At 76.0% G+C, this 57018-nt stretch carries 46 protein-coding genes and 1 pseudogene; 26 read left to right on the forward strand and 21 right to left on the reverse strand.

The features are described from left to right. Positions 1-1175 (reverse strand): annotated as a pseudogene (locus EJA20_RS05205) (hypothetical protein); the annotation flags it as partial. Positions 1176-1264: 89 nt separating this feature from the next. Between EJA20_RS05205 and EJA20_RS05210 the strand changes: the two are divergent. The 3 genes from EJA20_RS05210 (at position 1265) to EJA20_RS05220 (ending at position 4067) form a co-directional block, all read left to right on the forward strand. Then, the gene (locus tag EJA20_RS05210; RefSeq protein ID WP_129337109.1) at positions 1265-2593 is read left to right on the forward strand and encodes a S8/S53 family peptidase; all 1329 of its coding nucleotides are present in this window, start codon (positions 1265-1267) and stop codon (positions 2591-2593) included. Positions 2594-2742: 149 nt separating this feature from the next. Next, entirely contained in the window at positions 2743-2940 is a 198-nt protein-coding gene (locus EJA20_RS05215; protein ID WP_129337110.1) for a hypothetical protein, read from the forward strand. Then, entirely contained in the window at positions 2940-4067 is a 1128-nt protein-coding gene (locus EJA20_RS05220; RefSeq protein WP_129337111.1) for a peptidoglycan-binding protein, read from the forward strand. Before EJA20_RS05215 ends, EJA20_RS05220 begins: the two co-directional genes overlap by 1 nt. Positions 4068-4150: 83 nt before the next feature. Here the strand turns inward: EJA20_RS05220 and EJA20_RS05225 are convergent, their stop codons facing one another. Beyond that, positions 4151-5419: a D-arabinono-1,4-lactone oxidase gene (locus EJA20_RS05225; RefSeq protein WP_129337112.1), complete on the reverse strand. Its 1269-nt coding sequence runs from the start codon at positions 5417-5419 to the stop codon at positions 4151-4153. A 76-nt stretch (positions 5420-5495) separates the two neighbouring features. After that, positions 5496-6728 (reverse strand): AGE family epimerase/isomerase, encoded by a 1233-nt coding sequence (locus EJA20_RS05230; RefSeq protein WP_129337113.1) that lies wholly within the window; start codon positions 6726-6728, stop codon positions 5496-5498. Between the two features lie 277 nt (positions 6729-7005). Between EJA20_RS05230 and EJA20_RS05235 the strand changes: the two genes are divergently transcribed. Beyond that, positions 7006-7926 carry a diacylglycerol/lipid kinase family protein gene (locus EJA20_RS05235; protein WP_129337114.1) on the forward strand — a complete coding sequence of 307 codons (921 nt, stop codon included), beginning with the start codon at positions 7006-7008 and terminating at the stop codon, positions 7924-7926. Positions 7927-7965: 39 nt separating this feature from the next. Here EJA20_RS05235 and EJA20_RS05240 read toward each other — a convergent pair whose 3' ends face one another. Both EJA20_RS05240 and EJA20_RS05245 read right to left on the reverse strand, forming a co-directional pair. Further along, the gene (locus EJA20_RS05240; protein ID WP_129337115.1) at positions 7966-8637 is read right to left on the reverse strand and encodes a hypothetical protein; all 672 of its coding nucleotides are present in this window, start codon (positions 8635-8637) and stop codon (positions 7966-7968) included. After that, complete coding sequence (locus EJA20_RS05245; protein WP_205687373.1) at positions 8634-9353, reverse strand: CDP-alcohol phosphatidyltransferase family protein; 720 nt, start codon at positions 9351-9353, stop codon at positions 8634-8636. The genes EJA20_RS05240 and EJA20_RS05245 overlap by 4 nt, the downstream gene beginning before the upstream one ends. Positions 9354-9505: 152 nt before the next feature. Between EJA20_RS05245 and yidD the strand changes: the two genes are divergently transcribed. Further along, a complete protein-coding gene (gene yidD, locus EJA20_RS05250; protein ID WP_240675068.1) occupies positions 9506-9871 on the forward strand; it encodes a membrane protein insertion efficiency factor YidD in 366 nt (121 codons plus the stop codon). A gap of 245 nt (positions 9872-10116) precedes the next feature. On the opposite strand, the gene EJA20_RS05255 is transcribed toward yidD, so the two are convergent. The 4 genes from EJA20_RS05255 to EJA20_RS05270 all read right to left on the reverse strand — a co-directional run bounded on the left by EJA20_RS05255 (position 10117) and on the right by EJA20_RS05270 (position 14805). Then, positions 10117-11109, reverse strand: coding sequence for a CbiX/SirB N-terminal domain-containing protein (locus tag EJA20_RS05255; RefSeq protein WP_205687374.1), 993 nt, complete (start codon positions 11107-11109; stop codon positions 10117-10119). After that, positions 11106-12212, reverse strand: a complete 1107-nt coding sequence (locus EJA20_RS05260) for a uroporphyrinogen-III synthase (protein WP_129337145.1) — start codon at positions 12210-12212, stop codon at positions 11106-11108. Before EJA20_RS05260 ends, EJA20_RS05255 begins: the two co-directional genes overlap by 4 nt. 68 nt (positions 12213-12280) lie before the next feature. After that, complete coding sequence (gene cobA, locus EJA20_RS05265) at positions 12281-13519, reverse strand: uroporphyrinogen-III C-methyltransferase (RefSeq protein WP_129337116.1); 1239 nt, start codon at positions 13517-13519, stop codon at positions 12281-12283. Between the two features lie 200 nt (positions 13520-13719). Next, entirely contained in the window at positions 13720-14805 is a 1086-nt protein-coding gene (locus EJA20_RS05270) for an SDR family oxidoreductase (RefSeq protein WP_129337117.1), read from the reverse strand. 310 nt (positions 14806-15115) lie between these two features. On the opposite strand from EJA20_RS05270, the gene EJA20_RS05275 reads away from it, so the two are divergent. The 10 genes from EJA20_RS05275 to EJA20_RS05320 all read left to right on the forward strand — a co-directional run bounded on the left by EJA20_RS05275 (position 15116) and on the right by EJA20_RS05320 (position 28512). After that, positions 15116-16045 carry an ABC transporter substrate-binding protein gene (locus EJA20_RS05275; protein ID WP_129337118.1) on the forward strand — a complete coding sequence of 310 codons (930 nt, stop codon included), beginning with the start codon at positions 15116-15118 and terminating at the stop codon, positions 16043-16045. A gap of 5 nt (positions 16046-16050) precedes the next feature. After that, complete coding sequence (locus EJA20_RS05280) at positions 16051-17031, forward strand: amino acid ABC transporter permease (protein WP_240675069.1); 981 nt, start codon at positions 16051-16053, stop codon at positions 17029-17031. Next, positions 17028-17849 carry an amino acid ABC transporter ATP-binding protein gene (locus EJA20_RS05285; protein ID WP_129337119.1) on the forward strand — a complete coding sequence of 274 codons (822 nt, stop codon included), beginning with the start codon at positions 17028-17030 and terminating at the stop codon, positions 17847-17849. The genes EJA20_RS05280 and EJA20_RS05285 overlap by 4 nt, the downstream gene beginning before the upstream one ends. An 87-nt stretch (positions 17850-17936) precedes the next feature. Further along, positions 17937-18734 (forward strand): transglutaminase-like domain-containing protein, encoded by a 798-nt coding sequence (locus EJA20_RS05290; RefSeq protein WP_129337120.1) that lies wholly within the window; start codon positions 17937-17939, stop codon positions 18732-18734. A gap of 77 nt (positions 18735-18811) precedes the next feature. Beyond that, positions 18812-19915 carry a carboxylate-amine ligase gene (locus EJA20_RS05295; protein ID WP_129337147.1) on the forward strand — a complete coding sequence of 368 codons (1104 nt, stop codon included), beginning with the start codon at positions 18812-18814 and terminating at the stop codon, positions 19913-19915. 241 nt (positions 19916-20156) lie between these two features. Then, positions 20157-22397, forward strand: a complete 2241-nt coding sequence (glgX, locus tag EJA20_RS05300; protein WP_129337121.1) for a glycogen debranching protein GlgX — start codon at positions 20157-20159, stop codon at positions 22395-22397. After that, the gene (treY, locus tag EJA20_RS05305) at positions 22394-24925 is read left to right on the forward strand and encodes a malto-oligosyltrehalose synthase (RefSeq protein ID WP_129337122.1); all 2532 of its coding nucleotides are present in this window, start codon (positions 22394-22396) and stop codon (positions 24923-24925) included. Before glgX ends, treY begins: the two co-directional genes overlap by 4 nt. 3 nt (positions 24926-24928) lie before the next feature. Beyond that, a complete protein-coding gene (gene treZ, locus EJA20_RS05310) occupies positions 24929-26800 on the forward strand; it encodes a malto-oligosyltrehalose trehalohydrolase (protein WP_129337123.1) in 1872 nt (623 codons plus the stop codon). A gap of 22 nt (positions 26801-26822) precedes the next feature. After that, the gene (locus EJA20_RS05315; RefSeq protein WP_240675071.1) at positions 26823-27320 is read left to right on the forward strand and encodes a tetratricopeptide repeat protein; all 498 of its coding nucleotides are present in this window, start codon (positions 26823-26825) and stop codon (positions 27318-27320) included. A 562-nt stretch (positions 27321-27882) separates the two neighbouring features. Beyond that, a complete protein-coding gene (locus tag EJA20_RS05320) occupies positions 27883-28512 on the forward strand; it encodes a maleylpyruvate isomerase family mycothiol-dependent enzyme (RefSeq protein ID WP_129337124.1) in 630 nt (209 codons plus the stop codon). Positions 28513-28588: 76 nt separating this feature from the next. Here the strand turns inward: EJA20_RS05320 and EJA20_RS05325 are convergent, their stop codons facing one another. The 3 genes from EJA20_RS05325 to EJA20_RS05335 form a co-directional block, all read right to left on the reverse strand. Then, a complete protein-coding gene (locus EJA20_RS05325) occupies positions 28589-29383 on the reverse strand; it encodes an SRPBCC family protein (protein ID WP_129337125.1) in 795 nt (264 codons plus the stop codon). After that, positions 29380-29958: an ArsR/SmtB family transcription factor gene (locus EJA20_RS05330; RefSeq protein ID WP_129337126.1), complete on the reverse strand. Its 579-nt coding sequence runs from the start codon at positions 29956-29958 to the stop codon at positions 29380-29382. The genes EJA20_RS05325 and EJA20_RS05330 overlap by 4 nt, the downstream gene beginning before the upstream one ends. A 314-nt stretch (positions 29959-30272) precedes the next feature. Beyond that, positions 30273-30773, reverse strand: coding sequence for a VanZ family protein (locus EJA20_RS05335; RefSeq protein WP_129337127.1), 501 nt, complete (start codon positions 30771-30773; stop codon positions 30273-30275). Positions 30774-30880: 107 nt separating this feature from the next. On the opposite strand from EJA20_RS05335, the gene EJA20_RS05340 reads away from it, so the two are divergent. Next, positions 30881-31372 (forward strand): GNAT family N-acetyltransferase, encoded by a 492-nt coding sequence (locus EJA20_RS05340; RefSeq protein ID WP_129337128.1) that lies wholly within the window; start codon positions 30881-30883, stop codon positions 31370-31372. Between the two features lie 16 nt (positions 31373-31388). Here EJA20_RS05340 and EJA20_RS05345 read toward each other — a convergent pair whose 3' ends face one another. Further along, a complete protein-coding gene (locus EJA20_RS05345) occupies positions 31389-32078 on the reverse strand; it encodes a DUF6796 family protein (RefSeq protein ID WP_164983838.1) in 690 nt (229 codons plus the stop codon). Positions 32079-32247: 169 nt separating this feature from the next. Continuing rightward, positions 32248-33456 (reverse strand): SPL family radical SAM protein, encoded by a 1209-nt coding sequence (locus EJA20_RS05350; RefSeq protein ID WP_205687375.1) that lies wholly within the window; start codon positions 33454-33456, stop codon positions 32248-32250. A 271-nt stretch (positions 33457-33727) separates the two neighbouring features. On the opposite strand from EJA20_RS05350, the gene EJA20_RS05355 reads away from it, so the two are divergent. The 3 genes from EJA20_RS05355 to EJA20_RS05365 all read left to right on the forward strand — a co-directional run bounded on the left by EJA20_RS05355 (position 33728) and on the right by EJA20_RS05365 (position 36420). Next, positions 33728-35104 carry an outer membrane protein assembly factor BamB family protein gene (locus EJA20_RS05355; RefSeq protein ID WP_129337130.1) on the forward strand — a complete coding sequence of 459 codons (1377 nt, stop codon included), beginning with the start codon at positions 33728-33730 and terminating at the stop codon, positions 35102-35104. Positions 35105-35393: 289 nt separating this feature from the next. Then, positions 35394-35858, forward strand: a complete 465-nt coding sequence (locus EJA20_RS05360; RefSeq protein WP_129337131.1) for a DUF3817 domain-containing protein — start codon at positions 35394-35396, stop codon at positions 35856-35858. Positions 35859-36165: 307 nt separating this feature from the next. Then, positions 36166-36420 carry a hypothetical protein gene (locus EJA20_RS05365; protein ID WP_129337132.1) on the forward strand — a complete coding sequence of 85 codons (255 nt, stop codon included), beginning with the start codon at positions 36166-36168 and terminating at the stop codon, positions 36418-36420. Positions 36421-37126: 706 nt separating this feature from the next. Here EJA20_RS05365 and EJA20_RS05370 read toward each other — a convergent pair. Together EJA20_RS05370 and EJA20_RS05375 are read right to left on the reverse strand one after the other, a co-directional pair. Continuing rightward, positions 37127-37543, reverse strand: a complete 417-nt coding sequence (locus tag EJA20_RS05370) for a hypothetical protein (RefSeq protein WP_129337133.1) — start codon at positions 37541-37543, stop codon at positions 37127-37129. A 170-nt stretch (positions 37544-37713) separates the two neighbouring features. After that, positions 37714-38085, reverse strand: a complete 372-nt coding sequence (locus EJA20_RS05375; protein WP_129337134.1) for a hypothetical protein — start codon at positions 38083-38085, stop codon at positions 37714-37716. 391 nt (positions 38086-38476) lie between these two features. Here EJA20_RS05375 and EJA20_RS05380 point away from each other — a divergent pair, with 391 nt between their 5' ends. Next, a complete protein-coding gene (locus EJA20_RS05380) occupies positions 38477-42436 on the forward strand; it encodes a P-loop NTPase (protein WP_164983839.1) in 3960 nt (1319 codons plus the stop codon). A 146-nt stretch (positions 42437-42582) separates the two neighbouring features. On the opposite strand, the gene zapE is transcribed toward EJA20_RS05380, so the two are convergent. Then, positions 42583-43599, reverse strand: coding sequence for a cell division protein ZapE (gene zapE / locus EJA20_RS05385; RefSeq protein WP_129337136.1), 1017 nt, complete (start codon positions 43597-43599; stop codon positions 42583-42585). 94 nt (positions 43600-43693) lie between these two features. Between zapE and EJA20_RS05390 the strand changes: the two genes are divergently transcribed. Continuing rightward, positions 43694-44524 (forward strand): dihydrofolate reductase family protein, encoded by an 831-nt coding sequence (locus EJA20_RS05390; protein WP_129337137.1) that lies wholly within the window; start codon positions 43694-43696, stop codon positions 44522-44524. A gap of 9 nt (positions 44525-44533) precedes the next feature. After that, positions 44534-45049 (forward strand): hypothetical protein, encoded by a 516-nt coding sequence (locus EJA20_RS05395; RefSeq protein WP_240675073.1) that lies wholly within the window; start codon positions 44534-44536, stop codon positions 45047-45049. A 36-nt stretch (positions 45050-45085) separates the two neighbouring features. On the opposite strand, the gene EJA20_RS05400 is transcribed toward EJA20_RS05395, so the two are convergent. Further along, entirely contained in the window at positions 45086-46426 is a 1341-nt protein-coding gene (locus tag EJA20_RS05400; protein WP_129337138.1) for a carboxylate--amine ligase, read from the reverse strand. A gap of 111 nt (positions 46427-46537) precedes the next feature. Between EJA20_RS05400 and EJA20_RS05405 the strand changes: the two genes are divergently transcribed. The 3 genes from EJA20_RS05405 to EJA20_RS05415 all read left to right on the forward strand — a co-directional run bounded on the left by EJA20_RS05405 (position 46538) and on the right by EJA20_RS05415 (position 49272). Beyond that, on the forward strand, positions 46538-47119 hold the full coding sequence (locus EJA20_RS05405; protein ID WP_129337139.1) for a DUF3000 domain-containing protein: 582 nt from the start codon (positions 46538-46540) through the stop codon (positions 47117-47119). A gap of 290 nt (positions 47120-47409) precedes the next feature. Next, positions 47410-47775, forward strand: a complete 366-nt coding sequence (locus EJA20_RS19905; protein ID WP_240675074.1) for a response regulator transcription factor — start codon at positions 47410-47412, stop codon at positions 47773-47775. Positions 47776-47874: 99 nt separating this feature from the next. Next, complete coding sequence (locus tag EJA20_RS05415) at positions 47875-49272, forward strand: HRDC domain-containing protein (RefSeq protein ID WP_240675075.1); 1398 nt, start codon at positions 47875-47877, stop codon at positions 49270-49272. Between the two features lie 73 nt (positions 49273-49345). On the opposite strand, the gene EJA20_RS05420 is transcribed toward EJA20_RS05415, so the two are convergent. Further along, a complete protein-coding gene (locus EJA20_RS05420; protein WP_205687376.1) occupies positions 49346-51712 on the reverse strand; it encodes a bifunctional metallophosphatase/5'-nucleotidase in 2367 nt (788 codons plus the stop codon). Between the two features lie 220 nt (positions 51713-51932). Between EJA20_RS05420 and EJA20_RS05425 the strand changes: the two genes are divergently transcribed. After that, positions 51933-54119, forward strand: coding sequence for a 3-hydroxyacyl-CoA dehydrogenase NAD-binding domain-containing protein (locus EJA20_RS05425; protein WP_205687377.1), 2187 nt, complete (start codon positions 51933-51935; stop codon positions 54117-54119). Between the two features lie 65 nt (positions 54120-54184). Here the strand turns inward: EJA20_RS05425 and pflA are convergent, their stop codons facing one another. Continuing rightward, complete coding sequence (gene pflA / locus EJA20_RS05430) at positions 54185-55081, reverse strand: pyruvate formate-lyase-activating protein (protein WP_129337141.1); 897 nt, start codon at positions 55079-55081, stop codon at positions 54185-54187. A 102-nt stretch (positions 55082-55183) separates the two neighbouring features. Continuing rightward, positions 55184-57018, reverse strand: a 1835-nt coding sequence (locus EJA20_RS05435) for a pyruvate formate lyase family protein (protein ID WP_129337142.1), incomplete at its 5' end; no start/stop codon positions are given.

The following is a 57018-nucleotide window of genomic DNA, read 5'->3' on the forward strand; positions in this document are numbered from 1 at the left end:
CCGCGGCCGGCCGCCAGGGCGAGGCGACCGGCGAGCAGGCGCGCCTCCAGCGCGGGCACCTGCCAGCCCGCCCGCTCGAGGCCCAGGGCCGCGCGCCGGCACTGGGCGGCGGTCACGGGCCGGCCGCCCGCCACGAGGGCCTGCAGACGGGCCCACCGCGCGAGCACCACCCACTCGCGCCGGCGCTGCGCGGCCAGGGTGCGCAGCGCGCGGTCGGCGGCGGCGAGGGCGGCGTCCACGTCCCCCTGCACGAGGGCGACCGTCGACAGCAGCAGGTGCGCCTCCGGCGCGTGGTTGCCGCGGCCGTCGCGCGCGTCCGCCGCCACCGCCGCCTCCGCCGCGGCCCGCGCCTCGTCGACGAGCCGCACGGACAGCAGCAGCTCGGCGTGGTCGGCGAGCACGGACCCCAGCGGCAGGCCGAGCGCCTCGAAGCGCGACCGCGCGCGACCCAGGTGGTGCAGCGCCGTCGGCACGTCCCCGCGCTGGGAGGCGACCCAGGCGAGGTTGTGCTCGACGATCGCGGCGGGCACCCGCAGGCCGTGCTCCGCGCACAGCCGCCCGGCGGCCCGCAGGTCGGACTCGGCGGCCGTGAACTCCCGGCGGGACGCGTGCAGCAGGCCGCGGTTCGACAGGGCCCGGGTCTGCCAGGTGGCGTCGCCGGCACGACGGAGCACCGGCAGCGCGCGCCGGACCTCGCGCAGGGACTCGTCGAGCCGGCCGAGCTCCTGCAGGATCGCCGCGTGCTGCGTCCGGGCGCGGGCGGCCGCGACCCCGTCCAGCTCGGCGACGGCCGTGCTGATGGCCCGCAGCGCGGCGCCGGGGCGCCCGCGCAGGAGCAGGGCGGACGCCAGGCTCATGCGCGCCTCCCCCCGGGCCCGGGCGTCGTGGCCCCGCCCGCCCGCCGCGACGGCGGCCCGCAGGTGGGCGACCGCCTCGTCGAGACGGGCCTGCTGCATCGCGGCCACGCCCAGGGCGCGCTCCGCGACGCACACCGCGTCCCAGCGGCGCGCCGCCCGGGCGAGCGCCGCCACCCGGGTCGCGAGCGTGCGCGCCGCCGCGGGGTCGTCGCCCGCGAGGCGCAGCGCCTCCTCGGCGTCGGCCCGGACGGCGTCGCCGGCCGTCGGAGGCGTGCTGGACGTGCGGGCGGAGCGGGGCGCGTCGTCGGGTGCCGCCACGCCGCCTCCCCCCGTGCCGCGCACCCCTGCCGCCGGCCCCGCCCCCGGTGCCATAGTGGCGCCCCGACCGCTCGTCCTCCGGGGGCATCATGGCTGCACCGCGCACGCCCGCAGAAGCCCCTGCGGCCGACGGGACGTTCGACCTCCTCGTCGCCCTCGAGCACGCCCGGCTCGTCCAGGGCCTGCTCGCGGGGTGGGACGCACGGGACGTCGTCGCCACGCCCTCCGCCGACCTGGGCCTGGCCCGTCTCGTCGGGCGGCTGCCGGGGCGCGGCGCGCCCGGCGGGTCGCCGAGGGGGACGTCGGCCGGCGCGCCGGCGGCGGACCCCACCGTGGCCGTCCTCGCGCGGCTGCGGGCGCACTGCGCGGACCGCTACGCGGGCTGGGTGCCGACCCTGGGGCGGAACCGGCTCGTCGGGCACGTGACGGGCGGCGGCGGCACCGTCTCGCACGGCGGCGGCCCCGCACCGGTCCCCGCCCGGCCCCCGGCCCGCGGGCTCGCCGCCCGGGGCGTCGCGCCCGGGGCCGGCGCGGGGCTCACGGTCGGCGTCCTCGACACCGCGCTCGTCCCCCACCCCGCGCTCACCGGGGCGGTGCTCGGCCGCGTCCCGGAGGACGTCGTGGCGCCGGGCACCGCGCACCGCACGGCCCGCCCCCACGCCGCGGGCCACGCGACCTTCGTCGCCGGCCTCGTGCTGCGGCAGGCGCCGGGGGCGACGGTCCGCGTGCGGCGCGTGCTGGACGACGAGGGGCGCGCCCTGTCGTGGGACGTGGCGAACGCGGTCGTGGCGCTGGGCCGCAGCGGCGTGCAGGTCCTCAACCTCTCCCTCGTCTGCACGACGGAGGACGGGCGTCCGCCGCTGGGCCTGGCCGCCGCCGTCGACCGGCTCGACCCCGACGTCCTCGTCGTCGCCTGCGCGGGCAACCACGGGGCGGCCGGCGACGGCGACGGCGACGGCCCCGTCGGCGGTCCCGGCGGTCCCGGCGGTCCCCCTCCGGCGTCCGACGCGCGGCGGCGGCCCGCCTGGCCCGCCGCCCTCGACGACGTCGTGGCCGTCGGTGCCGCGCGCCGGCCGGCGGCCCGGCGGGGCCCGGGCGGCGGCCGGGGCGCCCCCGTGCCGTCCCCCTTCACGCCCCCGGACGCGCCGTGGATCGACGTCCTCGCGGACGGCGAGGACCTCGTGAGCACCTACCTCAGCGGCCCCGACCCCGCCGGCGGCGCACCCTTCCGCGGCTGGGCCCGCTGGAGCGGCACGTCGTTCTCGGCGGCGCTGGTCGCGGGGCGGGTCGCCGCCCGGGCGGCGGAGCTCGGGGTCCCGCCGCGCGCGGCGCTCGCGGACCTGCTGGCGGGGGCGGCCGTCGACGGCACGGGCCCGGAGCAGGGGGTGCCGGCGCCGCCGTTCCTCGCGCTGGGGTAGCCGGGGGCGGCCCTGCGGCGGTGCTCGGGCGCCGGGCCGACCCGCGCGCGGACGGCGGGCCGCGGGTATCAGGCGGCCCCGCGGCGGCTCCGGGCAGCGAGAGCGCTGCACCAGCGCCGCACACCACCGACCGCGGAGGAGTGATCACGGTGGACCCCACACCTGCGCAGGAGGTCCCCGGCACGGCGGGGCCCGTCACGACACCCGAGCCGGCCGCGTCCGGGGGCGGGGCGGTCGCCGACGCGTCCAGCCCCCGGGACGCGGAGCTGCTGGAGAGCACCGTCTTCCCCGAGGACGAGTTCCCGCTGCCGGACCAGACGCCCGCCGACCTCGGCGGGGGTGCGTGATGGTCGCGACGGCGGACGCGGTGGTGGCGGCCGCCGCCTCGCAGATCGGCTACTTCGTCCGCCCGGGCGGGGTGACCAAGTTCGGGTCCTGGTACGGCCTGCCGCAGGGCCAGTGGTGCGCGATGTTCGTCTCGTGGTCGGCCAACGAGGCGGGGGCGCTGGACATCATCCCCAAGCACGCCTACACGCCCTCCGGCGTCGCCTGGTTCCAGGCGCGCGGGCGCTGGCACGGCGGCCCCGCCGGCATCCGCCGCGGCGACGTCCTCTACTTCGACTTCCCCGGCGGCCCGCGGCGGGTGTCGCACGTCGGGCTCGTGGAGTCCGTGGCCGCGGACGGCTCGGTGCTGACCATCGAGGGCAACACCGCGGGCCCCGGCGGCGAGCAGCGCAACGGCGGCGCCTGCCTGCGCAAGCGGCGCCGGTCGTGGATCGTCGGCTACGGGCGCCCCGACTACGCGGGCGGCGGCGGGGCCCCGGTGCAGGCGCAGGGCGTCTCGGCCGACCACCTCGCGCGGGGGCACCGGGGTGCGGCCGTCTCGGAGCTCCAGCGGCGCCTGGCCGCGCTCGGCCACGACCTCGGTCCCGCGGGCGCCGACGGCGACCTCGGCGCGCGCACGGAGGCGGCGCTCGTCGCCTTCCAGCGCTCGGCCGGCCTCGAGGCCGACGGCGTCTACGGCCCGCGGACCCGGGCGGCGCTGGAGGCCGCGACGTCGGCCGCGGCCGCACCGGCGCCGACCCCCGCGGCCGGGCTCGCGCTCGACGGCGTCCGCGGCCCCCGGACCGTCTCCCGGTGGCAGGAGGTCATGGGCACGCCGGTCGACGGCGTCCTGTCCCGGCCGTCCGCGGTCGTCGCGGCGGACCAGCGCTTCCTCAACGCGTCGGTCCCCGCGGCCGACATCGCCGCCCTGACGGGGAAGCCCGCCCTGGTGGAGGACGGCGACGAGGGGCCGCGCACGGCCACGGTGCGCCAGCACCGGCTGCGCGCCTGCGTCGACCCGGCGCTCCAGCAGCTCCTGCTCGGCGGCCCGCTCGCGGTCGACGGCGTGCTCGGCCCGCAGACGCACACCCTCCACCAGGCCGCCCTCAACCGCGCCACGCCGGGCTCGGGGACGTACGGCCCCGCCTGAGACCCGACCGCCCGCAGGACGGCCGCCGGACCTCGGGGGCCTGCGCGGTCGGGCGCCCGGGGGCGGGGTGCCCGACCCGCCCGTCAGGCGGGCAGGAGCCCGTGCCGCCGGACGAGGTCCCCCGCGAAGCGGCCGGCCGGGTCGAACCGCGCCGCGAGGGCGCGGAAGTCGTCGAGCCGCGGGTACAGGCGCGCGAGGGCGTCCGGCGCGCCGGCCCCCTCGAGCGTGAAGACCTTGCCCCAGTGCGGGCGCGGGTCGAAGGGCGCCAGGGCCGCCTCGACGACGGGCAGCAGGGCCGCGAGGTCCTCGGTGCGCTGCTGCCAGGTGAAGTGCAGCGCGACGCTGTCGCGGCCGGACGCGGTCGACAGCCACAGGTCGTCGGCGGCCACCGTGCGGACCTCGGCGACGAGGAGCAGCTCCGCCAGCCGCGGGCCCAGCGCCCGCAGCGCCGTGAGGGCGGCCACGGCGTGCTCGCGCGGCACGAGGTACTCCGACTGGATCTCGGCGCCGTGGCTCGGCGTGAACTCCATCCGGAAGTGCGGCAGGCGCGCGTGCCAGGGGCCGGGGACGCCGAGCTGCTGCGTGGCGCTCGTGGCGTCGCCGCCGTCGATGGGGTGGACGGCGTGGTCCGCCGGGGCGACGCCGAGCACGCGCTCCCCCGGCCGCCACCCCGCGTCGAGCCGGCTCTTGCGCCACACCTGCGCCACGGTCGGGCCGGCGTAGTCCGTGAAGAGGCTGACGCTCGTCGCGCTGCCGGTGACCTCGTCGAGGTGGGTCAGGACGTCGTCCCACGGCACGTCCAGGTGCACCTCCTGGGCCACCTCGTAGGTGGGCTCGACGGCGAGGGTCACCGCGTGCACGACGCCGATCGACCCGAGCCCGACGACGGCGCCCGGCAGGTCCGGGTCGTCGGCGCCGATCTCGCGCAGGTGCCCGTCCCCGGTGACGAGCTCGAGCCCGCGCACCACGGCGGCGAGGTTGCGGGTGCGGTCGCCCGACCCGTGCGTCGCGGTGGCGACCGCCCCCGCCACGGAGATGTGCGGCAGCGAGGCCATCGTGTGCAGCGCGAAGCCCGCGGCGTCGAGCACCGGGGCCAGGTCCCCGTACCGGACGGGGCCGGCGACCCGCACGGTCCGCGCGGCCGCGTCGACGTCGACGGAGGTCGGCAGGGCGTCGAGGCGGACGAGCGCGTCCGTGTCCACCAGGTCGTTGAAGGAGTGCCGGCTGCCCACGGCCCGCACCCGGGGCTCCGCGGCCACGGCGGCCTGGAGCTCCTCGAGCGTGCGGGGCGCGTGGACGCGCGCGGCGCGGTAGGTGTGGTTGCGGGCCCAGGTCGTCAGCGGCGTCGGCACGGGCACACTCTCGCACCCGGTCCCGCGGGGCGACGAACCGCGGCGCGGCGGCCGCCCGGGTCGTCCCGCGGACGACTCAGCGCAGGAGGCCCGCCGCGAGCGCGGTCGGGGCCGTCGGGGCCAGCGGCAGGCGCTGCAGCAGGACCGCGTGCACGGAGTGGTACAGGTCGGGGCGGCCCGGCCAGACCGTCCCCGCCGGGCGGTTCTGCCCGTCGAGCTCGTGCTGCCAGGACCCGTCCTCGCGGACGAACACCGCGAGCGCGTGGTCCCACCACCGGCGGTACCACGCCTCGTAGCGCGGGTCGTCCGTGACGGCGCCCAAGGCCGCCGCGGCGCCGATCGCCTCGGCGAGGACCCAGTGCATGCGCTGGCGGACCACGGGGGTGCCGTCCCAGTCCGTCGTGTAGACGAACCCGTCGGCGCCGTCCGCCGCCCAGCCGTCGGCCACGGCCCGGTCGAACAGGCCCACCGCGCCCTCGAGCAGGGCGTCGGGGGCGGCGTCGCCGAGGGCGGCCCGCACGTGCAGCGCGAGGCGGGCCCACTCCAGGCCGTGGCCGACGGTGGCGCCGTAGGGCTCGAAGGGGTGGTCGGGCTGGTCCCGGTGGTGCTCGAGCTGCGGGGCCCAGCCCGCGTCGAAGTGCTCGGGGATGCGCCACCCGTTGCCGGCCGCCCAGCCCAGGACCGTCGCCGTGATGCGCGCCGCCCGCTCGCGCCACACCGGGTCGCCCGTGGTGTCCGCCGCGCTGAGCAGCGCCTCGACGCTGTGCATGTTCGCGTTGACCCCGCGGTAGCCGGAGACCTCGGACCAGTCCTCGGAGGCGGAGTCCAGGTGCAGGCCCGGGCCGTCCTCCCAGAAGCGGCGGTCGAGGACGTCCAGCGCCTCGTCGAGCAGGGCCCGGGCCCCGGGCACGCCGGCGACGGTCGCGCTGGAGGACGCGAAGACGACGAAGGCGTGGGCGTAGGCGGCCTTCGTGCCGTCCCGGCCCTCGGGCCCGACGGAGGCGTACCAGCCGCCGTGCTCGCCGTCGCGCAGCGGGCCGCGCAGCCCGTCGAGGGCGGTCGCCGCCAGGGGGCCGGCCCCGGGCAGCCCCGCGAGGTGGCCGAGGGCGTAGACGTGCGCCATGCGGGCGGTGACCCACGTGTGCACCGGCCGCGACAGGTCGGGCGCGCCCTCGTCGTCGAGGTAGGCGGCCCCGCCGTCGGGGTGGGGGAACCTCCGGCCGAAGCGCAGCTGGAGCGCCAGCTGCTGCGCCAGCCAGGCCCGGTGGTCCGGCCCCTCGACCCATCGCGCACGCCCCGCCTGGCCCATGGTCCGTCCTCCTCGCCTCGTGCGACCGCTCCGTCGCGTGTCCGCCGCCGGCACCGTCGCGTGCTCCGTCCGCCCGACGGGCGCCGTCGTGCCCCGGGCGCGGCGTCCTGCCGCGGACCGGGCGCCGCCCATCCTGCCGTGCGGCGGGCGCTCGGCGCGCGCACAGGCCGGGCACGGCCCACGGCGTGCCCGGCGCCGGTAGCGTCCGGGGCGCCGGCGTCGCGCGTGTCGCCGGCGACCCGCCCGCCCACCGCACGGGACGACCGGAGGCGCACCGATGACGACACCGCTGGCCGTGCCGCGGCCCCGCGAGGCCGTCCTGCTCGTGAACGTCCGCTCGCGCCGCGGCGCCGCGCTGCACGGGCAGGTGCGCGCGATGCTCGAGGCGCGCGGGGTCGTCGTCACGGCGGAGCACCTCGTGCGCGACCCCGCCGGGGAGCTGCCGACGCTGCTCCCCCGCGTCCTGGCCGCCCGTCCCCCGCTCCTCGTGGTCGGCAGCGGCGACGGCACCGTCGCGAGCATCGTCGACCACCTGGCGCGCACCGACACGGTGCTGGGCTACCTGCCGCTGGGCACGACGAACAACTTCGGGCGCAGCCTCGGCCTGCCGCTGCGGCTGCGCGACGCCGTCGACGTGGTGGCGGGCGGCGAGGTGCACGCCGTCGACCTCGCGCGGGCCAACGGCGACTGGTTCGCCAACCTCGTGAGCATCGGCATCTCCGGCGAGGTGGCCGGGCGCACCCCGCACGCCCTCAAGCGCCGCATCGGGCGGGCCGCCTACGCCGTGACCGCGGGCCGGGCGCTCGTGCGGCACCGCGCGTTCACCGCCGAGGTGCGCAGCGGCGACCTCACCTGGCGCTTCCGCACCCACCAGCTCAACGTCGCCAACGGCGGCGTGCACGCCGGCACCGCCATCGCCGCGGACGCCGGCATCGAGGACCGGCTCCTCGTCGCCTACGCGCTCGGGGGGCCCTCGCGCCTCTCCGCGGTCGGGGCCACCGTCCACCAGGCCCTGACGCCGTGGCAGCCCATGGCGCGCAAGGGCTACCTCACGGGCACGGAGTTCCACGTGTCGACGGACCGCCCCCTGGCCCTCGACGTGGACGGCGAGATCACCGGCACCACGCCCGTGCACGTGACGCTGGCCGCGGAGGCCCTGCGGGTCCTGGTCCCCGCGCGCCGGCCCGGCCCCCGCTGACCCGTCCGGTCGCCGGGGGCGGCGGCGGCGGCCCGCGACCTACCCGTGGCCGAGGAGGCCGCCGGCCCAGGCGGGCACGAGGGCGAGGGTCGTGAAGCGGACGGCCCGGCCGACGAGGCAGGCGGCGGCGAAGGTGCGCACGCCCAGGCGCGAGGCCCCGGCGTAGGCGGCCACCGCCAGCAGGGGCGGGATCCCGATCGCGCCGCTGGTCACGACCACGGCCGGACCCGCGCGACCGTCGAGCAGGGCCAGGGCGGAGCGGTGGACCACCGCCAGGCCGCGCCGGGCCCCGGTGAGGGCCGGGGCGGCCCGCCGGCGCGCCCGGGCCAGGGGCCCCTCGCCCCGGGTGCGGTCCGACCGCCGGCCGCCGGCCCCGCCCGCGGCGTCCGCTCCCGGAGGCACGCCGTCGTCGCCCGGGGCGGGACGTCCGGTCCCGGCCGCGGCCACGACGGCACGGCGGCGCCGGGCGAGCAGCCGGTCCCACGGGCGGGCGCCGGCCGCCGAGCGGACCGACAGCACCAGGAGCACCTTGCCGACGGTCTGGCCGCCCGCGGTGCCGAGCGCCGCCGCGAGCGCGACCGTGCCCGGCTCCGCGACGGCCAGCGACAGGACGTACGCCTCGGCGGGCAGGAACGGCGTGACGGCGGAGACGCACCCGACGACGAGGCCCGTGAGCAGCGCGAGGACCGCCGGGACGAGGTCGGCGCTCACCCGGCGGCGGGGGCCGTGACGGCGCCGGGGTCGGCGGCGCGGGCGGGCACGGACGCCGGCCGCCCGCCGGTGCCCAGGTGGGCGCGGGCCGGGCGGCGCGGCGGCGCGGTCGCCGGGTCCCGCAGCAGGCGGACCACCCGCGCCAGCGAGAACGCCTTGACCAGCAGCACCGTCGTCGCCACGGCGACCGCCGGCCGCTGGTCCGGCACGAGCACGACGAGGAGCACGAGCAGCATCGTGTTCGTCGCCTTGGCCGCCGGGTGCCAGTTGAGGCGGTGCACGAGCGGGTCCACGAGCGCGAAGTAGTTCGGCGAGAGCACGGGCCAGCGCAGGGGCAGCAGGGACAGCACGAGGTCGACGACGGCGAACTGCACGAGGAAGACCGCGACGGGCCAGGGCGCGGGCACGAGCGCGGCGACGAGGAGGACGCACGGGACGGTGTTGACCCGGTCGCAGACGACGTCGAGCACCGCCCCGACGCGGGTCTCCTCACCGCGACGGCGGGCGACGGCCCCGTCGGCGACGTCGCCGATCCAGTACACCGCGTAGGCGAGGACCAGCAGCGGCCACGAGCGCAGCGCGGCCGCCGGGACGACGAGGGCCAGCGAGCCGACGGTCCGGGCCAGCGTGACGGCGTTCGCCGCGGTCCGCAGCGTCCGCCGGTCCTCGCAGGCGCACCCGCGCAGCCCGCACCTGTCGTCCCGCCCCTGCGCCATGCCGGCCGACGGTACCGGCGGGTCCGCGTCACCGGCGGCAGGACGCCCCCCTGCGGACGTGCTCGTCGCGGACGGCGTGGTCCCGCGGTTGCCGTCGGCGGCGACGTCGGTAGCGTCGTCGCCCACCCGACCCCTCACCCCGGGAGCGTCCGATGCCGCAGTCCCTCCGACCCGCCGTGGGCGCGGCCCTCGCCGCCGTCGCCGGCCGGCGCCCCTCCGCCGGCCCCCGGATGGACGGGCCCGGCGTCGGCGCCCGGATCGCCGACGGCCTCGTCGCGGGCTACCAGCGCCGGGTCTCGCCGCACAAGGGCTGGTCCTGCGCGCACCGGGTCGCCCACGGCGGGGACTCCTGCTCCGGCGCGGTGCGCGGGTTCGTGCGGCGGCGCGGGCTGCGGGGGGCGGTGGCGCCGACGGTCGCGCGGTTCGTCGCCTGCGCGGCGGCGGCGCGCCTGCTCCAGGCGTCCGACGTGCGGGGCGTGTGCTGCTGCGGGCCGATCCCCATCCCGTTCCGGTTCTGACGGACCGTCCCCGGACCGTCGCGGACCGTCGCGGACCGTCCGGGCGGTCAGTCCCAGTAGGGCGGGAGCTCGTCGTCGACGAGGACGCCCGTGCGGGCGAGGGCGTCGGCGAGTGCGGCGGACAGGTCGGGGGCCAGGGCGGGTGCGCTGCTCATGCCCCCATGATCGACGCCCGCCCGGCCGGACCTGAGGGACTCAGGTCCCCCGGCACGGATCCTCCACAGCCCCCGCCCGCCCTGCGCGGGTCACGGGCGCGGTCCCCCCACGGGGCGAGCGCCGGGCCGAGCGCCGGGCCGTCCGCCGGACCGGCCGCCCAGAGCCGCGACGCCGAGCGCCACGGCGGCGAGCGCCAGGGCCGGCGCCAGCACGCCCGTCACGCCGCGGCGCACCCCGGCGACGACGGCGAGGTCGCCGGCGGGGACGAGGACGGGGTCCGCGTCGGGCGCGTCCTCCGCACCGGCGCCGGCACCCCCCTCCGGGCCGCCCACGGACCGCCCCTGGTCGTCGGTCCCCACCGCCCGGGTTGCGAGCTCGGCCCGGGCGGCGTCGTAGCGGTCGAGCACGATCGCCGTCAGGCGCGGGTCCGGCGCCAGCGGGGCCGTCACCACGTCCGCCCCCGCCTCCAGCAGCCGGTCGAGGAAGTACCCCGGCGCGAGCAGGTAGGAGGCGACGACGACCCGGCCCCCCGGGACCAGTCCCTCCCGGGCCGCTTCGACGGCGTCCGGCACGCGCGGCCGGGCACCGGCGCCGTACGCGACGGCGACCGGTCGCCCGAGGCGCCGGGCCAGGGCGGCGCGCACGACCTGGACGGCCTCGGCCGCCGCCGCCACGCTCGAGCCCGCCGCGGCGAGCACGACGTGGTCCTCCCGCCGCAGGCCCACCGCCTCCAGCCGGTCCACCAGCACGTCGACGAGCCGCTCGTCGGGCCCCAGCGGCGCCGCGGCCACCGCGCCGGGCCGCGCGACGGCCTCGGCGATGTCGACGGAGGTGTGGAACCCCACGGACAGCAGCAGCGGCACGACCACCGCCTCGGGCGCGGCGGCGAGGGCACCGGCCACGACGTCGCCGACCTCGGGCGTCTGGACGTCGACGAACGCCTCGCGCACGTCGAGGTGGGGCCGGGCCTGCCGCACGGACTCGACGACCGAGCGCACCGCGGAGCGGCCGGCGAGGTCGTCCGTGCCGTGCGAGCAGCCGACCAGGGCCGGCGGCACGGGCCGCACCTGCGGGGTGGTCATGCGTCCTCCTCGAGCTCGAGCCGGTAGCCACGCTTGACCACCGTACGGATGAGGGCGCGGCTGCCCGTGGCCTCGCGGAGGCGGGCGATCGCCACCTCCGCCGCGTGCGGGTCCCGCGAGGCCCCGGGCAGCGCGGCCAGCACCTCGTCGCGCGGGACCACGCGCCCGGCGGCGCCGGCGAGCAGGCGCAGGACCTCCAGGCCCGTCGGGGTGAGGGCCAGCACCTGCCCGTCGAGCACGGCCGCGTTGCGGTGCACCCGCAGCGGCCCGGCGACGGTCCGCAGCGCCTGGAGCCCGCCGTAGTGCGTCACGACGGCGCGCACGAGCGAGCCCAGCCGGCCGCGGTCGGGCACGAGGGGCTGCACGCCCCGGTCGAGGAGGGGCCGGGCCGTCACGGGCCCGACGGCGGCCAGCACGAGCGAGCCGTCCGCGGCGCGCGCCCGCACGGCGTCGGCGACCCCCTCCGCGTCGGCCGCGGCGAGCCAGGCGGCGGTCGCGGGCGCCGACGTGAAGACGACGGCGTCGACCTCCCCCGCCGCCGTGGCGCGCACGGACGCCGCCACGACCTCGGGGTCCGGCGGCGGGCCCCAGCGGTACACGACGAGGGACCGCACCCGGGCGCCCGCGGCGGTGAAGGCGGCGTCGAGGCCGTCGTCGCCGGCGCCGTGGTGCTGCACGGCGATGTCCCGGCCGGCGACGCCCTCGTCGAGCAGCACCTCCGCGATCTCCGCGCTCGTCTCGGACTCCGCGACCCAGTCCGCCGTGAGGCCGGCCGCCTGGATCGCCCCGCGCGCCTTGGGGCCGCGGGCGATGATCCGGGCGCGGGACAGCACGGCGACGAGGGGCTCCGCGAGCCCGGCCGCGTCGGCGGCCTCGACCCAGCCCCGGAAGCCGATGCCCGTGGTGACGACGACGGTGTCCGGCGGGTCGGCCAGCAGGTCGCGGGTCGCCGCGACGAGGGCCGCGTCGTCCGTGTGGGGCACCATCCCGAGGGCCGGCGCGTGCCGGACGGTGGCGCCGCGCCGCATGAGCGCGGCGGACAGCTCGCCGGCGCGCCGGTCGGCCGTCACGAGCACGACGCACCCGGCGAGGACCTGGTCCATGGCCTCGCCGGCACGGGTGGGGACCGGGGCGGGGGCGGCCGTCGCCGTGCCGGGGCCGGGCGCAGCGGTCACCGGGACGCGACCGCCCCCGGGGCCGCGGCACCGGCGAGCAGCCCCTCCGCGGCGACCTCGCCGAGCACGACGACGGCCGGGGCGTGGACGCCCGCCCGCGCGGCCACGCCGACCACGTCGCCGAGCCGGGCGCGGGTGACCCGCTGGCCGGGCAGGGTGGCGTTCTCGACGATGGCGACCGGGGTGCCGACGTCGACGCCGCCCGCGAGCGCCTCGCCGACGAGGTCGGGCAGCACGGCGACGCCCATGAGCACCACGATGGTGAGCCCCCGCTCGCGCAGGCCGGTCAGCGCGGCGGCGCCCCAGCCGTCGTGCCCGTTCATGACGAGGAAGGCCCCCACCGTGCCGCGGTGGGTCAGCGGGATGCCGGCCGCCGTCGGCGCCGCCAGGGCGCTGGACACGCCCGCGACGACCTCGACGGGGACGCCGGCCTCCCGGCACGCGAGGACCTCCTCGCCGCCGCGCCCGAAGACGAAGGGGTCGCCGCCCTTGAGGCGCACGACGACGTGCCCGGCGAGCGCCCGCTCGACGAGGATCCGGTTGATCTCGCGCTGGGGCACGGGGTGGTGGCCGGGCTGCTTGCCGACGTCGACGACCTCGACGTCGGCGGGCAGCTCGTCGAGCACGCTCACGGGCCCGAGGCGGTCGGCGACCACGACGTCGGCCTCGGCCAGGGCGGCCCGGGCGGCGAGGGTGAGGAGCCCGGGGTCCCCCGGCCCCCCGCCGACGAGCACCACGCGCCCGTGGCCGGGACGCGCGGCGCGGCGACGGCGCAGGTCGGCGCCGCCGGCCTCGAGGTGCGCGGCGAGCGCGTCGCGCACCGCCACGGAGCGCCGCGGGTCCGCGACCGCGGTGGAGACCACGCCGAGCAGGACGTCGCCCTGGCGCGCGACCGCCGGCGTGCGCGCGGTGCCGCTCGCGACGTCCCCGGCGTGCACGCAGAAGACCCGGCGGTCCTCGGCCCAGCGCACCACGGCGGCGTCCGCGGCGGGGTCACCGGTCGCGGTGTGCACGAGCCAGGCCTCGTCGAGGTCGGCGGCCTCGACCCGGCGCCCCTCCCACCGCACGCGGCCGGCACGGACGACCTGGGCCAGCGCCTCGCAGAGGGCCGGGGCGACGACGAGCACGTCCGCGCCCGCCGCGAGCAGGGTCTCCGCGCGGCGCGCCGCCACGGGACCCCCGCCGGCGACGAGCACCCGGCGACCGGTGAGGTCCACCCCGAGCATCGCGGTCATGCCACCTCCTCGTCCGCACGCGCCGGCCCGGACGGGACCGACGGGGGTCACGGTACGAGGACCATGTTTCCGCCAGTGGCACGCGCAGGTCACCTCAGCGCAACGCGGACCTCACACGGCGCCGCGTCTCACGGTGAGGACGGCAGGTCAGGGCGCCGACGGGCGCGGGGAGAGGCCGCACCACGGGCTGCCCCCGCGCGTCACCGGCGACGCAGGAGGCCGACGGCGAGCGCGGTCGCCGTCCCGGCCGCCGCCGCGGCACCCGCGAGGACGCCGCGGTTGCGGTCCGCCCACACCTGCAGGCTGCGGTCCCGCGCGCGGTCGTCGAACGCCCCGTGCGCGCCGCGGTCACCGGGCACGGAGGCGTAGAGGTTCGGCCCCAGGTCGGGCTTGGCCTCGCCGGGGACCTGCTGCCCGGAGATCCCGTTGCGGGCGAGGTACCGGTCGAGCAGCGGCGCGGCGAACCGGTTGCCGAGGATCGTGTAGGCCGTGCTCGTCCCCACCCACATCGAACGGCGCGGGTGGCGGGCGACGTGCGCGACCGCCTCGGCGCCGACCTCGGGCTGGTAGATCGGCGGCACGGGCTGGGCCCGGTCGGGCAGGAGGTTCTTCAGCCAGTCGAACTGCGGGGTGTTGAGCGCGGGCATGTGCACCATGCAGACGCGGACGTGGCTGCCGGCGCCGAGCAGCTCGGCCACGACGGACTCCGTCATCCCCACCATGGCGTGCTTCGCCCCGCAGTAGGCCGACTGCGCGGGGATGCCGCGGTAGGCCAGGGAGCTGCCGACCTGCACCACCGTGCCGCGGTCGCGGGGCACCATCCGGCGCAGCGCCGAGCGGGTGCCGTTGACGAAGCCGAGGTACGTCACGGAGGTCGCCCGCTCGTAGTCCTCGGGCTCGACCTCGAGGAACGTGCCGAAGACACCCGTCATGGCGTTGTTCACCCAGAGGTCGACCGGCCCCAGCCGGTCCTCCACCGCGGCGGCGGCACGCTCCACCTGGGCGTGGTCGGCGACGTCGGTCGGCACCGCCAGCGCCCGCCGGCCGAGCGCGGCCACGTCGGCCACCGCCCCCGACAGCCCGTCCCGGCCGCGCGCCAGCACGGCCACGTCCCAGCCGTCCTGCGCCAGGCGCCGCACGATCGCACGGCCCAGCCCCGCGGAGCCACCCGTGACGACGGCCACGCCCCGCGGCCCGGGGGGCGCGACGAGGCTCTCGAGCGCGTCGCCGCCCGTGCCGGTGGTGCCGGTGGTGCCGTCCGTGCTGCCCGTGCTGCCCGTGGTCATCGCGCTGCCCCTCTCGCCGGGCGCCACGGCGGCGCCCGAGCCGATCCTGGGCGCGCCGCGCCGGCACCGCATCCGGTCGCGGCCCCGTCGCGCCGGGCCGCCCACAGCGCCGGGCGCCCGGGCTCGAGCCGTCCGGCGCGGCGGTGGCGCGCCGGGCGGGCGGACACCACGCCGTAACATCGCCGCGTTAGCGTCCCGGGCGGCCCGCCCACCCGGCGGCGGCTCCCACCCCCGGTCGGCCCGGGACGCCCCGCGCGTCGACGGCCGGTCACGGACACCGCGCCCGCCAGCGGCGCCCTGGAGGACACCCGTGCGCAGCACACCCCTCGCCCTCGTCCCGGCTCTCGCCGCGGCCTCGCTGCTCCTCGCCGCCTGCTCGGGCGAGCCCGCCGCCGACGGCGCCTCCTCCGGCGCCCCCGCCGCGGGCGAGGAGGTCGTGGGCTACGACGTCTCCGCCGTCGAGGCCGACGAGGAGCTCGCGGGCCTGCTGCCCGCCGACGTCGCCGAGGCCGGCACCCTCGTCGTCGGGTCGGACGCCAGCTACGCGCCGGCCGAGTTCATCGCCGAGGACGGGCAGACGGTCGTCGGGTACGACGTGGACCTCATCACGGCGGTCGCCGCCCGCCTGGGCCTGGAGGCGGACGTCCAGCCCGCGGACTTCACCGGGATCATCCCCGCCATCGGGTCGCGCTACGACGTGGGCATGTCGTCCTTCACGATCAACCCCGAGCGCCTCGAGCAGGCGAACATGATCAGCTACTTCGAGGCGGGCGAGGCCTACGCCGTGCAGGCGGGCAACCCCGAGGGCGTCGACCCGGAGAACCTCTGCGGGCTCGTCGTCGGCGTCCAGACGGGCACGGTCGAGGACGAGGAGCTCGAGGCGACCCTCATCCCGGAGTGCGAGGCCGCCGGCGACCCCGTCGAGCCGCTGCGCTTCGAGGCCCAGACCGACGTCACGACGGCGCTCGTCGGCGGCCGGGCCGACGTCATGTGGGCGGACTCGCCGATCATCGCCTACGCCGTGGAGCAGACGGGCGGCCAGCTCGAGCAGCTCGGCGACGTGTTCGCCAGCGCGCCGCAGGGCATCGTCGTGTCGCAGGACGACCCGGAGCTGACGGAGGCCGTGCAGGCGGCGCTGCAGTCCCTCATCGACGACGGCACCTACGGCGAGATCCTCGCGGCGTGGGGCAACGACGCGGGGGCCGTCGAGACCGCCGAGCTCAACCCGAGCGTGGGCTGACGCCCGTGAGCACCCCGCGGACGCCCGCCGGCGAGCCGGAGCGGATCCACGCGGTCCCCGTCCGGTACCCCGGCCGGTGGGTGTCCGCGGCCGTCGTCGCCGTGCTGGCCGCCATGGTCGTGCACGGCCTCGTCACGAACGACACGTTCGCCTGGCCGACCGTCGCCGAGTACCTGTTCAGCCCCAACGTCCTGCGCGGCGTCGGCTGGACGCTGGGGCTCACGGTCGGCTCCATGGTCATCGCCGTGCTGCTCGCGGTGCTGCTCGCGGTCATGCGGCGCTCGGACAACCCCGTCATGCGGGGCGTGTCGTGGACCTACATCTGGGTCTTCCGCGGCACCCCCATCTACACGCAGCTCGTGTTCTGGGGGCTGCTGTCGGTCCTGTACCCCGTGATCTCGCTCGGGGTGCCGTTCGGGCCGGCGTTCGCGGAGTTCGACACCCAGGACCTCGTCACCGCCGGGCGCGCCGCGCTGGTCGGGCTCGCGCTCAACGAGGCCGCCTACCTCGCGGAGATCGTCCGGGCCGGCCTGCAGAGCGTCGACCCCGGCCAGTCCGAGGCCGCCCGGGCCCTCGGCATGAAGGACCCCGCGATCCTGCGGCGGGTCGTCCTGCCCCAGGCGATGCGCGTCATCGTGCCGCCGACGGGCAACGAGACGATCTCCATGCTGAAGACCACCTCGCTGGTGCTGGCCGTGCCGTTCACCCTGGACCTGCAGTTCGCGACGAACGCCATCGGCAACCGCACCTTCCAGCCCGTGCCGCTGCTCATGGTCGCGGCGATCTGGTACCTGGCCGTGACGAGCGTGCTCATGGTCGGCCAGCACTTCCTCGAGCGGTACTACGGCCGCGGCTTCGAGGGCCACCGTCCCGCCGGCGGGCGCGGCCGGCAGGCCGCCATCAACGCGGCGCGGACGACGCCCGAGGCGCCCGTCGTCGACGACATGGGCCGCTCCACCGGCGGCCCCACCGGAGGCCCCGCATGAGCACCGCCGCAGCAGCCCCCGCCCCCGGCGCCGGCCCGACCGGCGACGTGCCGATGGTCCGCATGGAGGGCGTCCACAAGTGGTTCGGGCACGCCCACGTGCTCCGCGGCATCGACCTCGCCGTCCCCCGCGGGTCGGTGTCCGTCGTCCTCGGGCCGTCGGGCTCGGGCAAGTCGACGGCCCTGCGCTGCATCAACCAGCTCGAGGAGATCGGCGCGGGGCGGATCTTGGTCGACGGCGAGCTCATGGGCTACCGCGAGGGGGTGCGCCGCGGGGCACCCGCCCTGTTCCGGCTCCACCCGCGCCAGGTCGCGCAGCAGCGGGCCCGGATCGGCATGGTGTTCCAGCGCTTCAACCTCTTCCCGCACATGACGGCGCTCGGCAACGTCGTCGAGGCCCAGGTGCAGGTCCTGCGCCGCGACCGGGCCACCGCCCGGGCGCGTGCGCACGAGCTGCTGGACCGCGTCGGCCTGTCCGACCGCGTCGACCACTACCCCGCCCAGCTCTCGGGCGGTCAGCAGCAGCGGGTGGCGATCGCGCGGGCGCTCGCGATGGACCCCGAGCTCATGCTCTTCGACGAGCCCACCTCGGCCCTCGACCCCGAGCTCGTGGGCGAGGTGCTCGGCGTCATGCGGGACCTGGCCGCCAGCGGGATGACGATGGTCGTCGTGACGCACGAGATCGGCTTCGCGCGCGAGGTCGCCGACCAGGCGGTGTTCATGGCCGACGGCGTCGTGGTGGAGAGCGGCCCGCCCGGCGAGGTCCTCGTCGACCCCCGCGAGCAGCGCACCCGGGACTTCCTGGCCCGCGTCCTCTGAGACCGCCCGCACCGCGTGTCGAGCGCCACAGGGGCCGGGACCGCGGTGGGCCGACCGGCGGGGTCCCGGGCGGGCAGACTCGCGGCCATGCGGCGTGACGTGCAGGCCCACATGACCCTCGACGTGCAGCGCGCGTCCACGCTCGTCCTGGAGGTCGCGGTCGCCGACGAGCCGGGCTGGACGCTCGAGGAGCACTGGGACGTGACCCTCGACGGCCGCCCGATCGAGCCCCGGGAGCTGCGGGTGGAGCACGGGACCCGCTGGCACGTCCTCGACGCGGAGCCCGGCGCCCTGCGGATCGACTACCGCGCCACGGTCACGGGCCGCTCGGGGCCGGCACCCGTCGCCGAGGCCGACCTGCTGCGCTACCGCCGGCCCAGCCGCTACTCCGAGTCCGACACGCTCGGCCCGACCGCCCGCGCGCAGTTCGCGGGCCTCGTCGGCGCGGACCTGCTCGCCGCCGTGAGCTCCTGGGTGGGCACGCAGCTGTCCTACGTGCCCGGCTCGAGCGGCCCGACGGACGGGGCGGTGTCCACCCTTCTGGCCCGGCAGGGCGTGTGCCGCGACTACGCGCACCTCGTCGTGGCGCTGCTGCGCGCCCTGGACGTGCCGGCGCGGCTCGTGGCGGTGTACGCGCCCGGGCTGGACCCCATGGACTTCCACGCGGTCGCCGAGGCGTACGTCGACGACGCGTGGCGGGTCGTGGACGCGACCACCCTCGCCCCGCGGTCGACGCTGGTGCGGATCGCCACGGGCCGCGACGCCTCCGACACCGCCTTCCTGTCGGTGCACCACGGCGTGGCGGTGCTGGGCGAGCTGTCGGTGACGGCGGTGGCGGACGTCCTGCCCGACGACGACGTGCGCACCCTCGTCGCCCTCGGGTGACGCCGCCGGGGGGCGCCGACCCGCGCGCCGCGGTCGCCCGCCGCCCGGGCCCCGGTCCACACTGTGCCGTGCGCACCATGGGGGTCGAGGAGGAGTTCCTGCTGGTCACGCCCGGCGGCAGGCCGCGGGCGGTGGCCGGGGCGGTGCTGGCGGGCGAGCGCGCCGCGGCCGCGGCCGGCGACCCGGACGCCGCGACCGACCCCGACCGGCCCGGCGGCGACCTGGAGAAGGAGTTCACCCAGGAGCAGCTCGAGACCTCGACGCCGCCGTGCACGGAGGTGGGGGCCCTCCTCGACGCCCTGCGCACGGGCCGCGCGCACGCCGACGACGCCGCCCGCCGCGCCGGCGCCCGGGTCGTCGCGCTCGCCACCGCCCCGCAGCTCGTCCAGGCCACGGTCGTCCCCGAGCCGCGCGCCCTGCGCATCGGCGAGGTGTTCGGGCGGACGGCCGCCGACCAGCTCACCTGCGGCTGCCACGTGCACGTGGGCGTCGACGACGACGAGGAGGGCGTCCGCGTCGTCGACCACCTGCGGCGGTGGAACGCGGTGCTTCTCGCCCTGTCGACGAACAGCCCCTTCTACCAGGGCCAGGACTCGGGCTACCAGAGCTACCGCTCGCAGGTGTGGGGGCGCTGGCCCACCGCCGGCCCCACCGCGCCCTTCGGCGACGCCGAGGGCTACCGACGCGCCACGCAGGCGTTGCTCGACTCCGGCACGATCCTCGACGCGGGGATGGTCTACTTCGACGCCCGCCTCTCGGCCCGCTACCCCACCGTCGAGGTGCGGGTCGCCGACGTCTGCCTCGACGCGCGGGACGCCGCCCTGCTCGGGGCGCTCGTCCGGGCCCTGGCGGACACCGCGGTGACGGCGGACCCCGACCCGGACCCGCCGCGGGCCGAGCTGCTGCGGGTGGCCGGCTGGCAGGCCGCGCACGCCGGGCTGCGCGGGGACCTCGTCGACCCGCTGTCGGGCCTGCCGGCGCCGGCGGCGGACGTCGTCGGGCGGCTCCGGGAGCACGTGGCGCCCGCCCTGCGCGCCACCGGCGACCTCGCCTGGGTCGACGAGCGGCTCGCCGCGCTCCTCGCCGGGGGCACGGGCGCCGACGAGCAGCGGCGCTGGCGCGAGGAGGGGGCCGACGACGACGAGGTGGTCCGTCGCGCGCTGGGGCGCACCCGGGCCTGACCCGCCGGCCCCTCCCCGGGCCGGCGGCCGCCCGGGCACGACCGGGCCCGTCCGGGCGCGACCCGAGGACGTGATGCTGCCCACGTCGGGCGTCGGCGCGTCCCGTCGGCCGACCTCCCCGGACGGCACCTGACCTGCGGCTCTCCCCCTCCGGCGCGCCCCGCCGCCGGCGTGTGGTACTCCCTCCGGCACCACCCCCGCTCCGCGCGCCGAGCGCGGCGCTCGCTGGCATGGTGTGCGCATGCAGATCTGGCCCGGACGTCCCTACCCGCTGGGTGCCACCTACGACGGCAGCGGCACCAACTTCGCGCTCTTCTCCGGCGTGGCCGAGCGCGTGGAGCTCTGCCTCATCTCCGCCGACGGGACCGAGGAGCGGGTCGACCTGCGCGAGGTCGACGGGTTCGTCTGGCACGGCTTCCTGCCCTCGGTCCAGCCGGGCCAGCGCTACGGCTTCCGCGTGCACGGTCCGTACGACCCGACGCAGGGCCACCGCTGCGACCCGAGCAAGCTCCTCCTCGACCCCTACGCCAAGGCCGTCACGGGCCAGATCGACGGCGACCCGTCGCTGTACTCGTACCAGTTCGGCAACCCGGACGAGCGGAACACGGACGACTCGGCCTCCCACACGATGCACTCCGTCGTCGTGAACCCCTACTTCGACTGGGGCCACGACCGTCCGCCGCAGCACGAGTACCACGAGTCCGTCATCTACGAGGCGCACGTCAAGGGCCTGACGAAGCTGCACCCGGCGGTCCCCGAGGAGCTGCGCGGCACGTACGCCGGCCTGGCGCACCCCGCGATCATCGAGCACCTGACCAACCTCGGCGTGACGGCCATCGAGCTCATGCCGGTGCACCAGTTCGTCAACGACCCCCACCTCGTCGAGAAGGGGCTGTCGAACTACTGGGGCTACAACACCATCGGCTTCTTCGCGCCCCACAACTCCTACGCGGCCTACGGCACGGACGGCCAGCAGGTCCAGGAGTTCAAGAGCATGGTCAAGGCCCTGCACGAGGCGAACATCGAGGTCATCCTCGACGTGGTCTACAACCACACCGCCGAGGGCAACCACATGGGTCCCACGCTCGGCTTCCGCGGCATCGACAACGCCAGCTACTACCGGCTCGTCGACGAGGACCAGCGCCACTACTTCGACACCACCGGCACGGGCAACTCGCTGCTCATGCGGTCCCCGCACGTCCTGCAGATGATCATGGACTCGCTGCGCTACTGGGTGCAGGACATGCACGTCGACGGCTTCCGGTTCGACCTCGCCGCGACGCTGGCCCGCCAGTTCCACGAGGTCGACCGCCTCTCGGCGTTCTTCGACATCGTGCAGCAGGACCCGACGATCTCCCAGGTCAAGCTCATCGCCGAGCCCTGGGACCTCGGCGACGGCGGCTACCAGGTCGGCGGCTTCCCGCCCCTGTGGTCGGAGTGGAACGGCAAGTACCGCGACTCCATGCGCGACTTCTGGCGCGGCGAGCCCTCGACCCTCGGCGAGTTCGCCAGCCGCCTGTCGGGCTCCTCGGACCTGTACGAGCACACGGGCCGCCGGCCCATCGCGTCGGTGAACTTCGTCATCGCGCACGACGGCTTCACGCTCAACGACCTCGTCTCGTACAACGAGAAGCACAACGAGGCGAACGGCGAGGGCGGCAACGACGGGGAGAGCCACAACCGCTCCTGGAACAGCGGCGTGGAGGGCCCCACGGACGACCCCGAGGTGCTCGCGCTCCGGGCCCGCCAGCGCAAGAACTTCCTGGCGACGCTCCTGCTCTCCCAGGGCGTGCCGATGATCGCCCACGGGGACGAGCTGGGCCGCACCCAGCAGGGCAACAACAACGTGTACTGCCAGGACAGCGAGCTCGCCTGGGTGAACTGGGACCTCGACGAGGGCAACACGGACCTGCTCGCGTTCACGCAGCGGATCGTCGCGCTGCGCCGCAAGCACCCCGTGCTGCGCCGCCGCCGCTTCTTCGCCGGCGCGCCCGAGCACGGCGGCGAGTCGGACCTCAAGGACATCGCCTGGCTGAACCCTTCGGGCGAGCACATGTCCGACGAGGACTGGAGCGCCGGCCTGGCGCGGTCCGTCAGCGTCTTCCTCAACGGCGACGCGATCGTCGAGCCCGACGGCCGCGGCCAGGAGATCCACGACGACAGCTTCCTCCTGCTCTTCAACGCGAATCCCGAGTCCGTCGACTTCACGCTGCCGCCCGCCGAGTACGGGCCCCGGTGGACGGCGCTGGAGGACACCGACACGGCCATCGCGGCCGGCGACGTGCTCGACGCGGGGTCCACGGTGACGATCACGGGCCGCTCCCTCGTGCTCCTCACCCGTCCCCCGGTGACCACCGCCCCGAGCGCCTCGGGCACCGGTGCGGTCGCGGAGCAGGTGTCGGAGGCGGCGCAGGCGGTGCAGGCCGCGTCCACCACCGGCACGAAGCCCGCCCGCTCGCGCAAGAAGCCCGCGGCTCGATGAGCGACGAGCGCACCGTGCCGGCGCGGCGTCTCGTCGCGCCGGGGCGGCCCGTCCCCGTCTCCACCTACCGGCTCCAGCTCGGTGCGGACCTCACGTTCGACGACGTCGCCACCCGGGTGCCGTACCTGGCCGACCTCGGCGTGACGCACCTGTACCTGTCGCCGATCCTGCAGGCGGCCCCGGGCTCGACGCACGGCTACGACGTCGTCGACCACGACGTGGTCTCCCCCGTCCTGGGCGGCGAGGACGGCCTGCGCCGGCTCTCCTCCGCGGCGAAGGCGGCCGGGCTGTCGATGGTCCTCGACATCGTCCCCAACCACATGGCCGTGCCGACCCCCGCCTGGCACAACCGCCAGCTGTGGTCCGTGCTGCGGCTCGGCCCGGAGTCCCCCTTCGCGTCGTGGTTCGACGTCGACTGGTCGGCGGGCGACGGCGCGGTGCTCATGCCCGTGCTCGGCGACCGCATCGGCGCCGTGCTCGCCCGCGGCGAGCTCGAGCTGTCCACGGAGGACGTGCCCGGCGAGGGCGAGCTGCCCGTGCTGCGCTACCACGACCACGTCTTCCCCGTCCGGGCCGGCACGGAGGCTCTCCCCCTGGCCCAGCTCGTCGAGGCGCAGCACTACCGCCTCGCGTACTGGAAGGTCGCCGACGAGGAGCTCAACTACCGGCGCTTCTTCGACGTCGGGACGCTCGTCGCGATCCGCGTGGAGGACCCCGAGGTCTTCGACGCCACCCACCGGCTCGTGCTCGACCTCATCGCGGACGGCACGATCGACGGCCTGCGCATCGACCACCCGGACGGCCTCGCCGACCCGGCGGGCTACCTGACCCGCCTGCGCGAGGCCTCGGGCGGCGCCTGGGTGTCGGTGGAGAAGATCCTCGCCGGCGACGAGGAGCTGCCCGCCGACTGGGAGACCGTCGGGACCACCGGCTACGACGCGATGTGGCGCATCCAGCAGACGTTCGTCGACCCGGGCGGCGCCGCGCCGCTGGGCTCGCTCATGCACCGGATCACCGGGGACACCTCCGACGCGCTGCCCGTCCTCACGGAGGCGGCCAAGCGGGAGATCATCGACGGCGCCCTCTACGCCGAGGTGCACCGGCTGACGTCGCTCGCGGCGAGCATCTGCGCCGACGACCTGCGGCTGCGCGACCACACCTGGCGCGCGCTCGAGGACTGCCTCATCGAGCTGCTCGTCGCCTTCGACCGCTACCGCGCCTACGTCGTCCCGGGCGAGACCGTGCACCGCGACTCCGTCGAGGCGATGGAGGAGGCGGCCGCGATCGCCCGCCGCCGTCTCGGCCCCGACCGCGCCGAGACGATGGACGTCGTCGTCGACCTGCTGCTCGGCCGCGAGGTCGGCTCCGCGGGTCGCACCCGCGGCGCGCGGCGCGACGAGCTCATCGTCCGGTTCCAGCAGACCTGCGGCGCCGTCACCGCCAAGGGCGTGGAGGACACGACCTTCTACCGCTGGACGCACCTCGTCGCGCTCTGCGAGGTCGGCGGCGAGCCCGAGCGCTTCGCGCTGACGCCGACGGAGCTGCTCGCGTGGGCGACGAAGGCCCAGGCGCTGCACCCCCTGGCGATGACGACGGGCTCGACCCACGACACGAAGCGCAGCGAGGACACCCGTGCGCGCCTCGGCGTCCTGTCGGAGCTGCCGACGGAGTGGGCGTCCCTCGTCGAGGGGCTGCGCGCCGCCACGGCGCCCTACCGGTCGGCCATCATCGACGGCCGCACGGAGTACATCGTGTGGCAGACGCTCGCCGGCACCTGGGGCCCCGAGGGTCCGATCGCGACCGACCGGCTCACGGACTACCTCACGAAGGCGCTCCGCGAGGCCAAGAGCCGCACCACGTGGACCGCCCCCGACGAGGCCTTCGAGCGCGCCGTGCTCGAGCTCGTCACGCGCGCCGTCGCCGACGAGCGCGTCACCGAGCTGTTCGAGGCCTGGGTGCAGCGCACCGCGCCGGCCGTCCGGGCCGCCACGCTCGGCACGAAGCTCGTGCAGCTCACGCTGCCCGGCGTCGCCGACGTCTACCAGGGCACGGAGGTGACCGCCGTGTCGCTCGTCGACCCGGACAACCGCCGCCCCGTGCACGCGGGCTCGCTGGCCGCCCGGCTCGAGCGGCTCGACGAGGGCGCCGGCCCGCGGGACCTGGACGACGAGAAGCTCCTCGTCACCTCCCGCGCCCTGCGGCTGCGGCGCGACCTGCCCGAGGCCTTCGTCGGCCCGGACGCCGGCTTCGTGCCCCTGGCGCACTCCTCCGGCAACACGATGAGCTACGCGCGCACGGTCGCCGGCGAGCCCCGGGTGGCGGTCGTCGCCACGCGGCTCGCCGCGGCGGTCGACCGCCTCGGCGGCTGGGACGAGCACACCGTCGCCCTGCCCCCCGGCGCCTGGACCGACGTCCTCACCGGCCGACCGGTCGAGGGCGGGGTCGTGCCCGTCGCCCCGCTGCTCGACCGCCTGCCCGTCGCGCTCCTCGTCCGCGCGGACGGCACCACCACCCCGGAGGACCGGTAGACCATGCGCCCCCGTGTCTGGGCCCCCGCCGCCGGGCGGGTCGACCTCGTGCAGCCCGCGTCCGGCCGGACCGACCCGATGCAGCCCGGCGACGGCGGCTGGTGGGTCGCCGGCGAGGACCTCCCCCACGGGACGGACTACGCGTTCGCCCTCGACGGCGGGGACCCCCGGCCGGACCCGCGCAGCGCGTGGCAGCCCGAGGGCGTGCACGGGCCGAGCCGCGTGTTCGAGCCGTCCCGCTTCGACTGGAGCGACGACGGCTGGGACGGGCTCGACGTGCGGGGCCGCATCGTCTACGAGCTGCACGTGGGTACCTTCACGCCCGAGGGCACCTTCACCGCCGCCGCCGAGCGCCTCGACCACCTCGCCGCGCTCGGCGTGGAGGTCGTCGAGCTGATGCCCGTCGCCGCCTTCAACGGCGCCCATGGCTGGGGCTACGACGGCGTCGCGCTCTACGCCGTGCACGCGCCCTACGGCGGCCCCGCCGGGCTGCAGGCCTTCGTCGACGCGGCGCACGCCGCCAGCCTGGCGGTCTGCCTCGACGTGGTGCACAACCACCTGGGCCCGTCCGGCAACTACCTGTCGGAGTTCGGCCCGTACTTCACGGACACGCACCAGACGCCGTGGGGCTCCGCCATCAACCTCGACGCCGAGGGCGCGCACGAGGTCCGCCGCTGGATCCTCGACAGCACGGCCCGGTGGTTCCGCGACTTCCACGTCGACGCGCTGCGCCTCGACGCGGTCCACGCGCTCGTCGACACCTCGGACCGCCACGTCCTGGCCCAGCTGTCCGACGAGACGGCGGACCTGTCCGACCGGCTCGGGCGTCCCCTGTCCCTCGTCGCCGAGGTCGACCTCAACGACCCCGTGTCCGTCACCCCGACGGACGAGGGCGGCTGGGGCATGACCGCGCAGTGGGCGGACGACGTCCACCACGCCCTGCACGCCCTGTTCACGGGCGAGCGGCACGGCTACTACGGCGACTTCGGCGCCCCCGAGACGCTGCGCAAGGCCCTCACGAAGGTCTTCGTCCACGACGGCACCATGTCGACGTTCCGCGGCGAGGAGTGGGGCGCCCCGGTGCCGCCCGAGCTCGACGGCCACCGGTTCGTCGTCTTCGCCTCCGACCACGACCAGGTGGGCAACCGCGCCATCGGCGACCGGCCCTCCGCGCGCCTCACCGACGGCGAGCTCGCGGCCGAGGCGGCCCTGGTGCTCCTGTCCCCCTTCACGCCGATGCTCTTCCAGGGCGAGGAGTGGGGCACCCGCGGCCCGTTCCAGTTCTTCACGGACCACCACGAGCCCGAGCTCGCGGACGCCATCCGCGAGGGGCGCCGGTCCGAGTTCGGCGCGCACGGCTGGTCCGAGCTGTACGGCGGCGACGTCGAGGTGCCGGACCCGCAGGCCGCCCGGACCTTCCAGGACTCGACGCTGGTCTGGTCCGAGCTCGACGAGCCGGCGCACCGCTCCCTGCTGGCCTGGTACACGCGACTGGCGGAGCTGCGGCGCACGGCGCCGTACTTCGCCACCGGCGACCGCTCGCACACGGACCTGCGCTGGCACGAGGTGCCCCGCGAGGGCGGGGCCGCCGCGGCCACCCCGGGCGAGGCGGCGGGACCGGCCGGCGCCGGGGGCGCCACGACGGCGGCCGAGGCCATCACCGCGCTGGTGCCGCCCGCGGAGGGCTTCCACGGCTGGCTCGTGCTGCACCGGGGCCGCGGGCGCGTCGCGATCAACCTCACCACGACGGAGCAGGCGATCCCGCTCGAGCCCGGCGAGGGCCTGGACGTGCTCGCGCTCTTCAGCGGCACGACCGCCGACGTCACCGACGGCGTGCTGCGCCTGGGCGCGAAGAGCGTCGCCGTCCTGGGCTGACGGGTGCGGCAGGATCGCCGTCGTGGCGGACCTGACCGACGAGATCGACGACCTCTACCGCAGCATCGGCGACTCCCCGGACCTGCTGGCGGCCGTGGACCGGGTCCTTCAGGCGCACGGCGCCGGCCCGGCCCGGGCGGCGTTCGAGCGCGCCGGGGCCCGGGACTTCCTCGGGCTCGAGGGCGAGGCGATCCCGCTGTACCGGGAGGCCCTGGACCGCGGGCTCGAGGAGCCCGAACGGCTCCAGTGCGTGGTCCAGCTGGCGTCCTCCCTGCGGAACGAGGGGGACGCCGACGAGGCCGTTGCCCTGCTGCGCCGGGCGCGCACCGGGGCCCCGGCGGAGGGCCGGGACTGGGTCGACGCCTTCCTCGCCCTGTCACTGCAGTCCGCCGGGGAGCCGGCGCAGGCCCTCGCCACCGCACTGCGCGCCCTGGCGCCGCACCTCACCCTGTACGGACGGGCCGTGCGCTCCTACGCCGACGAGCTCGACCCCCCGGCCCGTCCACCCGGCACCGTGTGACTCGGCGCGGGGCGCCGCGGCGCACGACGACGGACCAGACCAGCCCCGTGGCGACGTGCATCGCGGCGAGCGTCTCGGTCCCGTCCGGCTCCCCGACGGTCATGGCGCGCCGGCGAGCCGCCCGACGAGGAGGACCACCAGGTTCACGAGCAGCGCGACGCCGGCGGCCACGCCCGTCGTGCGGAGCACCCGGCCGGCGCCGACGGGCGCGGCGGGGCGGGAGCCGGCGTCTCGTCGGCGGCAGGGACGACAGGCGGGGTCATGGTGGACCTCTCGCGCCCTCGCCGAGGTGCCGACGCCTGCGACGTCACCGGCATCGCCGACCGGCTCGCCCGCGCCGGCCTCGCGGAGCGCGTCGAGGGGCAGGACCGCAGGGTGAAGCTCCTGCGGCTGACGCCGGAGTGGACGGCCCTGCGGACCCAGGTCGCCGAGCGCGTCGCGGCCGGCGCCACGGTCATGTCGAAGCTGGACGCGGGCGAGCGCGTGCAGCTGCGCGCGCTGCTCGACAAGCTGCCGGCCCGAGCAGCGCCCGCGCGGCGGTGCCGGCTGCCAGGATCGGCGCGTGGACGTCTTCGAGGAGATCGCCGACGAGCGACGGGCGCTGGCGCTGCAGCTCGCCGACCTGACCCCGCAGCAGCAGGCGAGCCCGAGCCTGTGCCGCCCGTGGACGGTCCACGACGTCGCCGCGCACCTGGTCATGCCCCTCGAGGTGAGCACCGCGCGGCTCGTGCTGGCGGTGCTCCGGGAGCGCGGGAGGTTCGACCGGGCCAACGTGCGCGTGACCGCCCGGCTCGCACGCCGGCCCTTCACCGAGATCGTCGACGTGCTGCACCGTCGCGCGCACGTCCGCTTCACCCCGCCCGGCGGGGGTCCGGAGGCCCCCCTCCTGGACGTCCTGGTGCACGGATCGGACATCCGCTGGCCGCTGGGGCTGCACCGCGAGGTCCCGGAGCCGCGGCTGGTCACGGCCCTGCGCTTCGTCGGGACGGCGCCCGCGGGGCTCGTGCCCCGGGGGGCGCTCGCCGGCCTGCGTCTGGAGGCCGAGGACGTGGGCTTCGCGCAGGGCCGGGGTCCGGTGGTGCGCGGCCCGGCGCAGGCCCTCCTGCTCGCCGCCACCGGACGGGCGGTGGCGCTGGAGGTCCTGCACGGCCCCGGGGTCGGCACCCTGCGCGCGCGGCTCGCCGCCGCCTGACGGGACCGCGACGAGCGCGCCGTGCGGGGGGACGCCGGTGGCCGACCGCGTCAGCCGACCGCGTCAGCCGACCGCGTCAGCCGACCGGGACCGAGAGGTTCTGCAGCCACTGCCGCCAGGCGGGCTCCTCGCGCCGCACGTGGTCGGCCGCGTCGGGCGAGAACAGGTACGCCCGCACGCCCACCAGGGCACGGTCCTCGGCCTCGCCGAAGGTGAAGGCGGTGAGCATGCCGGGCACGGGCCCCGTCAGACGCACGAGCGCCCGCCGCTCACCGACGCGCTCCACGGTCCCGCTCGTGCCGAGGGCCTCGAAGGCCTCCCCCTCGTCGCCGAGCGGCAGCGCGCCGCGCAGCGCCGACCAGACCGCGTCGGCACCGCCGGGGTGGGACGCGGTGACCTCGAGGGGGGTGGCCTCCTGACCCGCGAAGTGCGCGAGGTAGAGGCGCAGGTTGTCGAAGAACGGCATCCAGTTCGGCGCCATGTCGTCCCAGAACTCCGGCTCCCAGTCGGCGCCGGTGCCGAAGCCGCTGCTGGTCACCCGCACGACGCAGGTGCCGCCCGAGCGCGCCTCGACGACGAACTCCGAGGTCAGCGGGCTCACCGCGTCGGGGTCCTTGCCCATGAGGGCGGCCCAGTCCTCCTCGTAGACGAGGCGGCGGGGCGGGTCCCAGGCGGTGACCCGGCCGTCCGAGCCCATCTCGGGGCCCATGCTGAAGTGCAGGAGGCCGCCCTGGCGCTCCTCGATCCGCGTCGGCAGGAACCACGCGCTCATGCCCTGCGCGGTGGCGATCGCCTGCCAGACCTGTTCGGGGGTGCCCGGGACCTCGACCTCGAACTCCAGGCGGTACGGGACGTCGGGTGCGGTGCTCATGAGGTCTCCTCGGGTACGGGGTGGGCGGCGACGACGAGCCGGTGCGGCCGCCCGTCGTCGTGGTGGTAGCGGGCGGCCAGGTCCAGCACCGCCGCGGTCAGGTCCTCGGCGAAGGCGGCACGGTCGGCGGCTGACCGGAAGCCGATCCGCGTGTCGATGGTCAGCGTCGGGACCCGGACGCCGGACGACCCGGCGCGGCGCACCAGCGTCCCGACCTCGCGCACCAGCCGTCCGGCCAGCGCGACGAGATAGCCGGCCGACAGGCGGTCGGCGGAGGCGTCGGGGTCGGCCGCGGAGGCGCTGAGGGCCGCGGGTGACACGACGTACGACGCCGCCGTCGCCCGGAGCACGCGCTCCGTGATGCCGCCGTGCCGGCGCTCCTCGGACAGCTCCACCAGGCCGTGCGCCTCGAGCGCCTTGAGGTGGTAGTTGACCTTCTGGCGCGGGATCCCGACGCGGGCGGCGAGCCCGGCGGCGGAGGCCGGCACCGCCAGCTCCCCGAGCAGACGGGCCCGTACGGGGTCGAGCGCCGCAGCAGCCGCCTGCGCGTCCTCGATGACCTCGACGTCCTGCATGCCGACCACGGTCCTCCTGACAACAATTGTTGTCAAGGAATGAACAGGCTGACCTCCCTCCCCCACCGCGCGCTCGCGCAGCCCGTCCGGCCGACGACGGTCGGCGCCTCCGCAGGGCGAGGAGGACCAACGAGGGCCCGTCCCGCACGGCCTGCACCGCCTCGGGGTCCCACCCCGGCAAGGACCACGGCCAGTCCTGCCACCAGACCATCCGCGGACGCTAGCCCCGCCGGGCGACCGGCTCCATCGCGTTCCGCCCGGAGGTCGGACCGCACCCTCCGGCACCCGGGCGTCGAGGGACCCGCATCCTCACGTCAGCGGGGTCCGGTCCGATCGGGACCCCGGCGGCGCTGCGCGAGGCGGAGCCCGGCCCGTGCCAGGAGCGCCCCGAGGAGCGCGCCGAGCGTGTTGTGGAGCCAGTCGTTGCTCGAGCAGCTCCGGCCGAGCGCGGGCACGAGCGCCTGGACGGTCTCGATCACCAGCGACGAGCCGCTGGCGGCGAGCACGACGACCACGGGCCGACGCGTCAGCACTCCGGCCAGGAGGACCACCGGGACGAACAGGACGAGGTTCGCCATGGGTTCGACCGCAGCCAGCCGAGGGAGCGACCACTCGACCGTGCAGCCCACGTCGAGGTCGCGGCGCGTGGGGACCAGCGTCAGGAGCGCCACCAGGAGCACCGCCGGCGCGAGCAGCACGCGGCTCACCCGCGGCCTGCCGACGAGCCAGGCACCGACGGCCGGGCCGAGGACGACGAGGCCCACCAGGGCAGCCGTGGTCGTCCACGGGTGCTGGGCGAGGACCGTGGCGAGCACGGACGGGACGGTACCTCGGCCCCTCGCCACCCGGTCCCGACGACCGGAGCAGCCTCTCCCCGGGGCGGACGGCGTCGCGCCCCCGAGGTGATGCCTAGGCTGGCCGGGTGAGGATCCGCGAGGCGACGGACCACGACCTCCCGGTCCTGCGCGACATGCTGCTCGAGGCGTACAACTGGACGGGCGAGCGGCGGTTCACGCCGCAGCAGCTGCTGCGGGACGAGCACGCCGGCCGGTACCTGTCGGGCTGGCGACGGGTCGGCGACTTCGGCTTCGTGGCGCTCGACCCGTCGGCGTCCGACGACGCGGCGCTGGGAGCGGTCTGGGCACGCCCCCTGCCGGCGGCCGCCGCGGGGTACGGCTACGTCGCCGACGACGTGCCCGAGATCAGCATGGCGGTCGTCGCGCACGCGCGCGGGCGCGGCATCGGGGCCGCCCTCCTGTCCGCGTGCCTGGACGGGGGCCGCGCGCGGGGTTGGCGCGCCCTGAGCCTCAGCGTCGAGGACGGGAACACGGCGGCACGGCACCTGTACGAGCGGCACGGGTTCACGCCGGTCGGTCGCACCGGCGGCTCGGACACGCTGGTCGTCGAGCTCTGACGCGTCGGTCCGGCCGTCACTCGTCCCCGCGACGCCGGTCCAACGCGGCGGTGACGGCGAAGGACGTCATCAGGCCGATGCTGATCGACGCCGGACGGGCGAACCCGCCGATCGGGGCGGGCAGGACGCCGAACCCCAGCAACGTCACCAGCACCGACGACAGGGGCGTCACGACCGACGGCCACGCGGAGGAGGGGCTGGGACGACGCAGCGCCGACACCGTCAGGCCGGCGCTGTAGGTCGCGAGCGCACCGAGCGTCGCAGCGGTGCTGAGCGCCAGCAACGGGGTGGCGGAGCGCGGCGCGCGACGGGTCCCGGTGTCGGGGCCGGGGTCCTCCTCGGCCGCCCTCCGGTACGCCAGGACCACCGAGCCGCAGCACTGGTGGGTGAGCACCCCGGCGACCGCGAAGGCCGCGGCCGACGCCTCGGCGACCCGCCGGTCGCGCCCGGCGGGGAGCGTCCGGCTGATGCCGCGCATCGCCGGCCACTGCAGCAGGGCGATCCCGAGGCAGCCGATGACGGTCCCGGCCTGGATGCGACGCGCGGGGAGGCCGGCGCCGTTCCACAACGACCGCCACGTGGGGTCGGCGACGACGTGCGGGGGGACCCTGCCGGAGGCCCGGTCGAAGTCCCGGCCGGAGCAGGGCCGGCCCAGGACGAGGACGTCCCCGAGCGCGGACAGCAGGGCCCCGACCACGCCGACCACGGCGGGTCCTCGGCGGCCGGCAGGGCGCGGCACCACCGGAGTCCTGGCCACGACGGCATGCTAGCCCCGGAGGTGCCGCCGTCGAGGCGGCGCGGTCGACGGCGGCCAGGTTCCGCCGCGCGGCAGGGCCGGTGCGGACGCCCCGGCCCTGCCGAGATCGGCGGACGCGTCAGGTGAAGTAGAGCAGCCGGGCCGTCGACAGCCGGCGGTCGAGCTCGCGCTCGAACCAGGAGCGCACCTCGGTCATGACCGGCGCCGTGTACACGTGCTTGATGCTGGCGTACTTGCCCCGCTTGGTGGCTCGCTGCGCGGGGTCCATCTCGAGCTGGGTGCGGGGGTACCAGCCCAGCAGCACCTCCCGGCTCTTGGGCGTGAACCGGTGGGTGATGACCTCCGCCGTCAGGTCCGGGTCCGGGACGTCCGCCAGGGCGGACGCCACGTCGTCCAGCAGTGCGCCGTAGGCGTCCTGCCAGCCCGGTCCGGGGATGACCGGCGCGATCGTCAGGCCGACCGGGTAGCCGGCCAGCGCCAGCCGTCGCAGCGCGCCGAGCCGTTCGCGCACGCGGGCGGTGCCGCCTTCGAACCGCTCCGCACCGGCCGGGCCGGCGGAGTTCACGCTGAACCGCACGCGGGTGCGCCCGCCGTGCGGGAGGTCCAGCAGCGGTGCGACGTCGTCGAACTTCGTCGTGAAGCGCAGGCCCACCGGGCTCGGCCAGTCCCGCGTGCCGACGTGGGCGACCGTCGCGGCGAGGGACCCGGTGAGGTGCTCGATGCCGAGAGGGTCGGTGTAGCACGACACCTCGAACGTCGTGCCCTCACCGGCGCGATGGCGGGAAGTGCTGGTCACCCCTCCGCGCCCGACGTGCGTGTCCATGGAGGAGAGCACCTGCGGCAGGTCGGCGAAGACCCGCGTCACCGGAGGGCCGGCCAGGGAGCCGGCGAGGTAGCAGTACTGGCAGTGGGCGGGGCAGCCGACCGCCAGGTCGAGGCGCCAGTCGGCGCTCGGCGGGATCGGTGCGAGCCGGCGTGCCGAGGGGGCGGAGGTCACCACCGCGAGCGTCGACTTCGCCAGCGCGTACGTCGCGCGCTCGTCGTCCCCGCGCAGGGAGGGCAACCGGTCCGCACGCAGCAGCTCGATCCGCTCGACGCCGGCGGCCTCGCACCGGGCCACGATCGCCTGCCCGTGCGGGGTGTCGGCAGCGGAGGCGGTGACCAGCACCCTCTTCGGCTGCCACCGGCGCGGTGGACGCAACGACTCCTCCAGCGCCGCGTCCGCAACGCTCGCGGTGGGCGCGGAGCGGCCGGGGGCGACCGGGGCGGCGGCGGTGCCGGCCGCGAGGGGCCCGAGGGCCGGCGCGGCGGGGGGCGTGGGGATCATCAGGGACGTCAACGTCGGAGGACGCCCGCGTCGTCCCGAGGAGGGCCGTCCGCCGGGCGCGCGGACTCAGCCGCTCCTCAAGCGGGGACCGCCCGACCCTCCCCCGTCACGTCTCCGGGCGTGCGGAGCCCTCGCCTCCTCCCCGTCGGACCCGGCGACCATGGTGCCCCTCCCCGTCCCCGCCACCGGCAACCGACCCCGGTCGATCGCCCTCGCGCACGACCGAGGACGTGCGAGGCTCACGCGTACGACCGCAGCGGAGGGGGAGCACGTGCCGGACCACCACCGCTTCGCCGAGGTCGTCTGGGACGACGCCGAGGCCCGCCCCGACGACGGGGGCCCCGCGCAGGAGCGACGACGCCTGCCGCGACCACCCCGGTGGCTCGCCCTGTGCACCGTCGGCGTCCTGGTCGCCGGCGCCGGCGCCGTCCTGGCCGTCGACCTCGTCCGCGATGCACGCCTCGATGCCGAGCTCGCCGACGTCGAGGGCCTGTCGGTCCGGCTGGACGACCCGGTGCAGCCCGGCTGGGAGATCGACGACGCCCGCTACATGATCACCGCGACCGACGCCGTCGTCGTCGTGCAGCACGAGGAGCAGGTGACCGCCGTCGACACCCGGACCGGCAGGACGGTGTGGACCCGCCCCGGGAACTGCGACATCTTCCAGACCGTCGCCGATCGCAGCTTCGCCGGGCGGCGCACCGGTCACCACCGGCTGGTCTGCCGGGAGCCGGCACCCGGGACAGGGGCGGACCGGTACACCTCTGTCGCCACCGACACCGGCGCCGGGGCCGTCCCGGTCGACCTGCCCGCCGCCGAGTGGTGGTTCGGGCTCGAGGACCGCGTCGTGACCTACGGCCGCGATGACGACGACGTCCTGCAGGTCGTCGTCGCGGACGTCAGCGGCGCACACCCCGCGTGGACGTGGCGGGACAGCGGACCGACCGACGAGTACGCCCCCTTCGCGGCGTGGAGCCCCGACGGCACCACCCTCGTCGTCGAGGTGCTGGGACGGCAGACCACCCTCGACCTGACCACCGGTGCTGTCCTCCCCGTCGAGCCGGCCGGCGGAGGGCTGCCCGCTCGTGATCTGCCCGACGGCAGCACCCTGAGGGCCGCACGCGCGGGCGACGGGTCCCTGCACACCGGTGCGGTCGGCCCCGATGGTCAGGAACGCTGGAACCAGCCCGGGTACCCGCTGACCACGCGCCCCGACGACGGGACCACCTTCGACGTCGTCCTGCTGGGGCAGGACCCCGACGGTGGGGTCACCGCCGTCGACGCGACCAACGGGCGCGAGCTGTGGACCCTGCCCGAGCTGCCCCGCGTCGTCGCCGCCCTACGCGGCGTCCTCGTCGTGCCCGGCCCGCAGCGGACCACCGTCCTGGACGCGCGCGGGGGCACCCCCGTGTGGGAGCAGGTGTCGGTGTCCGTCTTCGGTGACGTCATCAGCGACGGGCGCGCTGTGCTGCAGATGGAGACCCGAGGTCTGTCCAACGTCCTGGCCGCCCGCGACCTCCACACCGGCGAGGTCCGCTGGGAGGTGCCCGCCGGCAACGCCACCGGCGACCTCTTCGTCCTGCCCGACGGGAGCGTCCTGCTCAACGGTGGGGGCACGACCGTGCGCCGCTTCGCCCCTGCGGGATGAGGCACCCGCTCGCGCCCCGGGGCTGGGCGTCGATCGTCTCGATCGACGCCGTCCCCACGGGGACATCTGCTTCTCCCCCGCCCCGTACGAGGCCGCCCCTCCCCGTCAGGGCCGCAGCGGCGCCGGCCGCAGGGTGAGTTCGGCACCCGCACGTCGCACGGACAGCATGCGACTCAAGACGCTCGGGCGGTGGCACGACCGGACACCCGCCTGGTGGCTGCGGGACGATGGGCGCGTGCGAACTCCGATGGTGCCCGCCCCGCCAACCGACCAGAACGCGAGGAGGACCGTGGCCCGTACCCCGCTCGCACTCTTCCGCGTCGTCGCCATCGCCGAGGCGGTGTCATGGACGCTGCTCCTTGCAGGACTCGTGCTGCGCCGGACGCTCGACCTCGACATCGCCGTGACGATCGGTGGCGCGGTGCACGGACTCGTGTTCCTCGCCTTCATCACCAGCACGATCGTCGTCGCCCTCAACCAGCGCTGGGGCGCTGGTGCGACCACCGTCGCGGTCATGAGCGCTGTCGTCCCCTACGCGACCGTCCCGGCCGAGCTGTGGCTGCGCCGCAGCGGGCGGTTGCACGGGAGCTGGCGGCGCGAGGAGAGCCGGCACCCGCGCGATCGCGCGTGGCACGACCGGGCGCTACGGGTGCTCCTGCGCCACCCGGTGGCCTCCGCCGCGGTGCTCGCGGTCGTCGTGGTCGGGGTGTTCGTGGTCCTGATCGCGGTCGGCCCGCCCGGTGGTCGTGGTTGACAGCCGCACGAGGTGGGCCCCCCGAGGGATGCGTCGTGAGAGCGGACAGCGGCAAGTCCGGGCGGCATCTGTGTGTCCCGTCCGGTCGGTGCGTTCAGCCGAGGACCAGTTCCCAGCCGGCGAAGTCGCACTCTCGCTCGATGCGTCGGAGGACGGACTCCCGGGGCCGCGAAGCAGTGTCGGGGAGGCTCGCGACATCAACGACCAAGTCAGGACGGTCACCAGCCGTCGCTTCGAAGAACACTCTGCGCCGGCACGCCGCGTCCGAGGTGGCGGACGGGCCGCGTGCGGGTGGGATCGTCGACGCATGACCGATCGCGACCCCGTCCCCCCGTACGACAGCAGCTCGCCCGATTCGGCTTCCGGCGGCACGGCGCTGCGCGACCGCTGGTGGTGGTCGGCCACGCTGTGGCTCGTCCTCGGGCTTGCGGTCATCGGCTACCAGGTCGAGCCGCTGCGCGGGACGAACCCGCTCTGGGCCAACTGGCTCGTCGCCGGGCTGGGCCTGCTCGTCGCCGCCTACGGCGGCGTCCGACTCGTGCGCGCCGCCCGGTCACGCTGATCGCCGACGCTACCGGTCGCCCGTTCCGTCGGCGGGTCCGAGCAGACCGGCACGCCGGGCCATCTGTGAGGATCTGAGCACGCCGAACGAGCGCTCCTCTTCGAGCCGGAGTCCTCCGCCCTCTAGTTCTCCATGTGCTTGTCGTCCCACCCAGGAGCAGACGGGGCTCGTACGGCGCCAACGTGGTCGACCATCGGGTTCCGATCGCGCGTGCTGCTCAGCGGCATGAGCGGATGGTGCGCGACCTGGAGCTCCTCCTGCGATGCTCGGCGCGTGCTCGCCAGACTGACGGCTCTGTGGCGTCGACGTCAGCAACGACGAAGAGCCCGCGCCTACTACGGCGACTGCCCCGCCTGCCGTCACGACTGGCGAGAGCATGACCCCTCCCAGGGGTGCGGGGAGTGCCGATACGAGCTCGAGCACGAAGACCCGAGCGCACCGCACGCGATCTGCTTCGCGACGGCGCCGGGCTGGACAGCCTGAGCCCTCCCCGGGCGCCAACGGCTGGCGGCTGTACGCCTGCCGTCGAGCGATCAGCGACGAGAGCAAGCCGGCGCAATTGCGCTCATCGCGGCAGATCCGGGCGAGCGTAGCCGCCCTCAACGCGGCAGATCCGGGCGAGCGTAGCCGCCCTCAACGCGGCAGATCCGGGCGAGCGCAGCCGCCCTCAACGCGGCAGATCCGGGCGGTCGTGCCAGGCCGCGGCCTACCGGCGCGAGAACACGGCCTCGAGGACGCTTTCCAGCTCAGGAAGAGCGTCACTTGCGGGGCGCGATGCCCATGTCGCAAGTTGAGGGATCAGGTCGTCGTGCCCGGTCTCGCGCAGCTGCTGCTGTAGCGGTACGCCATCAAGATGGGCCTCGCTGATGTGAGGCTCCGGCAGCAGGTCGACGTAGACGTTGAGGTTTGTGCAGGCGCCGGGATCGTCGTTGTCGACACCGACGGCAAGGTGCGGGTACCGGGACCGGAAGTGCGCGTGAGGGGAGCAGTACACGACCGCTGCGCCTGTTGGTCCCTCGCCGGACTGCCCTGGCGCGAAGCCGGCCGCTGTCATGACCGGGTTCAGAGCTTCGGCGATCGCAGTGCCCACCGGCGATCGACCAGCATCGGACGGCTTCCTCATGGCGTCAGTGTCGCTGCCTCAAGCCGGGCGTGCCGAGATCCTGCCGGCGGCAGCGAAGTTGAGCAGGCCCGGGACGCTGGCACGCGCGAAGTCGGATCGCGGCATGAGCGTTTGTCTCGGATGGGTCCCGCTGTATTTCGGACGAGGACGCGAGCCAGCGAGCTCGGGACTCAGTCGAGTCCGAACGAGCCGACCAAGGTCAGACCTCCTCGCCAGGCATCGTGTGCGCGCACCCACTCCGCGGCGACGTCTTCGGCGAGCCCTCGGCAGGTGACCGCGATGAGCTGGCCCGGGGTCATCGTGGATGTGATCGACGCGTCCGATCGATCGGCCACAGTGAGATGGAGGTACTCCCGCCCGGACCATAAGACGGGCTCTTCCAACAAGGCGAGCAGGAGTTCTGGGCGGTCGCCACCCCGCGCCGGTAGGCGATCGATCAGTCGAACGGCCGCGCGACCGTCCGGGAAGAGCTCGTAGACGTCCCACGGGTCGCTGACTTGTATGTGAGCGCGCGCCCCGCGCCAGGCCTCGGCGTCGATCACAGCCCCCGTCACGAGCGCAAGCATGTCAGGCCGCCGCGGCCGGGCCGCAGTCGGCACCGACCGCGCGCACAGCGGCAGATCCGGGCGAGCGTGGCCGCCCTCAACGCGACAGATCCGCGCCAGCGCAGCCGCCCTCGGCACCCCTGAAGTGGGAAGTTACCTACCGAAGGACGTGATCACGCACCGCCATGCCGCCCTGCGGCGTCGGCGAGCTCACGTACGGTGACACCACCTGTGCGATCTTCGGCGACACGCTGAACCGGACATGTCAAGGAGGAAGCAGGTGCCGAGCCGCCCATCTCCAGCTCCCGGAGCGAGCGAAGGCGCCGCCGCGCATCGGGCCGGCGGTCCGTTGCCGGGCAGGAACCCCGACCTACTGCCGACCCCGTCCTTGTTGTGGGAGAGCTTTGAGGACTTCACCGAGCGCCTGCTCAGCGCTCACCGCTTCTGCGTTGAACCGCTACGCCATGTCGTCCGCGTCGAGCGCTGGGGCCGCCGGGGGGACAAGCAGGACGGCATCGACTTCGAGGGCGACCTCAGCGACGGAGCGTCGGCGAGCTGGCAGTGCAAGCGCCAGGACGCGCTAACCCCAGCCGACGTTCGGGCGGCGGTGACGGCTTGCACCTTTGAGGCGGACGTACACCACCTCGTCTTCTCGGGTGAGGCATCCCGCGACGCCCGCGACGAGATGGCGAAGTACTCAAGCTGGGAACTACTCGACCAGCGTGGCCTCGGCCGGCTCCTGGACGACCTCCCACTGCATAAGCAGCGGGAAGTCCTCGACGCCACCTGGGGAGTGGCGGTGCGCAAGAGAGTGCTCGAGGTACCGGGTGAGGATGCTTTCCTCTCCCTCGACGCCTTCGCCAGCGACCGACGGGACCCTGACACGGTGTTGAACGACCTGGGTCCCCGTCTTGGCCGCGAAGCCGAGCTGGAGGCCCTGGGCGCAGCCCTCGACCGCACCGCCGACTGGCCGGCCGTGGTGATGGTGACTGGACCAGGCGGCAGGGGCAAGACCCGGCTCCTGGTCGAAGCCCTCAGTCAATTCCAGGAGGAGAACCGCCAGATCCCCGTGCTGTGCCTGTCACCCGGCCGAACCGTAGACGCCGCGGCGCTGGCCGAGTTGCCGCAGACCCCGGCAGTCATCGTCGTGGACGACGCGCATCAGGAACCATCCGCCGTCGCTCCGCTGCTTCAGTACGTCAGGAATGTGGGCGGCACCCAGCTCGTTCTCTCCTCCCGACCCTCCGGGGTTGACGCGCTACGGGTCCGCGTTGCAAACGCCCGGTATCCGCTCAGCAGGGTCGAGACCGTCGAGGTGGACGAGCTCAAGAGGTCGCAGGCACGGGCTCTGGTTGCCTCCGTCACCGAAGGTTTGGGCTTGGTTTTAGCAGCACGCGAATACCTCACGGCGCAGGCCATGCATTCGCCTTACGTCGCGGTCATCGCCGCGAACCTCATTCGCCGCGGAGAACTCACGGCACCGCTTGTGGTCGATGGTGAACTTCGCGAACAGGTTCTCGCACGGTACGAGGAGTTGGCGGCCGGCGAGGTCGACGGCGTCCCGACGGGCACGGTTCGCCGACTTCTCGCCGTCTACGCGGCTTTGGGCCCCGTCGATGACGAGGGCCTACACGCGCACTTCGCCGAGTTCTGTGGTCTGCCCGTGGTGGACCTGCTCCGCCTGCGCAAGAGCCTGCACGACCGAGGCGTGCTGGTGACCCGCAGTGGACTCGTTCGAGTGGTTCCGGACGTCCTGGCCGACGACATCCTCGAGAGGGAGGCCGCGGTCGGCGCCGACGCCACCGGCTTCGCCGAGGAACTCTGGACCGCATTCAGCGGCACCCAAGCCGCGCGTTTGGTCATTGCGCTCGCAGAGCTAGACTGGCGGCTCACCGCGCAAGGCGGGCCTCCGGTCTTCGACGCGATTTGGGACGTGGTTCGGTCGGGACTCCGTACGGCCGATCACGACGGCCTGTACGAAGCCCTCGGCCGGCTCGAGCCTCTCGCTGTCACCCAGCCGCACGCGCTCGTGGATGCCCTCGAGGACATTCGGGCACGCCTCGATGGAACGGGGGCCGGCACCGACCCCAAGGGGCACGCAACTACCGTGCCGGACGAACCGCGCGACCCCTCGGCACTGGCCGGTGAGGCACAACCGCCGCAGTGGAGGAGGTCGGCTACGCCCGAGGAAGTGCGGCGGCGCATGCCGGAGCTGTATGGCCAGTGCGCGGCCAGCGCTCCGGACCTGCTTGAAACCGTTCTTGACGCGCTTTGGGCCCTGCGGCGCTACGACCCGCGCCCTACGCACCCGCATCCCGAGCATGCAGAGCGGGTGATTGCGGACCGTCTGGCGAACGTGGGCAACTTGCCCCACCCGTCGTTTCCCGCTCGGATCGTCGACCGGGTGCGGCAGTGGTTGGCAGAGCCGACGGACAACCGTGACGTCACGACGCCGCTGTCCCTCCTGCGGTCGCTGGTCGCGAAGGAGGGTGAGCGGCACTTCATGGAGGGCCCACGGCGGCTGGCGTTCCAACCTTTCGCGGTCTCGCCGACCTGGGCACGGCCAGTACGGGATGCGATCCGGTCGACGCTGCTCGAGCACGGCTGCGGCAGCGACCTGCGTCGCGCCGCGGTAGCGGTCGATCTGCTACGAGAGGCCTTGCGTCAGCCGTCCGGTCTATTCGGGCGACCGGTCAGCGATGACGAGGTACTTGCCTGGGAGAGCGACGATCTCGCCACGCTAGAGGTACTTCGGACGATCGCCGAGACGACCACGAGTGCGGTGATCCGCCGGTCCGTTCGTCACAAGATCGCGTGGACGGCGCAGCACGCCATCTCGCTGCCGCTGCGTCACGGCGCCCTGACGTTGGTCGCCGCTCTTGACGAGCGCGAAGACGATGTCGTCGAGCTGCTCCTGCACCCCAGAAGCTACGATGAGCCGACACGGCGGGGTGTCCCGGTGCCACCGCTGGTCGAGCTCCGCGCGGTCGAGGCGGCTAGGGCCGAGCACGATGCGCGGCAGTCGGAGGACGAACGAGAGGCGGCACGCTCCGCTCGGGTCCGCGAGCTGGTGGAACGTCAAGGCGCAGCGCACGACGCTCTCGTTGAACGAGCCGTGAGCGAACTGACGGCCCCCGACGATCCGTCCTACGTCGTTGCCGCCCTCGACGCCGTCTCCCGGGAAATCCGTACCGCGAATCCTGACCACCGCCTCTCGCTCTGGGCGGTGTGGCGCCAGCTCGGACTAGTCCGCCCCAGCCTCGTGCCGGGGATAGTGCTCGCGATCGCCGCTGGTCAAGCCGGACCACTGGACGACAACCTGGACCAGCTGCTCAACTGTTGGGCAGAGCACGACGAACCAACCTTGATCAATTGGCTGGCCCGCATGGAGGAGCAGCGGCTCGCAGTCCGCCTGGCAGTCGGTAACGTGTTCGCGAACTACCACTGGATAGACCGCGGCGGCCCTTTCGTCGACCTCTACCGACGAGGCACGCGCGACCCCGCAACTGAAGTCCGCGACAGGTTCCTCATGGGCAGCTCGCGGCTCCTCGTGGCCGACCCCGCAAAAACGGTCGGCGACCTCCTGGCCGAGGGCATCTCGTCTTTCGCGGCGACCCGCGTCCTTGAGCAGGCTTGCCACTACGACGGTTCCTCTTGGGGGCCCCAGCTGGCCGAACGTGACGCCGATGCAGTGCTCAATCTAGCCAGACGCGCTGGGTGGAACGACTACACCGTCCAGCAGCTCGTCAGCGGCATCGCCCAAGTCCACCCGCGGCTGGTACTCAATCACCTCGTGGCTGCACACCGAAGCGGGAGCCTACCGACGGACGACCACGGACTCGGCGCGACGTTCGATGACCAAGGCGAGGCACTGATCGCCTGGATGCTCGAACAGAGCCAGCAGGGAGACGTCAGTGAGGCGTCGGCGGTGGTCGAGTTCGTCGCCCACGGCGGACTGACCGGTGAACAGGCACAGCGGCTCCGGGTCGCCGCGGATGACATGGACGCGAGAGAGTTGCTCTCCCTGGCGACTCTGCTCAGGAGTATTCACACCTGGCCGCTGCGGCACCCTGAGCTGGCAAGGCGCTTCGTGTTGAAGGCGAGGGACCTGGGAACAGACGCCGCCGGTGTGCGCGCGGCGGTCGCGGACGCCATGCACCTTGGCATCTGGGGATGGATAGATGGAGTCTCCCCAGAACTCGAAAGTGCGCGTGCGGCAGCCACCGAATGCGCACTGGCGGAAGCCGATCCCGAACTACGGGAGGACTTCGAGGCCGCCCGTATGCGCTTCGAACAGAATGCGGACTGGCTTCTACGCCGCGAGGCGGAGGATGACGAAAGGGAGTAGCGCACCGTCTCGCCTCTCGCGTGGTGAATTCGACGCTGTTCCGCTTCGCAGATCAAGATTTGGCCGGAGGGTCGCCTAGTGGACCTGTCGGCAGCGCGCGCTCATCGGCATGAGCGGATGCTGAGTGGCATCCACCGAGGGGGCGCCTACCCGACGAGGGCCGCGCCGTCGCCGGCGAGCGAGCCCAGCCGCGACAGCGCGCGGAAGTACTTCTTGCGGTAGCCGCCCGCGAGCATCTCGGCGGAGAACAGCTCCTGCGTCCCGCGCCCGGACAGCACGACGGGGACGTCGCGGTCGTAGAGCCGGTCGACGAGCACGACGAGCCGCAGCGCGACGTCCTGCCGGGAGACGGGAGCCACGTCCGTCAGGCCGACGAGGCCGACGCCGTCCAGGAGCGCCCCGTACCGGGAGGGGTGGACGGTCGCCAGGTGCTCGAGCAGCGCGGAGAAGTCGTCGAGGGTCGCGTCGGGCCGGGCGTCGACGGCGGCCTGCACCTGGTCAGAGGAGACCTCGGGCGCCTGCGTCACGGTGCGGCGGTGGCGGTAGTCCTCGCCGTCGATGCGCAGCACCTCGAACCGGGCGGACAGGGCCTGGATCTCGCGCAGGAAGTCCTCCGCGGCGAAGCGGCCCTCCCCCAGCGACTCCGGCAGGGTGTTCGACGTGGCGGCCAGGGCCACGCCCCGGTCGGCGAGCTCGCGCAGGAGCCGCGACATCAGGACGGTGTCGCCGGGGTCGTCGAGCTCGAACTCGTCGATGCAGACGAGCCGGCGCTGCCCGAGGGTCTCGACGGTGGCCGCGAACCCGAGCGCCCCGACGAGGTTCGTGTACTCGACGAAGGTGCCGTAGACCGTGCCCTCGACCCCGACGGCCTGCGCGAGGGACACGAGCAGGTGGGTCTTGCCGACGCCGAAGCCGCCGTCGAGGTAGACCGCGACGGGCTCGGGCCGCGAGCGGCGGAACCACGACCGCGCGCCTGCGCCGCCGTCGGCCACGCGGCCCGCGAGTTCCCGCAGGCGCTCCAGCGCCGCGGCCTGGGAGGGGAAGTCCGGGTCGGGCCGGTACGTGTCGAACGACTCGGCGACGAAGTGCCGCGGCGGCACGAGGTCGGCCACGAGCCGGTCGACCGGCACGGAGGGACGGCGGTCGACGAGCCGGCGGGTCACGGCGTGGAGCCTAGTGCGGCACCCCGGTCGGGGCCTGCGGCCGCCCGCACGGGCCCTCAGGGGTCGCGCGGCCACGCGTCCCTAGGCTCGGCGCGTGACGCCCCCCGCCCCCACGCTCGACGTGCTCCTCCCCCGCAACCCGGCGGGACGGTCGGAGCTGCCCCCGCAGGACGACGAGGCCGCGCTGCTCGCCCTCTACGCCGCCGCCCCGGCACCGGAGGCGTCCGACGCACGTGCCCGGTGGGTGCGGGGCGTCATGGTGAGCACCCTCGACGGCGCCGCCACGGGCGCGGACGGCCGGTCGGGCTCCATCCACGACGCCGCCGACGGCCGGGTGTTCGGCGCGCTCCGCGCCCTCGCCGACGTCGTCCTCGTCGGCCTGGGCACCGCCGCCGCGGAGGGCTACCCGCCGCTGGTGGTCGACGCGCCGCTGCGCGCCGGCCGACGGGCGGCCGGGCGCCCCGACGCGCTCGTGACCGCGGTGGTCACGGGCTCCGGCGACCTGCCGCCCCGCCTCCTGGGCGACGAGGGACCCGGCTCCGACGACAACGCGCCCGCCGGCCCCCCGCCCCTCGTCGTCACGCACGCCCGCTGCCCGCGGCTGGCGCCGTTGCGCGAGCGGCTCGGCACGGACGCCGTGCTGGTGACCGGCGAGGACCGCGTCGGCCTCGACCGCGCGCTCGACGCCCTCGCCGAGCGCGGGCTCACCCGGGTGCAGGCGGAGGGCGGGCCGCACCTGCTCGGCCGGCTCGTGGCCGCGGGCCTCGTCGACGAGCTGGACCTCACGGTGAGCCCGCTCCTCGTCGGGGGCCCGGCGCCGCGGTCCCTGGCGCTCGACGACTGGCTCGACCCGGCCGTCGACGCCCGCCTGGTGCACCTCCTGCACGCCCGCGGCGTCCTGCTGGGGCGCTGGCACCTGGCATAGGGTCGGCGCGTGACCGTGACCGACCCCGTGACCGACCAGGCGCCCACCACCGTGCTCGTCCTCGCCGAGGACGCCCTGTCCCGCACCGACGTGGAGCACCTCGTCGGGCTGCACGCCGACGAGACGCTCGACTACCGCGTCCTCGTGCCGGCCGACACGGAGCGCAACGTGCTGGTCTCCATCGTCGACGCGCTCGGCCTCGGCGAGCTGCGCAAGGCCCTCGACGCCGCCCGCGGCAAGGAGCCCTCCCGGGCGCAGGCGGAGCGCTCGGCGCAGGAGGACCTCGACGCCTCGCTCGCCGCCTTCGCCGCGGCGGGGCGCAGCGCCACGGGCGCCGTCGTCGAGGACGACCCGCTGCCGGCGCTGCGCGCCGCGGTCGCCGCCGGGGACGTGCGCGAGGTCGCCGTCGTCACCTACCCCCACGCGGTCGAGGACACCTTCCACCGCGACTGGGCGTCCCGGGCCCGGGACGCGCTCCAGGTCCCGGTGCTCCACCTCTACGCCGGGACCAGCGAGCTCGGCTGAGCCGGCCCGCCCGGCCGCGGGCGGGGCACGCGCGGGCTAGAAGCCCGTGTCGGTGACCTCGGGGTACCAGCGGCGGAACTTGCGCACCTGGTTCGCCATGGCGGCGGCCACGTAGAGCACCCGACGCGGCGAGAGGTCCGCGCGGTACAGCAGCGGGTGCGCCGTCCGCCGCGCCCGGATGAGCGCCCGCACCCGCGCCGCCAGGTCCGCGTCGCGCACGTACCGCAGCAGCAGGCGGTGCGGCAGGATCGAGTAGAGGACCTCGCCCTCGACGACGACGGGCTCCAGCGCGCGCCCCTCCACCGCGTCCTCGACGACGACGCGCATGGGGTTCCCGCCCGCCGCGGTGACGTAGTAGTTGTTGCGGCCGATGCGGGGGTTGACCTCGAAGAAGCAGAGCCGGCCGTCGCGCGGGTCGACCTTCACGTCGAAGTTGGCGAAGCCGCGGTAGCCCGTGGCGCGCAGGAAGGTGCGGGCGCCCTCGAGCAGGGCGTCGTCGCGACTGACGAGCATCGCGGCGGGGTTGCCCAGGCCCGAGGGCGTGTGCTCCTCGAGCAGCACGTGCGCCGTGCACAGGAGCGTGATCTCGCCGCGGGTGTCCACGTAGGCCGTGATGGAGCGCATCTGCGTGTCGTCGCCCGGCACGAGCTCCTGGGCGACGAACCGCCCGCGGAAGCCGGCGTCGCGGAGGGAGTCCCACAACCGCGCGAGCTCGGCGGCATCGGCGATCTCGAAGACCTTCTTCTTCCCGACGAACTCCACGTCCTGGTAGTCCGCGCTGCTGGCCGCCTTCGCGATGAGCGGGAACGGCAGGTCGACCGGCGTCGGCTCCCAGCCCGCGTCGGCGGCCGTCGCGAAGTCGACGACGATCGTGCGCGGCACCGCGATGCCGAGGTCCGAGCAGATCTCGGCGAAGGTGGCCTTGTCCGAGATCCGGTCGAGCAGGTCGCCGTCGAGGAACGGCACGACGTAGTGGGCCTCGAGCTCGTCCCGGTGCCGCACGACGACCCGCACGAGCCAGTCCGAGTTCGCCAGGAGCAGCAGGCGCCGGTCGGGCAGGCGGCGGGCGACCTCGAGCAGCCGGTCGACGAGCTGGCGGGGGTCGTGGCCGTCGGCGACGATCTCGTGCTCCACGATGCGCGAGTGCGCCACGGGCCCGAGGGCGGCGCCGGCGACGACCACCGACCGCACCCCGTACGCCTCGTGGAGGGAGCGCGCCATGGCGTAGACCCCGATGTCGGCGCCGAGGACCACGGGCTGCAGCGGCCCGGTCCGTGCCGACCGTGCCGTCCCCGCCGTCGGGGCCGCCAGCGCCGCCGGCGCATCCAGGGGCACCCCCGGCGTCGCCGTGCCGTCGCCCGCGCCGGTCGCGCCCATGCCGTGCCTCCTCGTGCCGGTGTCCCTGCCGACCGGGCAGCCTAGCCGCCGCCCCTGCCGGCCCGGCGCGCCGGAGCCGCCCCCGCGGGGCCCGCCCGTACGCTCCCGGGTGTGACCCATGCCGGCCCGGACGACGTCCCCGTCGCCTTCGTCCGCGCCCTGCGCTCGCTGCGCGGGGTGACCACGCCGCCCGAGGTCGCCCTCGAGGAGGTCCCCGGACCCGCCCGCCTGGCACCGTTCTCCGCCGCGCTGACCGGCGAGGTCCGCAGCGCCCGGCGCTCCGTGGCCGCCGACGAGCTGGCCTCCGGGCGGTTCGTCGTGCTCTACGACCCCGCCGGCCAGGAGGCGTGGGAGGGCTGCTTCCGGCTCGTCACGCTGGTCCGGGCCACCCTGGAGCCCGAGGTGGGTGCCGACCCGCTCTTCGGCGAGGTGGCCTGGAGCTGGTTCGGGGAGTCGCTGGCCGCCGCGGGGCTGGACCTGCACGCCGCCGGCGGCACCGTCACCCGCGTCCACTCCCAGAGCTTCGGCTCCCTCGGCATGCGGGAGGAGCAGAGCGAGCTCGAGCTCCGCGCGTCCTGGACGGCCGCCGACGAGGACCTCGCCCCGCACCTCGTCGCCTGGACGACCCTCCTGCGGACCGTGGCCGGGCTCCCCCCGCTGCCCGAGGGCGTCGTCCCGCTCGAGCGCCGGTAGGGTCCGCCGGCCACGCGCCGGCCACGTGCCCGCGGCCTCGGGGCGGCGACGCCCTGACCGGCACTTCTCACCCGCCGCGCGCGATACACCACGCGCAGCAGTGCCTCAATAGGTGCTAGCACCCTGCCGATGGGTGGGGTGTGAGCATCGAACCCCTCCGACGCGACCTGGTGACGCCCAGGCGCCCGCCTCTGCGGGCCCCTGTCACGGCCGTCCCGCGCGCCGCCCAGCCGGGCCACCAGCTGTGCCTGGTGGTCCCGGAGGTGGCCGACGGTGACGCCGCTCCTCTCGTGCAGACCCTCCGCCGACGCGGCGCCCACCGGGTGCTCGTGCTGGCGAAGCAGGCGGCCCGCCGAGAGATGTCCGTGCTGCTGGCCTCCGGCATCCGTGGTGCCGTGGTCGGCGCGACCTCCTCCACCCTCACCCGTCCCACGACCGCTCCCGCCTCCCTGCGGGCCGCGGCCGAGCTGACCGCCCGCGAGATCGGCGTGCTCGAGCTCGTGGCGGACGGCCGCAGCAACAAGCGCATCGGCGAGGAGCTCGGCCTGTCCGCGCTCACGGTGAAGAGCCACCTCGCCCGGATCTCGCGCAAGCTGGGCACGGGCGACCGCGCCGAGCTCGTCGCCATCTCGTTCCGGGCCGGCGTCCTGCGCTGATCCCGGCCCGACCCTGCCGGGTCGGGCACGGCACGGCCCCTCCCGACGACCGCGGACGTCGTCGGGAGGGGCCGTGCCGGTTCCCCGTAGAGTGGTCCCATGCCCGTCGACCGCTCCCGCACGTCAGCGGCGCCCGCCGCGGTGCCGCAGCCGGCCGGCCCCCGCGCGCACGAGACGGCCGAGCCGGAGGCCGCGGCGCCCCTCGTCGCCGAGGACCTCGGGACGGCCGGGGACACCGCCACCCCGGGGACCTCCGGCGCCGCGGCGCCCGACGGGGCCGATGCCCTCGGGGCGCCCGCCGTCGTGCCCCTCACGGAGCCGTCCGGCGGCATCCCGCCCGTCATCGACACGCCCGAGGCCCTGGCCGCCGCCGTCGAGGCGTTCGGCGCCGGCACGGGCCCCGTGGCCGTCGACGCCGAGCGCGCCTCGGGCTACCGCTACGGGCAGCGCACGTACCTCGTCCAGCTCCGCCGCGAGGGCGTGGGCACGGCGCTCGTCGACCCCGTCCCGCTCCCGGACCTCTCGAGCCTGTCCGAGGCGCTCGTCGGCGTGGAGTGGGTCCTGCACGCCGCGTCCCAGGACCTGCCGAGCCTGGCCGAGAACGGCATGCGTCCGTCGCGGCTCTTCGACACGGAGCTCGCGGCGCGCCTGCTCGGCCTCGACCGGGTGGGGCTCGCGGCCGTCGTCGCCGAGCTCCTCGGCCTCGGCCTCGCCAAGGAGCACTCCGCCGCCGACTGGTCGACGCGCCCGCTGCCCGAGGAGTGGCTGCGCTACGCCGCGCTCGACGTGGAGGTCCTCGTCGAGCTGCGCGAGGTGCTGGCCGAGCGGCTCGCGGAGGCCGGCAAGGCCGAGTGGGCCGCGCAGGAGTTCGAGGCGGTCCGGACCGCCCCGCCCGCCCCGCCGCGCGCGGACCCGTGGCGCCGGGTGTCGGGCCTGCACGCGATCCACGACGCGCGCCGGCTCGCCGTCGTGCGGTCCCTGTGGGCGGCCCGCGACGCCGAGGCCCGCCGGCGCGACCTGTCCCCCGGACGGGTCCTGCCCGACGCCGCGATCGTCGCCGCCGCGACCGCCCTGCCGCGGGACGTGACGGCGCTCGTCGCCCTGCCGGCCTTCTCCGGCAAGGGCACGCGCCGTCGCGCCGAGCTCTGGCAGCGGGCCGTCGACGAGGCGCTCGCCCTCCCCGAGCCCGCCCTGCCGTCCGTCCGGGGCCCGCGCTCCGACGCCCCGCCGCCGCCGCGCTCGTGGCCCGACCGCGACCCGGCCGCCGCCGCCCGCCTGGCCGCCGCCCGGACCATCGTCACGGACCTGTCCGCGCGGTGGACCGTGCCGGTGGAGAACCTGCTCCAGCCGGACCTGCTGCGCCGGGTCTGCTGGACCCCGCCGCGGCCCGGGGGTGCGGACGCGCTCGCCGACGCCCTGCGCTCCGGCGGGGCGCGCCCGTGGCAGGTCGACCTGCTCGCCGCCCCCCTCGCCGAGGCCTTCGCCGCACTCGGCTGAGCCCCGGCGGTCCAGCAGGACGACGGAGGGGGTGGACGCGTCCGCGTCCACCCCCTCCGTCGCGCACGACGCCTCAGCGGTCGGCGCGCTCCGGGCGTCGGGCGCGCAGCGCCACGAGGACGGCCCCGACGAGCACCGCGGCGCCTGCCAGCCAGCCCGCGACGAGCAGGCCGTCGTCGGCGCCCGTCGTCGCCAGTCCGCCGCGGGAGGTCCCGCGGGCCACGACCGCGGCGGTGGCCGACGGCGAGGGGCTCGCGACGGGCGCCGGCGTGGCGGTCGGGGTCGGGACCGCGGTGGGCGCCGGGGTCGGCGTCGGCGTCGGCGTGGGCTCGTCGGGCGGCGTCTCGCGCACCGTGAGGGGCAGGGCGACCTGCGTGAAGTCCCCCTCGACGGAGGCCTGGAGCACGAGGCGGTACCCGCCGAGCGCGAGGTCCGCGGGCAGCGTCCCGGCGACCGTGGCACGACCGCCCGTCACGGGGAAGGAGCCCAGGAGCACCCCGGCGTCCTCGCCCTGCGGGAAGAGGAACGCGTCGAGCTGCTCCGTGGCGGGCGCCCCGAGGCTCGTGAGGTCCAGGTCGGACACGGTCAGCGCGTAGGCCTCACCGGGCGCCAGGCCCGCGGGCAGCCCGTCGACCGCCACGGACCGCTTGCCGTAGTCCGGCGACACCGGCCCCTGCCCGAGGTAGGAGATCCAGCCGTCGCGGTCCACGAGCCCGGAGTCGCGCGTGTCCGTGCCCCCGGCGAAGGCGCGGAAGTTGTCGCCGCCCTGGAGGAGGAAGTTGAAGGAGCCGACGCGGTACGGCGCCGTCGGGTCCAGGGGCTCGCCGTCGACCGTCACCGAGGTGATGTGCTGCCCCTGCGGGGCGTCGGGGTCGTAGGTCCAGGCCAGGTTGGCCGAGCCGCTGAGCTGCAGGTAGGGCCGCGTCGGGACGGTGCCGTCGGCGTTCGTCTGCCACTGCTGCTCGAGCACCTCGACGAGCTGGGCGCCGGTGAGGTCCGTCGTCCAGAGGTTGTTGACGAAGGGCAGCACCGCGTTCGCCTCGGCGTACGTCACGTCGCCCGCCGCCTCGTCGCCGAAGGGCACGTCCCGCAGGAGCTCGGAGCGCAGTCCACCGGGGTTGACCAGGGTGATCTCCGCCCCGCCCCGCTCCTCGTCGGCCAGGACGTCCAGCAGCGCGTCCGCGACGAGGTGCCCCAGCGTCGACTCCTTGGACCGGTCGCCCCCCGTGCCTCCCGTGTAGACGCCGTCGACGACCGTCCCGTCCCGGAACGCCGTCGTGATGTCGGCCGTGACCTCGCCGACGACCTGGCTCCCGACGACCTCCGCCTCGGCGAGCGCCGCGTCCACGACGGCCTGCGCCTCCACGAGCGCCGGGGTGGGCGCCGCCGGGGCGACGGTCCCGTCGACCGGCTGGTTGCGGGCCGAGGACTGCACCACGGTGCCCGTCTCGAGGTCGAACGCGACCTCGACGACCCCGACGTTCTCGCCGTACTGGCCCGTCTGCAGCACCGGACGCGTGCGGGCGGGGTCGCCCGGCACCGGCGCGGCGAAGGAGTACGCCTGGTGCGTGTGCCCGGTGAGGATCACGTCCACCGCGGGGCTCGTGCCGGTGACGATGCCCGCGAACACGGGGCTGGCCGCCACCGCCTGCTCGAGCGTGACGCCCTCGCCGCCCTCCGAGGCCCCCTCGTGGTACGCCGCCACGACGAGGTCGGCCTCGCCGTTGCCCGCGACCCCGTCCGTCAGCTGCGTCGCCACGCGGTTCGTCGCCGCGACCGGGTCCCCGAACGTCAGGCCGGCCACGCCGGCGGGCGAGACGAGGCTGGGGGTCTCCTGCGTCACCGTGCCGATGACGCCGACCGTCACCCCGTTGACCTCGAAGGTCGCGTACTCGGGGAGCGCCGGGGTCGTGGTGCCCGCCGTGTAGACGTTCGCACCGAGGTAGGGCCAGGAGGCGTTGGAGCCGCCCGCGACCACCCGGTCGACGAGGTCGTCGTAGCCCTGGTCGAACTCGTGGTTGCCGACCGCGGACGCCTGCAGGTCGAGCGCGTCGAAGAGGTCGATCGTGGGCTGGTCCTGCGCCACGGCGGACGCGAACTCCGACGCGCCGATGAGGTCGCCGGCCGACACGAGCGCCGTGACGGGCAGGCCGCCGTTCGCGGCGGCGAGCTGCTCCCGCAGCCCCTCGACGGTGGCCGCGTACGTCGTCGTGCTGTCGTTGATCCGGCCGTGGAAGTCGTTGACGGACAGCAGCGCCACCTGGCGGACGTCCGCGGCCTGCGCGGGCGCCGCCAGCGCGACGGCACCGGCGCCGAGGACGAGCACGCCGGCCAGCCCCGCGGCGGCCGCGCGGCGGCGGTCGGACGTCCCGCCGGGGAGGCGGTCGGCCGGGCGCGGGGCCGACCGGTCGGGGGCGGGGCGGGAGGGGGCAGGGGGCACGGAGGCGCCTCTCGTCGACGAGGGGCGCGCACGCACCCCCACGGGACCGGACGGCCCCGGGCTGGACTGACCGGGTGAAAAGTACCGGCATGTCCAATTCTCGTACAGGTTCCGTGGTAGGAGATGGCTCACTTACCGTCCGGTAACACGTCCGTGGCGGTGACGGGCCGACCCCGGTACGGTCGGCCGCGACCGGACGACGACGTCCCCGAGGAGGGTCATGACCCGCACGTCCGCCCCACCCGACGGACCGGCCGCGCCCGCAGGACGCGACGGCGCGGGACCCGCCGAGCGTCCCGCCCGCACCCGGGTCGAGGAGCACGTGGTCCCCGGCGCGCCGTCCGGTGCGGACCGCCTCCTGCTGCTCGTCCTCGCGCCCGACGACGAGGACGCGGCGGCGGGCCGGCCCGCGACCCTGGGACCGGAGGGGCTCGCGGGCCTCGCCACGGCCCTCGCGGACGTGCGCGCGCGCGTCGACGCGGGCGGTGCGGCCGCCGTCGCGGTCACCGGCACGGGCCGGACGTTCCTCGCCGGCGCCGACCTCGGCCGGGTCGTCGCCGTCCGGGACCGTGACGACGCGCTCGCGCTCGCCCGCGCCGGCCACGCGGCGTACGACGCGCTCGAGGACCTGCCGGTGCCGACGTTCGCCATCGTCAACGGCACGGCGCTCGGGGGCGGCCTCGAGCTCGCCCTCGCGTGCGACCACCGGGTCGCCGCGGTCGGCGTGCGCACGCTCGGCCTGCCGGAGACCGCGCTCGGCCTGGTCCCGGGGTGGGGCGGCTGCCGACGCCTGCCGCACCTCGTCGGGATCGAGGCCGCGGTGGCGCTCGTCGTCGACCGCCCGGCCGCGAACCGCACCCTGACGGCGCGGGAGGCGGCCGACGTCGGCCTCGTCGACGCCGTCCTGGACGCGCCCGACGCCACCGGGTTCGTCCCGGCGGCGCTCGCGTGGGTCGGCGACGTCCTGGCCGGCCGCGTCGAGGTCGCCCGCCGCCCGCCCGACGACGCGGGGACGTGGGACGCCGCCGTGGCGGCCGCCCGCGAGCGCCTGGCCGCCACGCCGCTGGGCGCCCGGCCGGCCCCGCACCGCGCGCTGGACCTCCTCGCCGCCGCGCGCACGACCGGGCGGGCGCAGGCCTGGGCGGCGGAGGACGACGCGCTCGCCGACCTCGTCATGACCGACGAGATGCGCGCGTCCGTCTACGCCGCGGGCCTCGTCCGGGGCGCCCGGCGGCCCTCGCGCGCCCCCGACCCCGCGCTCGCCCGTCCCGTGACCCGGGTGGGCCTCGTCGGCGCCGGGCTGATGGCGGCGCAGATCGCGGCCCTCCTCGCGGCCCGCCTCGGCGTGCCCGTGGTCCTGCGCGACCTCGACGCGGAGCGCGTGTCCGCCGGGCTGGCCGCCGTCCGCGCCACCCTGCAGCGCCAGGTGCGGGCCGGACGCCTCGACGCCGCCGCGGCGGAGGCGGTGGGCGCCCGGGTCACCGGCACGACCGTGCTCGCCGACCTGGCCGGCTGCGACCTCGTCGTCGAGGCCGTCACCGAGGTGCTCGACCTCAAGCGGCGGGTGCTGGCCGAGCTCGAGACGGTCGTGGACCCCGGCTGCGTCATCGCGACGAACACCTCCGCGCTGTCGGTGGCGGCGATGGCCGAGGGGCTGGCGCACCAGGGGCGGGTCGTGGGGCTGCACTTCTTCAACCCCGTGGCGGCGATGCCCCTGGTGGAGGTCGTCCGTCCCGACGGGGCCGACGACGGAGGCGTCGCGACGGCCCTCGCCGTCGCCCAGGGGGCCGGGAAGACGGCCGTGGTCGTCGGCGACCGCCCGGGCTTCGTCGTGAACCGGCTGCTCGTGCTCCTGCTCGGCGTGGTCCTCGACGCGGTGGAGCGGGGCACCCCCGTGGCGGTCGCCGACGCGGCGCTGGACCGGACGGGGCTGCCCATGCGCCCCTTCGCGCTCATCGACCTCGTCGGGCCCGCCGTCGCCCTGCACGTGCTGCAGTCCCTGCGCGCGGACCTCGGCGACCGGGTGCCGCGCTCCCCCGGGCTCGAGGCGCTCGTCGCGCGGGGCACCCGGCTCGTCGGGCGGCCGCCGGCCCCGGGGCAGCGCGCGCCGCTCGACCCCGGGCTGCAGGCCGTGCTCGACGAGGCCCGCGACGGGTCCGTGCCGTGGGGGCCGCTCGACGCGGACGGCGTGCACGACATGGTGTGCCGGGCGCTGACGGACGAGATCGGGCACCTGCTCGACGAGGGCGTGGTGCCCGGCCCGCAGGAGGTGGACCTGTGCCTGCTGCTCGGCGCGGGCTGGCCGCCGCACCTCGGCGGGATCGTGCCCTACCTCGACCGGACGGGCTGGACGACGCGGGTGCTCGGGCGGCGGCTGCTGCCGCCGGGCACGGCCGACGTGCCCTGACCGCGCGCGCGGGGTGCCGCCGGGCGACGCCGCACCCCCACGATGGGGCGCCGCCCGGCGGCGGTCTAGAAGGTCGTCAACCCGTGCGCGCGGAACTGCGCGCGCACGCGCTCGACCAGGTCTGGGGTCGGCGGCGCGACGCCGTCGAGGGCGTACGGCATGCCGAGCGCGTCCCACTTGTCGCGCCCCATCTGGTGGAAGGGCAGGACCTCGACGCGCGTCACGGTGGCGATCGCCGCCGCGTGCGCCGCGACCCGCTCCACGTTGTCGACGGCGTCCGTGAGGCCGGGGACGAGCACGAACCGCACCCACACCTGGGTGCCGTGCTCGGCCAGGCGCCGGCCGAACTCGAGCGTCGGCGCGAGCTCGCGCCCCGTCGCCCGGCGGTAGGTGTCCTCGTCGCCGGACTTGAGGTCCAGCAGCACGAGGTCGAGGTCGTCGAGCATCGCGTCCGTGCAGTGCCGGCCGAGGTACCCCGAGGTGTCCAGGGTCGTGTGCACGCCCATCGCCTTCGCCCCCCGCAGCAGCCGCGCGAGGAACGCCGGCTGCATGAGCGGCTCCCCGCCGCTGACCGTCAGCCCGCCGCCGGTGGCGCGGAAGACGCCGCGGTAGCGGGCCACGCGCGCGAGGAGGGCGTCCGCCGTGACGTCCGTGCCGCGGCGCATCTCCATGGTGTCGGGGTTGTGGCAGTACAGGCACCGCAGCGGGCACCCGGAGAGGAACACCGTCAGCCGGGTGCCGGGGCCGTCGACGGCCGTGACGAGCTCCCAGGAGTGCACGGAGCCGAGGCGGCCCTCGCGCACGGCGGTCAGCCGGTCCGCCCGCTCGCCCACCTCCACCGGGTCGAGCCCGACGGTGCCGTGCCCGTGCCCCCGCCCGTGGGCGCCGCCCACGAGCGGGACCGCGAGGTCGACGACGGGCGCGCCGTCGGGGGTGCGCTCGCGCTGGTCGATGCCGGTCATCTCGGGCTCCGTGGGTCCTGCTCGTGGGGGTGGTGGTGGGCCGGCGGGCCGGCCGGCCCGGCTGCCCGGCGCGCCCCTGCGGGGCGCACCGGGCGGCGCGGGTCAGACGGCGCCGTGGAACGTGCGCGACAGCACGTCGAGCTGCTGCTCCCGCGTGAGCCGGACGAAGTTCACGGCGTACCCGGAGACCCGCACGGTGAGCTGCGGGTAGTTCTCGGGGTGCGCCATGGCGTCCTCGAGCGTCTCGCGGTTCAGCACGTTGACGTTCATGTGGTAGCCCGAGGAGAGCGTGTAGGCGTCGAGCAGGCCCACGAGGTTCGCCACGCGCTCCTCCGCCGTCCGCCCCAGGCCCGAGGGCAGCACCGACGAGGTCAGCGAGATGCCGTCCATGGCCTCCGAGTACGGCAGCTTCGCCACCGACAGGCCCGAGGCGAGCACCCCGTGCTGGTCCCGCCCGTTCATGGGGTTGGCCCCGGGCGCGAACGGCTGCCCGGTCCGACGGCCGTCGGGGGTGTTGCCCGTGCTCTTCCCGTAGACCACGTTGGACGTGATCGTCAGCACGGACTGCGTGTGCAGCGCCCCGCGGTAGGTCGGGTAGCGGCGGAGCTTCTCCATGAACGTCCGCACGAGCCACACGGCGATGTCGTCGGCGCGGTCGTCGTCGTTGCCGTACGTCGGGAAGTCGCCCTCGACGCGGTAGTCGACGACGAGGCCCGAGTCGTCCCGGACGGGCCGGACCGTCGCGTGCTTGATGGCGGACAGGGAGTCGGCGACGACGGACAGGCCGGCGATGCCGCACGCCATCGTCCGCAGGACCTCGCGGTCGTGCAGCGCCATCTCGATGCGCTCGTAGGCGTACTTGTCGTGCATGTAGTGCACGCAGTTGAGGGCGTCGACGTAGGTCTGCGCCAGCCAGTCCATCGTCCCGTCGAAGCGGGCCATGACGTCGTCGTAGTCGAGGACGTCCCCGGTCACCGGCGCGGTGGCGGGCGAGACCTGCTTGCCGGAGACCTCGTCGCGGCCGCCGTTGATCGCGTAGAGCAGCGCCTTGGCGAGGTTGACCCGCGCGCCGAAGAACTGCATCTGCTTGCCCACCCGCATCGGCGACACGCAGCAGGCGATCGCGGCGTCGTCGCCCCACGTGGCGCGGATGAGCTCGTCGGACTCGTACTGGATCGCGGAGGTGTCGATGGAGACCTTCGCGCAGAAGTCCTTGAAGCCGCGCGGCAGGCGCTCGGACCAGAACACCGTGAGGTTGGGCTCGGGGGCCGGGCCCAGGTTGTACAGCGTCTGCAGGTACCGGAAGGACGTCTTCGTGACCAGCGGGCGGCCGTCCTCGCCCACGCCGCCGATCGTCTCGGTCACCCAGGTCGGGTCGCCCGAGAAGAGCGCGTCGTACTCCGGCGTGCGCAGGAAGCGGACGATGCGCAGCTTGATGACGAAGTCGTCGACGAGCTCCTGCGCCTCCCGCTCCGTGATCCGGCCGGCGACGAGGTCGCGCTCGAGGAACACGTCGAGGAACGTCGAGGTGCGGCCCAGGGACATCGCCGCGCCGTTCTGCTCCTTCACCGCGGCGAGGTAGGCCAGGTAGAGCCACTGCACGGCCTCGCGGGCGGTCTCCGCCGGGCGCGACACGTCGTGGCCGTAGGACGCCGCCATCGTCTTCAGCTCGCCCAGGGCCCGCAGCTGCTCCGCGAGCTCCTCGCGGTCGCGGATGACGTCCTCGACGGAGCGCTCGGCGTCGAGGCCCGCCTTCTCCGCCCGCTTCGCCTCGATCAGCGCGTCCACGCCGTAGAGGGCGACGCGGCGGTAGTCGCCGATGATCCGGCCGCGGCCGTAGGCGTCGGGCAGGCCCGTGATGATGTGGGAGGAGCGGGCGGCGCGGACGTCGGCCGGGTAGACGTCGAAGACGCCGTCGTTGTGGGTCTTGCGGTACT

This window comes from Cellulomonas endophytica (genome assembly GCF_004123805.1).
GTDB lineage: Bacteria > Actinomycetota > Actinomycetes > Actinomycetales > Cellulomonadaceae > Cellulomonas > Cellulomonas endophytica.

What these genes read in the sequence shown, in the direction of transcription:
- EJA20_RS05370 (WP_129337133.1), bottom strand. Translation starts at nt 37,543, where the DNA reads ATGAGGAAGCCGTCCGATGCTGGTCGATCGCCGGTGGGCACTGCGATC.
- glgX (WP_129337121.1), top strand. Translation starts at nt 20,157, where the DNA reads ATGCAGATCTGGCCCGGACGTCCCTACCCGCTGGGTGCCACCTACGAC.
- EJA20_RS05255 (WP_205687374.1), bottom strand. Translation starts at nt 11,109, where the DNA reads ATGACCACCCCGCAGGTGCGGCCCGTGCCGCCGGCCCTGGTCGGCTGC.
- cobA (WP_129337116.1), bottom strand. Translation starts at nt 13,519, where the DNA reads ATGACCGCGATGCTCGGGGTGGACCTCACCGGTCGCCGGGTGCTCGTC.
- pflA (WP_129337141.1), bottom strand. Translation starts at nt 55,081, where the DNA reads ATGACCGGCATCGACCAGCGCGAGCGCACCCCCGACGGCGCGCCCGTC.
- EJA20_RS05270 (WP_129337117.1), bottom strand. Translation starts at nt 14,805, where the DNA reads ATGACCACGGGCAGCACGGGCAGCACGGACGGCACCACCGGCACCACC.
- EJA20_RS05330 (WP_129337126.1), bottom strand. Translation starts at nt 29,958, where the DNA reads ATGCAGGACGTCGAGGTCATCGAGGACGCGCAGGCGGCTGCTGCGGCG.
- treZ (WP_129337123.1), top strand. Translation starts at nt 24,929, where the DNA reads ATGCGCCCCCGTGTCTGGGCCCCCGCCGCCGGGCGGGTCGACCTCGTG.
- EJA20_RS05235 (WP_129337114.1), top strand. Translation starts at nt 7,006, where the DNA reads ATGACGACACCGCTGGCCGTGCCGCGGCCCCGCGAGGCCGTCCTGCTC.
- EJA20_RS05365 (WP_129337132.1), top strand. Translation starts at nt 36,166, where the DNA reads ATGACCGATCGCGACCCCGTCCCCCCGTACGACAGCAGCTCGCCCGAT.
- EJA20_RS05290 (WP_129337120.1), top strand. Translation starts at nt 17,937, where the DNA reads ATGCGGCGTGACGTGCAGGCCCACATGACCCTCGACGTGCAGCGCGCG.
- EJA20_RS05210 (WP_129337109.1), top strand. Translation starts at nt 1,265, where the DNA reads ATGGCTGCACCGCGCACGCCCGCAGAAGCCCCTGCGGCCGACGGGACG.
- EJA20_RS05220 (WP_129337111.1), top strand. Translation starts at nt 2,940, where the DNA reads ATGGTCGCGACGGCGGACGCGGTGGTGGCGGCCGCCGCCTCGCAGATC.
- EJA20_RS05425 (WP_205687377.1), top strand. Translation starts at nt 51,933, where the DNA reads ATGACCCGCACGTCCGCCCCACCCGACGGACCGGCCGCGCCCGCAGGA.
- EJA20_RS05285 (WP_129337119.1), top strand. Translation starts at nt 17,028, where the DNA reads ATGAGCACCGCCGCAGCAGCCCCCGCCCCCGGCGCCGGCCCGACCGGC.
- EJA20_RS05260 (WP_129337145.1), bottom strand. Translation starts at nt 12,212, where the DNA reads ATGGACCAGGTCCTCGCCGGGTGCGTCGTGCTCGTGACGGCCGACCGG.
- EJA20_RS05350 (WP_205687375.1), bottom strand. Translation starts at nt 33,456, where the DNA reads ATGATCCCCACGCCCCCCGCCGCGCCGGCCCTCGGGCCCCTCGCGGCC.
- EJA20_RS05230 (WP_129337113.1), bottom strand. Translation starts at nt 6,728, where the DNA reads ATGGGCCAGGCGGGGCGTGCGCGATGGGTCGAGGGGCCGGACCACCGG.
- EJA20_RS05295 (WP_129337147.1), top strand. Translation starts at nt 18,812, where the DNA reads ATGGGGGTCGAGGAGGAGTTCCTGCTGGTCACGCCCGGCGGCAGGCCG.
- EJA20_RS05400 (WP_129337138.1), bottom strand. Translation starts at nt 46,426, where the DNA reads ATGGGCGCGACCGGCGCGGGCGACGGCACGGCGACGCCGGGGGTGCCC.
- treY (WP_129337122.1), top strand. Translation starts at nt 22,394, where the DNA reads ATGAGCGACGAGCGCACCGTGCCGGCGCGGCGTCTCGTCGCGCCGGGG.
- EJA20_RS05325 (WP_129337125.1), bottom strand. Translation starts at nt 29,383, where the DNA reads ATGAGCACCGCACCCGACGTCCCGTACCGCCTGGAGTTCGAGGTCGAG.
- yidD (WP_240675068.1), top strand. Translation starts at nt 9,506, where the DNA reads ATGCCGCAGTCCCTCCGACCCGCCGTGGGCGCGGCCCTCGCCGCCGTC.
- EJA20_RS05245 (WP_205687373.1), bottom strand. Translation starts at nt 9,353, where the DNA reads ATGGCGCAGGGGCGGGACGACAGGTGCGGGCTGCGCGGGTGCGCCTGC.
- EJA20_RS05415 (WP_240675075.1), top strand. Translation starts at nt 47,875, where the DNA reads ATGCCCGTCGACCGCTCCCGCACGTCAGCGGCGCCCGCCGCGGTGCCG.